Origin of the sequence: Rhizobium sp. BK661 (assembly GCF_024808825.1) — a bacterium.
Lineage (GTDB): Bacteria > Pseudomonadota > Alphaproteobacteria > Rhizobiales > Rhizobiaceae > Rhizobium.
In genome coordinates, this window is sequence record NZ_JANTYT010000030.1 from 1 (window position 1) to 56,722 (window position 56,722).

A 56,722-nucleotide genomic window follows, 5' to 3' on the forward strand; every position below is an offset into this window, starting at 1 on the left:
AGTGCAGCGAAGCGGAGAGAAAATCGGAGGGGCCGTGCGGCCTTGAGCTGGCTTTACCCACCCGGCACACTGGCCCGGTCTGAGCTGACAGTTTTGGCTCTCGTGTGGCACCAGTCTTTCCCTTGCGTCCGGGTGCCAAGGGTGCTGTCGTGACGAGGCGCTATCGGTTCGACTGTGTCGAGTGCAGTGAAGATCATAGGGCGTTTGCGGAACTTCTGGGCGATGCCTATAGCAAACGCGTCCGCCCCCTCTGCCTCTGCCGGGATCCCGGAGTGGAAATGTACATCGCAGATGTCGGCGGACAGCTCGTCGTCAAGCGCATGCCGCTGACCGGTGGCCGCCATGATCCGGCTTGCCCATCCTACGAGCTGCCCTACGATCTGTCAGGACTGGGTCCATTGCTGGGTAGCGCGATCAAGCTGGACGGGGCAGACGGACTGGCGTCTTTGAAGCTGGATTTCGCGCTGACAAAGCGGGCAGCGACAGCACGTGCAGCGACCGCCTCGCTGGGCGCCAAAAGCGTTAAGATCAAGGGGAAGAAACTGTCGCTGCGCGCGCTCCTGCATTTCCTGTGGCATGAAAGCGGGCTGACGGAATGGACGGCAAACTGGAGCGGCAGGCGTCACTGGTGGCAGGTCTATCATCATTTGGTCGACGCGGCCGGCCACATGACAGTCAGCGGCGAGGCTCTTTCTGAGTGCCTATTGATACCCGAGCCCTTCAAGACCGAGGACAAGCTTGCGATCGAAGAGCGACGCTCCTACAAGCTCCGGCGCCTTTTCCAGCCATCAGCGGGATCAGGGCGGCTGATGATCCTTGTCGGCGAGGTCAAGGATTTCGGGGGGGCGCGAAATGGTCGACAGATCGTGATCAGGCATATGCCCGGGTTTCGTCTTCATCTCGAGGAGGAAACCTGGAAGAACGTTCAGCGCCGCTTCGAGCCGGAGCTCAAACTTTGGCAATCTGGCGAGACTTCGCATTTGATGATGATCGCGACAATTGCGAGCGGAGACGCTGGCATCCTTACCGTCAACGAAATCGCACTGATGAGCGTGAGCGAACAATGGCTGCCGATCGAGAGTGCCTACGAGCGACAGCTCGTCGAACGTCTGGCCCGCCTGCGGACAAAATCTGTGAAAGGTTTGCGCTTTGATCTTAGCCGCGGTCAGCCTTTTGCCAATGCGACCTTGCCTGAGATGAAGCCGCAGCCGGTCGCGCTTTATATCGTGCCGCCGTCGGCCGACGAGGCATTCGAAGAGGGGCTTAAGGAGATGCTCGTCGCAAGACCTGACCTCTCGGCATGGATCTGGCGAGTTGCAGATGGCGAGATGCCTTCGCTGCCGCTGCAGATCCAGGGGTGAATGCCGTCTGATGTCCCGGACCTGGAATCCGTCGAAGCGGGGGTTCTGCAATGATCACCGCAGGGGCCGTGAAACGTTGCGAAGAGCGCTGGCCGGGTTCTCGTAAGTTCGAGGCGAAGGAGGCGGCGGGGCGCAGGGCGTTAGTCGGGAGCGACGCGACGATCGAGCCTCCGCCGGTAATAACCGGCTTCACAAAAGCAATCTGAACGGCGCGCTCAACAGGTGACATGGGAAATGCCCCGCCCTGTTCGGGCGGGGCCTCATTCAGTGGCAGTGGCTCATTTGCGGGCGCTGCGCGACCAGATGAGCTGAAGTCCCTCCTGGCCCTGGACTTCGGCCAGCGTCGCGTAGATCGGTGCTGCAAACGATGGGTCGTCGAGCTTGACCGAGATGTAGTCGCGTTCACTCTCGCGGGCCTGCTTTTGCCACCCGGCGCCGAACTCGACCGTTCCGGCCAGTACCCGGAAGTCCGGGGCGTCTTCCGACGAGCGTTCGACGCGAACGATCTTGGCTTTGACATTGAGGTTGAGGGTCTTGATCGTGCCGGTGAAGCCGTCGCTGGAAGCGGTGAAAGAGCCGATGGTTGCCATTGCTGTCTTCCTTCTGTTGATCGGGCCGCGCCCATCGCGGTCTCGATGGCTGTCGATGAGACCGAAGACGGGCGGCGCGCATCTTCAAAGACCGCAACGAAGTGGAGGACGGCCTGGTCGAGGCTTTCTTGTCATCGCGAGGAATGACGGCCCTGGCCGGCAGGGGAAGAAAACGAGCCGGCCGTTGCGCCATGCCGAACGAGCCGAGCAAGGCGAGGCGGTCTTGGGTCAGACAAGCCTCATCGAGATCGCGCTGGAGCGCCCTGTCAAAACGGGGGACACAGCCAGGCAATCACCGAGAAACGCTCGCACGATGCCTTCGCTGCCCGATCGATCCGGCCGTAATTCAGGGCTCTACTTCATCGCATCAAACTTCGGGAGACTCTAGGTTTGACGGGTACTGCCTCTTTGTCGCGCTGGCGCTGCGGCAAGGACAGGATCCGCGTCACTTCGCACTGCGTCGATCTGCTCGTGTCGGCTGCTGTTCGTGCCGATAACACGATGCCACGGCTGAAGCAGCGGGTCGTGGACAACGCTTCCCGTGTTGCACACCGCCTGCCGGAGTGTGCGATGTGGCCGGCAAAATCACGGGCGTGGTTCTCCGAGGTCCTTGATTTAGAGCGAAGGAGACCGCGACCGACACGTAAGTTCGTCAGTAATCCGCCGGCGGCTCCGGGCCGGCATCCTCGCGGAAAACGAGGCACCAATAGGCGGCAGGTTTTCTCAGCTGTTCAGCTCACGTCATCGTCGAGTGATTCGAGACCGACATCGGTGGGGTCCGGCACGGTGTTTGCCAGGATATGTTGGATGCTCGCGCGTTGCTCGGCCGTCAGAGCAGTGTCGCGAAGAGTTCTTGCCACTATTGCATCAAGGCGCAATGCGGTCATCGAAAGTCTTGCTTCGGAACCGGGGCTGCCTGCGGTCACGACGGAGCGGGACCGTGCCGATGCAACGGATGTCTCGTCGTTGACCGCTTCTGCAATGACGACGGGCGCCGGGACGGGTTCGTCCACGACAGGTCCTTGCTCTTGCTGGAGATCGGTCGCTAGTTCCTCGCGATCTGCCACCATATCCGGCACGGTGGAGTTCGGCGGCAAATCGATTTCGGGGATCTCGACGCTGGCGTAGGTTCCATGGGCTGCAGCGCTTTTGAACGGCTCGACCGCGTGGTAGCGCAGTTTGCCTGCCAGGATCGGCTTTTGACCCTCGACGAGGAGAATTGCCCGATCTTCCGGCATCTGCCGGATCTCCTGCGGCATCATCAGGTCGCGTTCGCGGATCTGTTCGACCCTGGTTCGACGCGGAAGGCCGAGGCGCTCGATCGTGCGCGTTTCCGATTGGTAACGGATTGTCCGTTTGCCGAGCGAGCGCGAGGCGTATTCCGCTGTTGCCTGATCATTGGCACCGAGGATCAGTTGCAGGCCGCAGTTGCCAAGCAGTGAATGGCGGGTAGTTTCTCCGTAGATCTCATCGATGCTTTTCAGATCCTGGACGATGAAAGCCATCTTGATGTTGTAGCCTGCGATATAGGGGAGCTTGTTAAGAACTTCGTCCATGCGCTTTAGCTGCCGGAATTCGTCGAGCAGGAAATAGACCGGCACGGCATTCGGATCATGGTCGCGTGTCAGGAGATCCATCAGCTGCTGCACGAAGAGGGTCAGCAACGGTCGAAGGATGGTCATGTCGGTGATGTTGGGTGCAAGATAGATCGTCACCGGTCGGCGCTGGAGGGATACGATGTTCATGTCGGTGACGGCGGTCGCTGCGACAACGCGTTCGTTACGGAACGGCGCCAGCGCTTTCTGGATATCGAGGAGGGCGGAGCGGGCTGCCCGCTCATTGAGCGCGATGTATGCGTTGAAGCTGGAGACCGTGAAGCGCGACAGATCTTTCTCTTTCTCCTTGAGCGATTTCATCAGGACCTGCAGGTCCTCACCGGTGTTGAAGAAGGCGTTGACCTCGCCGAGATTGCGCCGGTTGCGATAATGCCGGCTCTCCAGGACATAACTGATGACGCCGGCAATTACCTGCTGCGCCAGTCCCTGCCAGACGGCATTATCGGATCCGGCGGACTCGGGGATGAGAATTGCCGCCATATTCTGGATGTCGATGGTCCTTTCGCCGCGATCGGCCCGCACGAAATCCAGCGGGTTCCAGCGATGGGTCCTCGACGCACCTGGCGAAAACAAGAAGACCTGGTTGCCTCTTGCCTTCCGGTAGGCGGCGGTGCGTTCGAATATTTCGCCTTTCAGGTCTGAGACGATCATCGAGCCTTTAAACATCAGGGCATTCGGGATCACGTAACCGACACCCTTTCCGGAGCGGGTCGGCCCAATGATCAGGTGGTGACGGTCGTCCTTGCGTCGAAGGATACGCCCGCCCAGTCGGCCGAAGATATGGCCGTCGCGACGAAACCAGCCGGCGCGTCGGAGTGAGGCAACGTCCTGGAAGGCGGCATCACCAAGCGGGTTCGATGTTCGTCTTATCCCAAAGGCGGCCGCCGCCGCCCCTGCGGCGACTGCAGGAAGCAATGCGGAAAGGGCTGCGACCTGCAACGACCTGTTATCTGCATAGGCAATGAACTGACGCATGGGGGCAAGCGGGTCCGTTGTCGTCATCAGCCTCAGGATCCGGCCATCCCTCCAGACGATTTGCAGGATAAGACTGTAACTCAGCATCCAGATGGCGACTGCGATCAGCAGGCAGAAACAGAAATAGGTAACGAGGTAAGAGCGGCTCATGTCGACTGTGGCGCATAGTGGATTTCGGAAACGCCGCGACGACCTCCGTCACGCCGAAGCTGGATGACGATCGGGATGACCATGCGGATATAGGACATCAGATCCTGCCTGGAGTAACCGGACGTCATGCCTGCCTGCATCATCATCATGGCGAGTTGCTCATAGGCGCCCATCGGCGTATCGGCATGCACGGTCGACATGCTACCGGGATGACCGGTATTGATGGCACGAAGGAACGCGAATGCCTCCGCACCGCGGATTTCGCCGACAAACAGCCTGTCGGGCCGCATGCGCAGTGCTGCCTCAAGCAGCGACTGGATCGTCACCTGAGCCGTGCCCTGATCGCCGCGAGAGGCGAGAAGATGAACGCGATTGCGCTGCGACGGTAAAAGCTCCCGTGTATCCTCGAGTGTCAGGATGCGCTCGTGTTCATCCACCGACTTCAGACAGGCATTCAGGAAGGTGGTCTTTCCGGTCGAGGTGCCGCCGCTGATCAGAATGGAGACGCGGCGCAGAATAGCGGTTTCGATAAAGTCGTGGATGGAGCCGGCCTGAAGCAGTGCCGTCAGGTGATGTTCAGTCTCGCTCGGACCACCGACAGTTACGCAAACCCTGTCCAGCCCGCCACTGTTCCGGTAGTCGGCGAGGCTCAGGTCGTTGATGACCTGCTTTCTGATCGAGAGTGCTCCGCCGTCGGGTGCTGCTGGCGGCAGTATGATCTGAATGCGTTCGCCGGACGGCAATGCAGCGCTCAACAAAGGATTGGCGCGGCTGATGAACTGGCTGCTGGCAGCCGCAACCCGCTCTCCGATATGCTCGATCTGCGCGCACGTCAGTGCCGGGATCGCGTGGAATTCCATTGCCGAGGCACCGAGACGTTCGACGAAGACCTCGCCAGGACGATTGACGGAAATCTCCATGACGGATGGATCGCCAAGAAAGTCTGCCAGCGGCGAAAGCGCGCGGCGCAGGAAGTAGTGTGGGTCGTTACCGGAAACGGTCCTGATTAAGGCCTCGCTCATGCTTGATTTCCTTCAGCGCTTCCTGGACCGGATCCGGATACATGGCGGAAAAGTCGAGGTCCTGGCGGACGTAGACGAAGATACGCTCGCCCTGGTGGACGCTGATCGTTGGCGGGATCTTGAGGTTTTCGGAAAGCGCCTGGTTGGCCATGTCGGAAAATGTCTGGGCAATTGTCTGCCGCGCGAGGTCGGCCGCCTCGCCCGACCGGGAATCCCCATCGCTGCCTGTGGCAAACTGGTTGCTGCCATATCCGGTCAGATAGGATGACCCTGCACCGACGACAGAGAGCAGGATCGCGGAGCCGAAGCGTTCGCGCCACTTGTTGTCAACCCGGCCGGTGAGGCCGGAACGTCCGAGACTGTCGGCTCCTATGCTGTTCAGCCGAACCGAGACCCCGTCATCGCGCAGCAAACGCGTCCAGATTATGAAAATCCGCTTTTGTCCGCGCGTGATATCCGACTGGTATTCGCCGATCAGACGCGTGCCGGTCGGGATCAGCACCCGGCGACCGTCGAAGGAATAGACATCCTGAGATGTGATGGCGCGGATTTGTCCCGGGAGATCGCTGTTTACAGCGGTCTCGAGAATGCCAGGGATAAGGGTTCCTTCGGGGATCAGCGCATCGATGCGGGCAATCTGGCGAGCCTTGGCCGATCGGTCGGCAATGGCGGATGCCGCAGCCAGATACTTGCTGTTGCGGTCCTCGCCGGCAACGATTGCTCCGCCGGCCTCGTTACTGTTCACCGATGCCGCATCGCTTGCCGTTGCCACGATGTCGGCGACGATCTGCTTTGACCGGTATCGTTCCGGGAACACATCCGCTTCGGAAGGAGCCGCGTCGACAGCCGGCGCTGGCGCCGGAGGGGGAGGGACATTGAACTCGCTCGCCTCGGGTTCGGGTGCGGGGGGCGGCGGTGGTGGCTCGGGGATCTGGATGATGTTGTCGGCCGGGGGTGCTACTTCCTTTTTCTCCTCGCGCAGGAATGACGGTGGCCTGAACGTCGTGGTGGAAAACTCCTCGTCTTCCTGCAGGGCATTTTGAGCCGGCTTTTGCGGCGAAAGAACGAAGACATAGGCAAGCGCTGCTCCGCCAAGCACAAGGGCAGTGCCGCCAAGCATGCGCTTTCCTCGAACGTGCCTGTCACGCACTTCGGCTTCATCGGCGGCAAGCATTGCTTCCAGTTCCGGAGAGCGCTGCATCAGTTGCCGCTCCTTCGACGAATGCTTGCCTTGTCCTCCGGGGAGGGTCCAAGGATTGCCGGATCCGGCCCGCCGAAGTCCGGTTGTCCCAAATTGAAAATACAGGTCCAGTCATTTCCATCGCGCAGCGTGTACTGGACCGCCGTGCCGTCAACGACGAGGTAGTCTGCTTCGCGCCGCATGTTGCGAAGCGTCTCACTGAAATCATCGTTGACGGCAAAGATTGCCGGCACCTTGGAACCGAACTTGAAGAAGGTCTTTTTGCCATCATCGAAGACCATCAGCGGCTTCAGGCCGGGATTGCCGGAGAACGAATAGTTTATGTTGACGTTGGCCTTGTCGATGCCTGAGATGTTCGGATAGGAGGCGCGGGCTTCTGCCTCTTTCAAGAGAGACCTGTTCAGGTCCCGGTCCGGGTAGACAAAGCGGATGCCGAAGACCTGTCTTTTGTCCTCGGGCGCAAAGTCGTCGAGCTCCAGATAATAGATCCTTTTCGTGGTCACGACGTTGAGGTTGGTCGCTACATTCCTTGCCTTCGGCTTGACGAAGAGAATATTGCCCTTGTCCGTCGGCACCACGTCCCAGCTTTCGGTGTCGCCAACAGCGATGGTCTCGAACGTCTCGTCCTCGTCGAAGATGATCATGGTCGAAATCCCGTAAGTGGCGGAGACCCGCACGACGTTTTCGGGCTGGTAGACGACACGGGTCACACGCGGATCAAGCCGGCCGGCGGATGGTGTCTCCGCACTTGCCAAAGGCAGGGCTTGCGCAAGAACGGCGAGAGCCGCGGCAATCATTCTATAGCCTCTCACTGGTTATTCTCCGTCACGGTTTCCTGGTCGCGCCGGTAGTCATAGACCTGAAAGCCGAGCGGATTTTCAAAGCGCCACTCATTGGTCGCAGGCGTATCGGTGTAGCGATAGCGCACCACGGCAATCCAATGGCGGGTGATGGTATCCGTGTCGGAAATTTCACTTGTCGAGAAACGGACGATCCCGGTCGAGCTGTTCGGAAACGTCACCGATGCAATTTCGGTCGTCACCTTCCTGTTCTTGCCAAAGACCCTTGCGGGATTCTTCGCATTGGCGGCGCTATAAAGCTCCTGCAGCTCGCGCGCGGCATCGCCGGTAGAAAGCAATGCGGCAACCCCGAAATTTTCTTCGATGGCGTAGGGATCATAACCCTCGCGGGAGCGGATGTAGCGAACGATGTTGGCCTGGGTGATCGCCTGCTTGTCGGTGAGACTGGCCGGCCGTGTCAGGCCACTCTTGACTTCGACATAGCCGGTATTCCTGTCGACCTCGACGATATAAGGCTCGAAGCTTTTGAGCGGGACGATGAGGACGAGCGCCGAAAGGGCAAGCACCGTAATGCCTGCGAAGACCGAGGTCACCAGCCAGGCAAGCGTTCGCGATCGCTTCGCCTTCTTGACGATTTCCTGTTCCCAGATGTCTCCGCTCTGGTAATAGGTGCGAAGATCAAGTTCTCTTTTGTCAGCCATCGTTCAAGCTCTTTGTGATCGTTCAGCCGGGAAGGCCCTGTCTGGAAATTTTTGTTTGCATGGCGTCACGCGCGCCGGAAGCAGCGGGATTATTATCGTTCGTGGTGAAGCGGCTTGAGAGTGAACGGCCAGCGCGATAGGCGCGCCTGGCGCCGCCTGTCGTTGCACCTGCTGCGTTGATCGGAAGTCGTAACCCAAGCAGGGCCGACGTTCTTGTTGCAGCGCTCCCGACGCCATAGGCGATACCGCCTGCGATCCCTTGCCCGATCGACTGGATGTAAAGCATCACGAATCCGCCGGCGAGACTGAGCAGCAGGAAGCCGGCAATGTCGGGAAGTGTCAGCGTGCGGGAATTGCTTGCTGCATCGATCTTCGTCAGCTCCGGGTCCATCGCGGAAATCAGGAAGGCAGCAATGACGTAGATGAAGAGCGGGATCAGCGCATAGGTCAGCACCTGGTTGAACCAGCCCATGCCGTAGGCCCGCGTCCGGTCAAACAGCAGGCAGGCGATGAAGATCGGAGCGGTGCCGATCAGGACCCAGAGCATGACCTTGGCAAGGATGAGGATGGCAAGCGCTATGGCGATGAAGATGCCAGCACCCGCCATGATCAGGATACCGATCATGCTTGGCAGGATGGAGAAATAGCCGGACTGTTCCGCAAACACCGATGCTGCTTCATTGGCGGTGTTCCAGATCTGCGACAGACCGTTTGTCGGCTCGGTAATCCCCGTGCCTGAGGCAGCCAGAATGGCGCGACCGGCATCCTCAGGCGTGTCGCTGAGCCAGCGATAGAAGAGATTGTCGAAATTTGCCCAGGAGCTGACAAGGGTGAGGATCAGCATCATCCTGACGAGCCTGCCAATGACCTCGCCGACGGAAAGTCGTGACGTGCCCATGACGAGCTGCAGACCGTACCAGGCGACGTAGGCCATGAACATGACACGAAGGAGCGGCATCAGTTCATCACCGACGACAGTATAGGCCTGCGCCGAAAAGCTCGATCCTGTCTCTTCAATGCGCTGAAGAAGGGCGCCGAGGAAGTCCTGCATTACCGGCTGTCCTTCCGGGCGGGATCGACAATACCGATCGCGTCAAACGCGGCCATTGGATCGTTGAGGCGGTGCATGGCGCCGCAATCGCTTCTTGGATCGGGGGCATAGGCAAGCGGGCCTGGCCGTTTGCACGGAGCGGACTTTTCCCTTGCGCTGCCGCAGCCCGTCAGGAAAACAGCGCAGGCTGCGGCAATGACCAAAAGCTTTTGGATCATTCTACTTGCCTAAGCTCAGAAGTTTCTTGGTGTTCGAAATATCGGTAAGCCGGCGCTGGTTTTCGGCCTGCAACGATGACACGGCGCCATTCATCACTCCGATCATCTCGTTAAGGGTCAGGCCGGATTGCACCTGCAACTGGGTGTTCTGGTCGATCGATCCCTTGATGTCCTCGGCCGCACCAATTTGCGCTCCAGCCTGCTGAAAAGCATTGCGGCGGGTCTTAAGTGCCGTCTGGGAGCCGTTGATGAGGGCTGAGACGCCAAGCACCGTGTTGACGAGCTGCTCATAGGATTTATCGCCGGAGAAGCCGCTTTCATCCTTTCCCGACAGGCTTTTGACGAGTTGCAGCCCGTTGACGAAGGTTGCTGCTGCTCTTGCGACATCACCGTTCAACGATCCGAAATTCGGCGCCCCCTGCTTCAGGATACCGTCAAGGGATGGGATCGATGAAGCACTGAAGCCGTTACCGACCGCGAGATCCTTCAAGGGGGCTGCCGTGCTACCGCGATCTCCGGTGACCGCCTTCAATGTGTCCTGGACGGTCGTCAGAATGTTCTTGTTGGTATCTAGGATCTTGTCCGTGGTCTCGGCGGTCTGCTTCGCCACCTGGTAGTTGGTCCTGTCAATGACCGGCACGTCGGCAAGGGCTGCCGGCGCAGAGGCAAGCAGGAGGCAAACGGCTACAAGTTCATGTCTCATTGCATCTTCTCCCGTCATTGAGGGTGCAGCAGGAGCTGCACCTGTTTCTCGTCGGATCTCTTCTCGACGCAAGCCCTGGCCTCGTCGCTCCACGTCAGGTTTTGTCGCGGATCACACAGTTGGATGGTGTCGTGGGATTGCCGGACCTCGCTGATTGATGATGACTGCGAGGAGCCCGAGAGGCTGGCGGCGGAAACGGCATTGCGGGAATTGATCAGCTCGGCCATTGCGGCCGTCAACTTGATGACATTATTCATCATCTCGAGGTTGGCGCTGCGCGCAGCGGAATTCTGATCGAAGCTTTCCAGCACGGTTCCAGGTGCTGCGGCGCTGAGCTGCCTGTACCAGCTCGACACGTCGCCAAGACTTGCCGATGTTGAAGCAGTCGTTCCCATGGCGAGCAACGTGGAGGAGCGCATGTTGGTGAAGGCGGTTTCGCCTCCACCAAAGTTCAGGGGGATTGCCGATTTGTCCGAGCCGCCAAACGCGGGCAGCCAAGCCTTGGTAATGAGACCGACATAGCCTTGTGTTTCCTTGAAGGGAGGAATACCGCCGTATTTGCTGACATTGCCAGGCCCTGAATTATAGGCGGCAAGCGCCAGGTTGACGTTGCCTCCAAAACCTTGAAGTTGGTCCTTGTAGTAGCGTGCGCCACCACGCAGGTTCTCTTCGATATTGTTGATATCGACGCCAAGGGCTGCGGCGGTCTCCGGCATGAGTTGGGCAAGGCCGGTCGCTCCGGCTGCTGACCTGGCACATGGATTAAAGCGGCTTTCCTGGTAGACCAGCGCGAGAAACTGGTTTTCGTCCACGTGCTCCTCACGGGCGATACGACGAACGAGGCCCGCGATTTCAGGATTTGCCTCAGCTGCGCCAACCGGATCATTTCGGCGTCCGGGCCGATACATGGAGCAGGTGACCGAGGTATTCATGATGTAGCGATTGTGCTCGATCTCTTCGAGATTGCCGGTTACCCGCTCGCGATGCTGACGCAGGCCAAGTTCAGAACGATCGATCGTCGGCACATCGGCTTTGGCAACGTCGAGTGCGGCAACGAAGCTTGCTGCCGCAAAGGTGATCACTGCCAAAGGCGACCTCGGTGCATCGCAGCCTCTCATGGCTGATCCTCCCAGCCACAGAAGCGGGCAAGCCAGGCTGCCGGAGCGCTGCCACGCTCAGTGCGCAGGCGCTCGCATTCCTCGATGGTTTCCTTGCGGCCGGATAAGACCTTGACGAGGTCCTGCATGAGGGTGAGGTCGAGCCTGGCAATGACGCTGTCATTGCCGTGCTTGATCAGGAACGTGCGCTTTTCAGGCGCGGTGGTGCGGATGAAATTGAATTCCTTTGCCGTCAGACCGAAGCGGCCGACATAGCTTTCTTCGTCAGCACGCGGGTTGGGGAAATGGATGTTGGTGGCAGACTGTTCGATCAGTGTGTGGGCAGCTGGCGAGCGCACGATATCGGCGGCTGATTGCGTGCCGAAGCCGACGATCCCGTTCAGCTTACGGATGGTCTTCATCTTGTCGACGATGAAGTCACAAAAGGTCTGATCCCTCAACAGGCGCCAGCCTTCATCCATGAAGATCATGACCGGCGTGCCGTCGAAGAGTTCTTCGAGGCGGTGATGAATGTACATCAGCGCCGGTGTGCGCACCTCGTCATTGTCAAGGATGCTCGTCATGTCGAACCCAAATATCCGACGGTCGCTGAACGACAGGACGTCTTGGCTTGCGTTGAACAGCCAGGCCTTTTCGCCGTCGATCCAGGGACGAAGCCTGGCATGAAGGTCGTTCTGCTCGGCACGTGATCGGCCGGTCAGAAGTCCGGCAAGGTTCGGCAAGGTTCGCTCTGCCGCAGGCTCTTCCATGAGCCGCAGGATGGCGCGCTCCAGTGTATCTTCTTCCTGCTGGTCGAACACTGCATCACGGTGATTGCGAAGCATCGCCTTCAGCAGCCGAAGCAGGAATTCCCGGTTTTGTCCGGTGTTTTCAAGCTGCAGTGGATTGAAACCTGTCGGGGTTCCCGGCGACAGGATCTCATAGGCACCATTCATCGCCCGAATGAAGATCTCTGCGCCACGATCCTTGTCGAAAAAGATGGCTCGAGGCGTGGGCCTGATCCGGAAAGCCTGTGCCATCAAAAAGGTGAGAGCCACGGTCTTGCCCGAACCGGTGGGGCCTGTGACCAGGAAGTGACCGGTATCACGCTGGTGAAAGTTGAACCAGTAGGGTGTCTGGCTCGTGGTCTCCAGGATGGTGACTGGACGACCCCAATGCACACCCAGCCTCTTGCCAGCGGCAAAATTGTGCATCGAGGAAAGCCCGGAGAAATTGGCACTCGAGAGTAGTGCGCGGCGCGCAATATAGGCGTGATTGCCGGGCAATTGTGCCCAGAAGGAAGCCTCCAGGTTCAGGTCCTCGCGCAACCAGTTGATGTTCATGTCTGTCAGACAGGCGCCGAGATCTGCGACTGACTTGTTGACCCCTGTCATGTCGCGCGACAGGCATAGCAGGGAGAGATGATGGAAACCGAAGACAGCTTCCTGGTTGAGCAGACTGTTCAAGGCGAAATCGACATCGGTTTCGACATCGCTGCCGGCCTCGTCGGATGCGCCGATCTGCCGTTTCAGCCTTGTGATCCTCTCCTGGGCGATTGGCTTGTCGACGAGCGTAAAGGACTGGGTGAGTATGAACTCGTGGTTCACCTGCAACAGCCCGTCGAGCATCCCGGGACCAGTGAAGGGCGGATATTCCTTGATGGAGAGCATGGCGCCAAAGCGGTCATCCTCCCTGATCGGTCCCTGCGCCTGCATGGTGCGCGTGGAAAAATGCAGCCTGGATGTCCCAAGGTAGGTTGCAAGACCCATGCGGGGAAGCCGCATCATCCGCGCAACGCCGCAAGTCAGGAGCGTGTTGAATAAGGCGGCTGGTTCTGAATAGGGCTCGCCGTCAATGCTTGAGATACCAAGGACTGTTGGGCCATATTTGCCGAGATCGCGAACGATATTGCCGACAAGCTCTTCCAACTCTCCAACTGCCTCGCGCAGGTATTCCTGCGACTTGCGGCCGGATGCCCGCCGGAGCATACGACGGGCGCGATCAGCGAGCGCCAGCGCGCCGTGCGTGTCGGACCTCAAAACAGTGAGATAGAGCTCGTTGGTGAACATGCGTTTGCCGGCAAGTGACGCGGCATAGCGCCGGTCGAGCTCTGTGAGGAACGGATCGTCAAACGCGCCATCAAGCGCGGTATCAAGCCGGCGGCGGACGACCGTTGACCAAAGGGAGAACCGACTTGACCCAAGCGCGCGGATCAAGGTGTTCTGCACGAGCGAGCGCATGTTGATCTCAGCCTGGTCCTCCGTCTGGAAGAAGAGCCCGTCCAGCTTGATCGTGCTCGTCAAGGTACCGTCTTCAAGACTGACGACGGTATCCGCCACATGCCTGACGTAGGGGATATGGCGAGCCATGGATCGTTCGCGTTGGCGGACCGAACCGAAGCCGAGTTCCTGGCTGATGACGGCAAGCATAGGTTATGGTCCATAGGAGTTGGTGCCCCAGAACGTCCTGTTCGGTGTTCTCGGGGTGAGACGGGTTATGACCTGCAGCACATCGAGAGCGCGTTGATCCCGACTGCACAGCGTGAAAAGAACGACAAAGGCAATCGGCGCGGTCAGCAGCGCCCATAGTTCATTGCTTATCAGCCAGGCGATGATTGTCAGCCCAATGACGATGACCGCGGCCATGTAAGGAACGCCCCAAACGGTTGGTGAGCGTGTCAGACCGATCACCAAGGGGGTGAGGTGAGGCTTGTCGTCGTCGCTAGTCATGATCCTAGTTCCCGACGGTCGATATCAATTGGTCGACGATGGCAGGCGCCCCGAAGACGAGACCGATCCCAAGGACGACAGCACCGGCGGTGAACCAGCTCAGACGCCCCGCAAAGGCGAGGAAGCCGAGACCAATGACGGCGATGATGGCAACCAGCCGACCGAAGGGACCGGTGATGAAGTCGACGACCGCCTGTACCACTGTCTGCAAGGGAGCAAACGCCTGATTGGTCGCTTGCGCCAGTGCGGCGTCTGCAAAGGTCAACTGCACCAGGATAACTGCACACGTCATGGCTGTAGCTCGCGCAAAGACTTCTTGAAGATGAGACAGGACGGGCTTCATAACCTTCTCCTTCTGGTTCAGAACTGCATGACCCCGCCTTTGAATTGCGGTGGACGAGCGCCAATGATGGTGCGGCCGATGACGTCGGTTTCCCGTCCGGAACCGCCTTTTGTTGGCTCCGTGGTAAAGGTGAGACCGAGTTGGTGATTGATCACGGAGGCCACATAACGGACGGTCTCCGGATAGGCTGGGACCCTACCATTGTCGTGGATGGCCTTTGCACCAGCGTTGTATGCGGCAGCAGCAATGATCGGATTCCTGAACTCGTCGAGAAGGGCGCGCAGGTGGCGTATCCCGCCATCGATATTCTGGACGGGGTCGCAAACGTCGATGACGTTGAGGAGCCGTGCGGTGTCAGGCATCAGTTGCATTGGTCCCCGGGCACCCCCAGGACTGTTGCGAACCCTGTCAAAGCGGCTTTCAGTCCAGGCGATAGCGAGCGCCAAGTCAGGATTGACCTCGTACCTGCCGGCACGATCAACCACCAGGGCCTTGACGTCGTCAACAGACATCGACGATGGGCCACAGGGTGCGGGGGCAGAGGACGGAGCCCGAGTATGGACTGTTTTGGTTCTATCCGGACCTGCCGACTTGTCATGCTTCTCGATCGAGGGATCGACGTGAGCAGCAGCAGAAAGCGAACCAATATAGTTCAAAATGGAAGGGGCCCATAGGCGGTCGATTGCGGCGGTCGCCATGCCCGTGCGTGTTTGAGTGGCCCGCCCCTCGGTATCGGTAGAGGCAACGACTCCAGGTGCTGCTTGTCGGTTCACTTCACCCGAAGCGCCGGCTTTATCAGCAGTCTCGGTAGGTTGGGACCAGGCCGTGACGGATTGCAGGGATGCGAGTGTGATCACAATAGGGATCCAGCTTTTGCGTGGCATGAAACTACCCCTGCGTTCAATGTAAAATGAAAACATATCAAAAATTGCTACTTGTCAATCCCGAAAATGAACTGTTATAGTTTGCAAACTGCCCCCGGCCCGATGTGAAGGGGGATGGGATGGGAAGAGCGGTTTTGGTTCATCAATCGAAAAACTTCGCGCTGCTGGCGGCAATGCTTGTGGTCCCATCGCAGGTCCTGGCTGCGACCCCAGTCGACCGCGCCTACATCAAGTCACTTGAGGCCCCTGGAAAGACAGTTCTTGTGATCGAGTACTACGACGGAGCCAACACGGTGGCGTCTCGAAAGGGATATGCGTCTGCCGCCGGTTTTCGTGCCGTCTCTGCCCTCGACGTTCGCGTCGATAGCGAAACGACCCTGCATCTCTACGGCGTAGAGCCGTGCGAAGGCGAGATGGTAAACCGACGGGAAGGATTTTCCGGCAGTTGCTCGGACTTTGGGCAGCAGCATCTTCAGATTCTTCTCAAGTCGCCGAAGGTGATCCTCTGCCGGGCATTCGTTTCGGAGGAAAATGCGCCGCGGCAGGACGTTACCTGCTTCGGTTATTATTACTTCCCTGGCGTGCTCGACAGCGTCGACAATTTTGAGGAACAGCTGCTTTCTATCGGCGCGCTCAGACTGGCAAAGAACCAGGACGGCTCCCCAATGCGGCCGGATCTTGTAGATGCCGAGAAAATCGGACGCCACGGCTATGGAATGTGGGCCGATCCGAGGACGCGGCCATGACAATCGCGAATTGTTTCGGAGACTTCAACTGTCGCGCCTGCGGCGCGATGTGGAACGTAACGGTGCCGCCACTAGGGGCGGTCGGTATGATGGTGGTCGTTACCATCACCACCGCGACTACCTCTCACAGCGCAGACGCGATCAACGCACAGCCATTGTCGTCGCGACAGCATTCGGGCTCACTCGAACTTGCCGGCAGGGCATCCGTCATCGATGGGCGCACGCTGCTCTTTCCCGAACATGGACTAAGGGTAACGCTCGCGGGCATCGACGGGTGCGACCTTGCGCAATGGGCATTCAATGGCGACGTGCGTAACGCAGCTGGCGATCGCCTGAAACCGGTGCCCTGCGGTGCCTTCGCAAAAGCCTGGCTGAAGAGGTCGATTGGAGCCCACGGCGTCGAATGCCGGATCGAGGGGAGAGGATATCTTCGCACCGGACGTTGTCGCGCCGGTAATCGTGACCTTGCTTTCGAGCTTTTGAGGGTTGGCTGGGCAAGAGTTGCGCCTTGGAACACCGGCGTTGCCGGCGTACCGGCTGGCGCAAAGGCGCGCCATGGACGCCCGTTATGGCATGTGGGGGACGTATGTCCTCGACATGAACGAGTGGGGGCAGAAGGCCATCGATCGCACGGCCAGCCGACGGCCTATCGCCGATTATAATTTACTGCGCCAACGACGCGCTGAGATTTCAACGCCATTTGTTGATGCCAAGCGATTGCCGAAACGTACCGACCGTTGATCGTTTACCGGAGACCGTTGAGATGAAGTCTACCCTCCTTTCCGTTCTACTGCTGTCGAGCGCCGTGAACCATGCAGCAGCCGATGAATGGGGCTGCGAAGTCCTTCTTTGCGCTGCCTCGTCTGATCCATCCTGGCATGGCATTGCAGAATGCCGTCCCCCCATGAGCCGGTTGATTTCGGCCATGAAAAGGCCGGGCTTTTCCTGGCCGACATGTCCGGAGGGCGGTGCTGGAAAACCGGGTTTCGAGAAGTTTGAAGATTGTCCATCAGGCTGGTCACCAGCAGCTGGCGGATTCATGAGTGGACACCACCCGGGTGAGCTGTCGCAGTGCATTCGAAAAGGAAGCGACTGTTGGGAGGGCAGGATTGTCGGAGAAACGAGAGGCGGGCGTCTTTCGAGTGTGGAGCGAGGCGATGTCACCCGCGTTTATCACAGCCGCTGGCGATGTGATTATGTGGACTACATGGCGCGGCCGAGACGGGAAAAGCCATACTACTTCGACATTGTCGATGATGGCAATGCCTCGTCCAGAAGGGTGTACTTCGACTTGAACTGACCTCCACCCGCGCTCAAGAGCTGGCATCCATAATGGCAGGCAGGCGCTTCTCGGCCTTGAAAAAACCCAACTTGTTAGGTTAAATGACAATGGTCACAGTTCTCCGCGAAGCTGGCATGCGTTTTGTCATTTACACGGATGATCATGAACCGGCGCATGTGCATGTTTATGGAAACGCCGAGGCCAGAATCAATATTCTCCGCCTCACGGTATTATCGAACCGTAGAATGATGAAGCGGGACTTGAGTGTGGCCCTTGCGTTTGTTCAAGCAAACCAGCGCCTGTTCACCGAGAAATGGGAGAGTATTCATGGGTGAGATTATCTTCGACGATCATCACTATCGAGACGCTACCCTGAAAGGGGCCGCAGAACGAGCCCATGCGCCGATCCCAGCGACGGTTCGCTTTGATGAAGCGTCCGGGCGTATCGTCGTTGATTTTACGAACGGTGCGGCTTTCATGCTGCCTGCCCGTTCGATACAAGGTCTTGAAAAGGCGACGGTTGCCCAGTTGGCCGAAGTCGAGCTTCTAGGCGAAACAGGTTTGCACTGGGAAAGTCTGGACGTGGACTTTACAATTTCGGGATTGATGAACGGCATTTTCGGAACTGCAAAGTTCCTGGACGCGCAGCGCCGAGGCGGTCAATCCCGATCTGCTGCGAAGATCGAGGCGAGCCGTGCCAACGGTGCAAAAGGCGGACGGCCCCGGAAGATCCGCCAGGTTGGCGGAGAAGTCCTGACTGTTCCAAGGGCGATTGGGTCCTGAAGCGAATGCATCTCCCAACCCGGTGTATGGAGGTTTGGTCTGGCCACGCCACAAATTTGAAGTTGTCATCACAACGACTTAATCAAACCGAGACCATAGCCGGGCATTGAGCTCCGCCTGGAACAGACCTGCCATAATCGACAGGGAGTGCTGCGCGTTATCGTTCAATACAACTCCGTCGCATCCATTCCGCTGTGACGCATTGGAACCTCACGCACAGGACGGGGTTTTGTTCGCAAGCCCGGAGCATCAACATGGCAGCTTCCAATTCCACGTCTCAGTCGAGTGTTTCAAGCCGCCTCGATCGCAATATCGAGGCGCTACTGTCCAGAAGGCGCGAGGAGGAGAGAAAGGCTTCGGCTCAGGACAGGGTTGCAGCAGCTATGACGCATTTTGCGGGTTCGATGACCTTCGTCTACATTAATGCCATCGTGTTCGGAAGCTGGATCCTGATCAATATCGGCGTTCTACCCTTCGTTCCCGCTTTCGACCCGTCGCTCGTCATCCTTGCCATGGTTGCCTCGGTCGAAGCGATATTCATCTCCACCTTCGTAATGATCAGTCAGAATCGGATGGCTGACGCCGACGACAAACGAGCCGACCTCAACCTTCAGATATCGCTACTGGCCGAGCATGAGGCGACTGAGGTTCTGACAATTGTGTCAGCGATTGCGGAAAAGCTCGGAGTGCAGCTTGAGCAAAAGGACGAGATCGAGGAACTGCAAGAGGACGTCACTCCGGAAGACGTGCTCGACACGATGGAGAAGATCTCAAACAGCACCGATGGGCCGTCCTGACGTTGAGATGAAATTCGATTGGCGTAGGGACAGATTTGTAGCGAACTGTCCATCTGAAAGCGGCGGTCCTATTCAAACCTCTTGTAGCACGTGATTTGCCAGCATCTCGCTTGCGGTCTGCGGTTTGCCAAACAGGTATCCCTGGCCTGTCTCGCACCGCAGGTTTTGGAGCGCTTCCATCTCAGCCTCGCCTTCGATGCCTTCCGCAACGATCTCCAGGCCGAGACCATGGGCAATCGACACGATGCCCTTTACGATCTCCATGACGCCGGCGTCCCGCGTCAACCTGCGCACGAAGGACTGATCGATCTTGAGCTTGTCGAGCGGAAGGTCGGCGAGATAGCTCAGCGAGGAATATCCTGTTCCAAAATCGTCCAATGCCAGAGCGACGCCCGCAGCACGTAATGCGGCCATTTTTTCGGTGGAGCGCGCATTATTGTCGAGAAACGTCGATTCAGTCATTTCGATGCAGAGTCGGGATTTGGGCAGTCCGCTTGACGAAAGAGCCAGCCTCACTTCCGCTTCGACGTCTGAGCGTTCGAACTGGATCGGCGAGACGTTGACGGCGACTATGCCATAGGGCCACCTTGAAGCTTCGATACAAGCCTCCATGAGGACCCAGCGGCCAATTTCGCAGATCAGCCCTGATGTCTCGGCAATTGGCACGAACTCAGCTGGCGATATGAGGCCGAGCTCAGGGTGTCGCCACCGCAACAGGGCCTCCGCGCCAACAAATCTGCCGTTTGCAAGGTTGATCTGCGGTTGAAACAGCAGAAAGAACTGACGCCCTGCCATTGCTGTTCGCATGTCGGCTTCAAGGCGACGGGAACGTGCCTGAGCTTGGGCCGTGGCCGGGTCAAACATCGCCCAGCGCGTCGACCCTGCCTTGGCCTCATAAAGCGCGGATTCAGCGGCGCGCAAGGCCTCCTCCGGATCTGTCGGCCCCAGCGGTGCGGCTCCCAGTCGAACAGAGACATTCGTCCGCATATCGTTCGCGAAGAGGGGCTCGTCGAAAAGCGAAACGAGATGTTCAGCAACGACCGCTTTATCCTGGATTTCCTCGAGCCATGCGATCGCAAAAAGGTCACCGTCAATACGCGCAGGCACTGCCTCCACGTTTTCAGAAAGGCGGTTGGCGATTGCTCTGAGCATATTGTCACCGACAGCTCTTCCCAGTGTCGAGCAGATGCGAGAGAACCGATCGACGTCGAGGACCGCGACCATGCCATCGCACCCTTCGATACGCGCGAGAAACTCACGACGACTGAGGAGCCCGGTGAGCTGATCTTCTTCGGACAGCCGCTTCAGCCTGGCTTCGTAGCGCTTGCGGGTGGTGATGTCACGGATGATGATGCAGCCGCCAAATCTTTTTCCGGACTTCGAGATCGCGTCCTCGAGCGGCGAAAGAGTGATGATTGCTTCGTAGTCGAAATGGCTGTCTGCCTCATTTTCGGAAAACTGGACGGTCACTGAGCGAACCAAACCAGGACTTGCGGCAAACTGATGGACCAGTTCACCAAGGGCTCGGGAGACGCGCTCATTTGCGGCGGTGAGAAGATCGGCGCCAAGATCGGATTTCAGGATCGATCTTGCCGACTCGTTGACCTCCACAATCTTCAGGTCGTCGCCGAACGCCACGATCCCATCCGAACTATTGGAGATGATGCGGACCATCAGGCGCCGTGTATTGCTGGCGTTTGTCCTGGCGATAGCTGCGACTACCTGGCCGAGGTCGATGCGCTCGTTCAATGCAAGAACCCATGCGAGGGAGAGCAGCATCCACGGTACCGCGGTTCGGATCACGATCGCGAAGTCCCTCTGGAGAAGATATGCGGCGATCTCGCCGATCAATCCGAATGCTGCCAGCAAACCGCTCGTTCTTGTCACGCCGATGTAGCGAAAGGAAAGCAGGGCCGCGATGAGGCAGGTCGCCAGTAGAAGCTCGAGCGGTCGTTGATCGAATGTCTTGAGTGTGCGGCCCTGAAGCAGTGTTTCGGCCGCCAGGACGTGAATCAAAGGCCCAGCTAGCGCGCCGTAGACAGGGACGGGGAAAATGTCCTTGAGTTCGGTCGCCGAACCACCGACGACGACCGAGCGGCCGGCAAGCTCAGCGGCTCCGACCGTACGGTCAAGAACGTCCGACAGGGAGTAGGTTGGCACGCTTTGCGGGGTGATCGAGAAATCCACCAACTGGCTTTCGATCGCTGCCGAGGCGCCGCCAAGTGCGGCGGCCACGGATGGCGTGGGAATACCGTTATCAATGTCGCCAAGCGAGAACCGTCTGACCAATCCATCCAGGTCAAGTGAAACATTCGCGAAGGCCGGCCAGGATTTGTCGAGGAGTTGAGGGATAGGTCTTGATATCTCGGTTTCCGACGAATTTGCCGACGCTTGCTGGCGAAAAAGGGGAAGCAAGACGCCTCCGCCTGCGCGTTCCAGCGCAGCTGAAAGGAGCGCGTCTTCTTCGGCAGTGGAGGGCGTCGAAAAATCGATATCCAGCACGATGTCGCCAACCTTGGCAGACACGAGCCTGTCCAGCAACTCTCCATAAAGACCCCGCGGCCACGGCCATGTACCAACCTGATCGAGGCTACGTTTGTCGATCGCGACAAAAACGATCTTTCCGGAGGCAGCGCGGTCGGCCAAGGAAAACCGTTTTGCAATCAGCGCGTCGTCCAACTGTACGATTGGACGAAGGTCGGCGCAAAACGCCGCGACACCCAGCATCGCGGCTATGATGACGCAGCGAGATGCGGTCGCTTCAGCGAAACTGCTGGCAACCCGCAGTAAGTTCGCAGCTGCCTTCCTCACCGCCCCTTGCCATTCCCATTCCCGTTCCCTTTTCCGTTGCCGTTATTGCCGCCGCCCCCCTTGCCGTTTCCGTTGTTCCCGCTTCTGCCATGCCCATTGCCGTTGTTTCCGCTAGCGGAATTGCCATGGTTTCCGCTGTTAGAGTTGTTGCCCTTCGCGCCGTTGTTCCCGCCGTTTCCATGACCGGTGTCGCCGCTGTTTCCATTGCCATTGCCGCTGCCACGGGAACGATCCGATCTGTTGTTTCCATTGCTGGATCTATCACCGCCAATGCTGCTTCCGCCAAAGTGGCTCTTGCCGTTGGCAGCCTTAGATCCATCATCGGCCTTCGAAGGCCTATCATTGCTGATGGCCTGCTTCTCGCCCGCCAGTTTTTTGCTTCCCGCGGCCGGAAGCTTTGCTGCCGACGCCGGGACCGACGTGATCGAAGGTCTTGCTTCCTGCCCAGCGACACTCATACCAGTCTTGGCGCCGACGCTGGCGGACTGCTTCGGGCCGACATTTGCCTGCTGGCCGCTGGCAAAGGAGGTAACCTGAACGAGACCTCGGTCGACCTTGACGGATGCCGCCGTCTTGCTGACGGAGACGTGGAAGATCGTCCCTTTTACCACGGCTGCGAGGAAGGGTGTCTGGACTGTTGTGTGCGGTTGGCTCCGCTTCTCGATTTCCAGCTCGAGCGACCCAATCTGTTGCTTGATTTCCGTCTTGCGCGGCGACAAGAAGCCTGACGTCGTCGTGATGGACGCAGTTGTGTTCGGTTGAAATTCGATCCTCTCGACACCGCGAACCAACAGCGCCCGTCCCCGGGTACCTGTGGTAATCGATGCGTGGTTCGGCAAGACGTCTCCGGCATGCAAATCGATCCACTTGGCGTCCCCGAGTGAATATCGAACCTCTTTTGTGGCTTTGGCTACCCGCCAGTCATCATTTGCAGCAAACGAAGACACCGGTACGAGTAAAAATGCGAGAACGATAAAACGGAAACAAGCGAACATGATCTTCCCCTCTGATCTGACGAAGACATCATGGGGTTGTTAAGAATGGCTATAGATCGTCGGCGAAGTTTTCCAGCGTACGGTAACGGACGGAGGTTGCAGTTGGACAGCGTTTTCGAAAACCACTCGCGCAACGCGGCACTCTAGCGGCCTGATCTTTCCCATTAGCGTTTTCGCTTCCTTTGCAGCAGTTCTCGTTCCTGAACACCAAAAAGACGCGATCTGCCGTCGAACTGGTGGTGACGTTCACCGCTATGCACTTAGCGTACGCTGGCGTACGGGATCATTTATTGAACTCTAATTTACCGACGTTAGTATCCATTCTGTCTTCCGTGCTCGGGAGGCAATCGAAAGTCCCAAGCGTGGAGATCATGATAGGTTCAAGGTCATTGCGGGGAGCGCCGCTTCGTCGATTTCGTACTTGTCTACGATGGTGCGAAAAGTCAGCGCGGGGCAGCCTGCTGCCTCGACAACACCGCTGACTTGGTGGGCCCGGCGCGAGGGGCATGGCGCCGGGCCGCATCTATTCTTAGCATCAACCGACTTTGCTCGCCGTCTGGCGCGCGTTGATAAGGTCGGTTACTTCTGTCTTTTTCAGACAGACCAGGTTCTTTGCAACGGCTTGAGAACGTAGAACTGGGAAGCGAATGCCACGCGCTGACGATATCACTGGTCAAAGATACGGCCGCCTGATCGGACTTCGTCCAGATTGCGTAGCTGGTCGTCACAAACGCTGGATCTTTCGCTGCGATTGCGGAAACGAGCGTTCGATGTTCCTCTCTGCAGTAAAGAAGGGAGACAGCAAAAGTTGTGGATGCTTGCGCGCAGAACGTAACCGCGAGCGATCCTTGGTCCATGGGCACTCGGTCGGCTACAAACTCACGCCGACGAGACGTGCATATACGCAGGCTAAGAGCCGATGCAGAAATAAGTCGGATCCGTTGTACGAAAAGTTCGGGGGCGCAGGCATCAAGATGTGCGCGCGCTGGGCCGACAGCTTTTCAGCTTTCCTTGAAGACATGGGCGAGCGCCCTGACGGTACAGTGCTTGACCGTCTCGAAAAGACTGGCGACTTCGAGCCCGCCAACTGCATGTGGGCTTCCAAACGCAAGCCTGCGGCTTACGAGGACATTTTGGTGAGGTCGCGGGGTTCCGATATCTCTGTTTTGGAGCTGGCAAAGGTCCACCAGGTCAATGTTAAGCAGCTCTGGACCCGCATCAAGTTTCTAGAAGAAGACGCCGATGAAGCGATCAGACGAATAAAGCAAGTGCAGTGACCGACGTCGTACCGCCGCACAGAAACTGATAGGGCCAGCGCTTTAGCGCGCACGCTCTGAGCGCAACATCTCGTCAAAGGTTTTGGTGAAGCCATCAAGGGACTGCTTGATGGCGATCTCCTTGCCGTCAGGTGTCGCAACGCTGACCGTTGCTTCGGGTTTTTCCTTCATCGTTGCAACAAGCTTGTCCGGGACCATACCTTCTACAAGGCATCCCTGCGGAGTGCATCGGCTAAGCGGCAGCGTTGTCGTGTAGCCGTCGAGATCGAATTTTACGCCGGGCGAAAGCGCGATACCAAGGGGGACCGCGATCTGGGCAGCGATCTGCTTGCCATCCGCCGCGACGGCGAGACTCGTCACGAGAACTATAGATTTACCGTCAGGCGAAATTACGCTGCTGCTCGCCTGGCACTTCTTTTGCTGTGGCGTCAGTTGTGTGCATTGAAGCTCCCAGACCCCGGTCCTGGAAACGGACAGGTCTGACCGTGGGGGTTCAGCGGCCGCCTGCTTCGGTTGGGCGGCTGTCTGCGCGGGTGCCGCCTGTGCAGGCTTCGGCCGTCGGCTGTTAATGTCGCCGTTCGATTGTGATTCCGGCTTTTCCAGCACTGGGGTTCCTATCGTCGAGCGCGATGCTGGCGTGGAGAAAAGGGGACCGGGTGCCGAATCCTGCCCAGACGACGCACCTGTGCTCAAGACATACGAAATGAGCGCAAGACCTGCTGCCGCTTTCGCAACCGCGTTCATGGGAAAATCCTCCTGCTGTATTGACAGTGTGTGTTCCATGGATCTTTTCTTGAGTCAAATCGCCTCTTCAGTTTTAAGTTGCGATCCGAACTGCGTTTTACTGAGTGAGAAACCCGCATGACTTCCAAGGCCATCCTGTGCATATCGGCGACGGTATTTCTGCTCGCCGCAAACGCGGAAAATACCGTGATGGCGCAGGCCTATATCAATCAGGTTTCGCCTGGCGAACGTGGCGTATATGTGCCCCAAGCTCCAGCAGATGCGCGGCCTCGTCCCCCTGAGATTCCTCGGAAACCGAAGCCGCGAATCGCAAAGCGCGCTGCCGCCCCAGCACGTGCGAATCCGTACCCTTCCGTGGGGCGCGGCACGTCTGCGGTGGTCATGAGCACGGCGATCAGCCAATGGCCGACCGTTGGTGCCGGCGTCGTTAATCAGTAAGCAGGTTATTACCAACCATTTCTGGTGAGGTATTTTTGCACCTTGCTTATCTTTTCGACTAATAGATGAAAAAATCATCTTCCGTCTTTTGCTGTCTTTCCGTTAATAGCCGACGAAAGTCCGTTATCTCATAAGGATAGCGAAATACAATCACTGCAACGCGGTGCGTTAATTATACACGTTAACGTCACTTAAACATTCGGTTTGCTTGTTCGAAGAGTAACGGAATAAGCATATCCGAACAAACTGCAGTCGCGTTACGTGGGCGAGGGGAATATGAAAGTTCAAGCGGTTTCGCTGCTCTTGAGCAGCATTTTGTTGGCGGGATGTCAGACGGGCCAGCATCTGAATACCCCGGCAGCCGCGTTGACATCCGCCACCAAGACAACCGCCAAGGTCGTCACATTGCCGTTGCCAGAAACTCCCGTCGATGTCGCGGTCTATGATTTCCCAGATCTGACGGGTCAGGCAAAGCCCAACGACAGCTTTGCCGAGTATAGCCGAGCGGTTACTCAAGGCGGCGGATCGATCCTTATCGACGTGTTGAAAAAGACCGGAAACGGACAGTGGTTCCGCGTTGTCGAGCGATCGGGACTGAAGAACCTGGTCCAGGAACGGACGCTCATCGAAAACACGCAGAAGTCGTATCGCCAGCCGGTCGGATTGCCTCCTGTACGCTTCGCGGGCCTTATTCTTGAAGGCGGCATCGTTGGTTACGATTCGAACGAACTGACGGGCGGTGCGGGCGCGCGCTACCTCGGTATTGGCGGCGATGTTCAATACCGATCCGACGTGGTTACCGTCAGCTTGCGCGCAGTCAGCGTCCAGACGGGTGAGGTGCTCGCATCCACCACTACGACCAAGCAGATTTATTCGGTTCAGGTCAGGGGCAGCGCATATAAGTTCGCGACGGCTAACGAATTGCTTGAAGTCGAACTGGGTCAGGCTCGCAATGATCCGGGCGCTCTCGCTGTCCGCGAAGGCATCGAGCTCGCTGTCGTTTCGCTTGCCGTCGACGGTGTTCGTCAAGGCCTCTGGCACCTCAGGGACAGATCACAGGAAGCGCAATTCCTCGCCGAATTCGAGAAGAAGTATCTCGATCGGCCGCTTTCGAGTTCATGACATAAGTCATGATTGCGGGCGGCTTTGTTGCCCGCCAGTTTCAGACTTTTGTAACCGCGAATCACTTGCTTCGCGGGTATTGTCGTTTCCGGAAGTGGAAGTATAAATTTGGTTCAGATAGTAAGGTCTGAATACAATTTGCCGTAGCTTGCTGCCGAGACGGTTGTATTTGCCGACCAAATTTGGGTTGTTCTTCGTACATCTTAACCAAATGTAAGTAAGCACTGACAAGAGCCTTGCTCATACAATGTTGGCACGCTAATTAACGCTGCGTTAATCAATTGTATCTCGGGGAGCTGGGGAAGCTGCTTCGAGTCTTTGGGGAGTTACTCATGGCGTTTAGACTAAAGCGATCGGCACTCCTGGCTGGGGTCGCCGTTATTGGACTGGCTAGCGGCGCGGCGGCAGAAGACGTCACGGCAAACGAAGCATTTATCGGCCAGCTTGACAGCAACAACTATGCCTACCTTTCCCAGGCAGGCGAAAACGGCGCAACTGGTGGCACGAACCAGGGCTTCATCTATCAGTACGGAAACGGCAACGTATTCCTTCCTGTAGTGAACGGGTCGCCCAGTGACGCGCAGCGCGGCAACAACGACCTCGGCGTGATGCAGTTCGGCACGGGCAACTTCGTCGGCGGCGTCTTCTATCAGGAAGGCAAGAACACCGCAGGCATCGCACAGTTCGGCTCCGGCAACTCGGTTGACCAGTTCCGTCAGACGGGCGCAAACCGCGCTGCGATCTTCCAGGGCGGCAGCAAAAACCTTGCCCGCACCGACCAGTTCGACGGCACCAACGACTCCGGTATCGTTCAGTTCAGCCCGGAAGACGCCGCCGCTGGCAACTTTGCCTACAACAAGCAGGACGGTTCGAACGGCTCTTACGCTGGTACTCTGCAGTTTGGCACTGAGAATTCGGCCGTGAACTCGCAGAAGAACGAGAAGACCTCGCGCGTCGGCGTCATCCAGTTCGGGTCGCAGAACGGCGCTCTCAACCAGCAGAGCGGCGGTGAAGACAACGAAGCCAACATCTTCCAAAACGGCGGGCGTAACGTCGCGACCAACACGCAAATTGGCGGTTACGACAAGCAGGCCGGTATCATCCAGGACGGAACCGCGAACGTAGCTGCGAACACTCAGACTATTCATTCTGGTGGCTATCCGGGCAGCGATCTGAACGCAGGCATCGCCCAGTTCGGCGACTCCAACGTTGCGGCCAACACGCAGTTCGGCGCTGAAAACAACGCTGGCATCATCCAGGACGGCGACGGCAATATCGCTGGCAACACTCAGGTCGGCGGCGATCTCAACGCTGGCATCCTCCAGAAGGGTGACTACAACACAGCTTACAACAGCCAGAACTCGGGCGGCAGCGATGCTGGTATTGCGCAGTTCGGGAAGGGCAATCAGGCATCGAACACCCAGGATCAAGGTGTATCGAACGCTGGAATTCTCCAGCTCGGTGCCAACAACGTTGCTAGTAACATTCAGATCCGCGGCAGCGCTCCGGGCCACAAGAATGAAGCAGGCATCTTGCAGGATGGCGAAGCCAACCATGCCAGTAACTCCCAGACGGATGGCTACGAAAACCAGGATGGCATTGCCCAGTTCGGAGATCTGAACACCGCTGGCAATACGCAGACCGGCGGCTACGCGAACGACGCCGCCACACTGCAAGTTGGCAACAACAACGTCGCATACAACACGCAGACCGATACCGTCGGCGTGACCTCGGGTCCGTCCAGCGACGCTGCAATCGGCCAGTTTGGCAATGGCAACACCGCCTTCAACGACCAGCGCTTCGGCGGCGACAACTCCGCGGGCGTCCTTCAGGTCGGCGGCCAGAACAATGCTGGAAACCTGCAGATCGACGGCGAGCATAACACTGCTCGTATTCTCCAGGGCGGCACTGGCAACCGGGGCAGCAACGCCCAGACCGCCGGCAGCGATGCGACGGCAAACATCGCACAGTTCGGCGACTGGAACGTTGCCTCCAACTCGCAGACCAACGTCGATCCGACTTCGGCATCGATCCTGCAGGCTGGCTCCGGCAACATCGCGGCCAACGACCAGGCAAAAGTAACTGACTCCGATGCCTTCATCGGTCAGTTCGGCAAAAGCAACGTCGCAACGAATGCGCAAAAAGCTCAGAGCGACAATGTGAAGGCGGCGGTTCTGCAGGTTGGCGAAAACAACCACGCCAGCAACACGCAGGGTTCTATAGTCCCATATTCTATCGACATCGAGAAACAGAGGGTCGTCACTGACCGGCTGCTTGGGGTGCCGGTTGCTTGGGATAACTTCGCTGCGGCTACGATATCAGGTTCCGGCGAAGCCGCCGCCGTAGATTCGAATGCCGCTGTCGCGCAGATCGGTAATGGCAATCAGGCGTCCAACCTGCAAACCGGAAAATTTACGCCGGCAATCTCGACCTACACTACAACCCATCAGAAGACCGCGGTCACCTACATTGGCCCGACCGGTGGATTGAAGGAAATTATTGGTAGGGCGATCCCGAGCAATTATGCTGAAAGGCCTGTTGCAGGACAGAGTGGCCCGGTTACCCTTCCAGTCCCGGCCGAATACGCTTCGGCAGGCTCGAACATTCCAACGGTTGCTTCCAACGCAATTGTCGGCCAGTTCGGTGACAATAACGTTGCTGCCAACACCCAGATCGCGACCAACGGCACGGACGCCGCCTCCATCCAGGTTGGCAACGGCAACGCAGCACTGAACAACCAGACCCTGACGAACGGTGCGAAGGCTGCAAACCTTCAGATCGGCAATGGCAACTTTGCTGACAACGAGCAGGTTGCTGCCAAGGACTCAAATGCTGCAACTGTTCAGGTTGGCAATGGCAACGCGGCTGTGAACTCGCAGACTGCGACGGTTGCGTCTAGCGCGACTGTGGTTTCGGTTGGCGATTGGAACAAGGCTTCCAACGTCCAGACGGGTACCACCGACGTTAACGCAGGTGTTGTTCAGGTTGGCGACGCCAACACGGCCGCTAACGTTCAGACGGACAGCGAAAGCTCGACCACTCTTGCTGTTCAGCTGAGCGATGGCAACACCGCGGCGAACACCCAGGATGGCGTTTCGAATGCCTTTGCGTCCACCCTTCAGTTCGGCGGTTCGGCCAACAGGGCTGCCAACCTCCAGCAGAACGGCAGCTCGAACGTCGCAGCTCTCATCGTTCAGGACGGCAACGGCAACAACGCCGCCAACGTTCAGGGTGCTGAGGTTGCCACCCTGACAACCCCCTTCGGTTCGACCAAAGCGGATGCCCCGGCAGTTGCTTCGGCAGCTGCGATTGTTCAGACAGGCGACAACAACACCGCGGCCAACGTCCAGGGTGGAGGAGTATCGCTCGGCTCTATCGGTCCGGTTAGCGCTGCTCTTGCACTGCCGACCGCTGCATCGGTCGCCGGCATCGTTCAGGACGGTAACGGCAACAACGCCGGAACGGTCCAGATCGCCTCGATCGGCGCAATCTCGGGAACGGTTCAGATTGGTGACCTGAATACGGCATCGACTTCCCAAACCGTTGTTGCGGGTGATGCTGCGGTCACCCTTCAGAAGGGGAACCGCAATAGCTCCGCTACATCGCAGACTGGAGACCTTCTGAGCCTTGCACCGTCGACGCTGTCGCTGGCAAGCACGGTCCAGATCGGTGACGACAACACGTCTGTCACGGCTCAGGGCGCTGGTTCTGGTAACGTCGCTGGCACCATCCAGGCAGGCACCCGCAACAATGCTGGCACCATCCAGTCGGGTAACAGCCAGTCGTCGTTGATCTTCCAGGGCGGCAGCGACTCGCTCGCAAGCGTTCTCCAGCAGGGTGGCACCCAGACTTCGCTCGTCGCGCAGGCTGGTGACTACTCGAACGCTTGGATCAGCCAGTCCGGCAGCGGCAACAACTCGGCCGTCTTCCAGCTTGGCGTCGGTTCCGGCAACGCGGCGAACAATGCCTTCGTCTCGCAGTCTGGCAGCAACAATGCCTCGGCTGTTGTCCAGGTCGGTCGCGGCAACACCGCCATCGTCAAGCAGAACTAAAAGAACAGTGGCGCGCCCTCGGGCGCGCCACCTTCGTCGGGGGTCACATGCTCACGTCCGGGAAAAACATCGTCTCCGTCTTTGGCATGACACTCCTCAGTTCGACTTTCGCTTGGGCAGCATCGATGAGCTACGAAACTGTGAATGGGAAAATCTCTGACACCCGCATTTCCGAGTGCGGAGTTCGCGTCCTCTCGGGCGAGTCGGCCCTGATCGTTCCGTTTCTCAAGGCGACATCCGACTTCGATGGATCGTATGAGATCGCGGTGACGAAACGATCGTCTTCCGGATCGTCTCAGACCCGTCAGGCGAATCGCATTCAAGGTGGCACGATTGGGTCGGCACAGGTTGCCGTAGACGTGCCTTCGCAAGTTCAGTTGGAAATGACGGTACGCGATCGTAGCGGGCAAAGTGCCTGTGTTCTCGAACACACCTTCGATTTCAGCGCCAAGCCTCTTAAAATATAGGATTCAGGTGAACAGCATGCTCTCCACTGCAAAACCTCTTGCTCTGTTGGCCGCCGGCGCGATCACCGTCGCAGCTTGGGCCGGATCTGCAGCCGCAGCGGAACCGCTGTTGCTGGATTCGTCAGCCGCAGCGCCTATCGTCGGGTCGCTGATGGAGCCAATTCAGCCGTACGTCGCCGGAAACGGCGGATCGACGTCATCCATCCTGCAACTGGGCGACGGCAATGCCGCCGACATCTCCGTTTCGGGCTCAGCCAACTTCTCCTCTATCCAGCAGTCCGGTCAAAACAACCGCGCCATACAGAGCATCGAAGGCAATAACTCGGCGCTTCTGCTCGTTCAGGGTGGCAAGAACAACTCCGTCGTCCAAGCTGCCAAAGGCGACAACGACTTCCAGCTTGTTGGCGTCTCCGGTTCGAACAACCAGGTTGCCTACGTTCAAGTAGGAGACAACCTTGCCGGAGCTCTCGACGTTCGCAACGCCCAGAACACCACGGTGGTCGCTCTGCAGACGCCCCAAAGCGGTCGCTACCTGATGCCCACAGGTTTGAACGGAATAAAGAACGCAACCGTTGTGGTTGTCCCGGGAAGAATGTATGTCTTCCCCAAGAATTGATTAGTATTCATCACCGAGAAGCGGAGAAATTTTATGCGTGTTTCCAAGGTGCTGCTGGTCGGAGCATTCGTGTGTTCGTCCGTTTCCTTCGCGGCCGCCTCACAGCTTAACTACCAGCCGATCAACCCTTCCTTCGGGGGCAACCCGCAGAACGGAAGCTGGCTGCTGTCGCAGGCAAGTGCACAAGGTAAGGCTGCCGAAGGCTCTTCCAGCCCGAGCTTCTCGATCGATTTTCCGGACTTCGGAAGCACGACCGAGACGCCTAGCACAACGCTGCCTGACACCAACAACAATAGCGGTACGGGCAACTAATCAGCGTTGGCGGATAACTGCCACGTTGTTGCGGCCCTGTTGCACGACGACCGCGCGATGTCCGCCACCGAACTGCTCGATGGACGCGGTGTTCATCGAGCCAGACTGCATGATCAGTCCGACGTTGCCGGAGCCTGTCTGATCGATCGTCGCCGAATTCAACACACCGACTTGAATCGCGCTGGCGAGGTTGCCCGACGACGGAGCAGAGGGCAGGGCGGTTAGCAGCTTTGCTGCTCCGTAAGCGGGCTCAAGGAGGGACGCGGTGGACGAGTAGGAGCCCGACGTACCGGAAGCCTGCTGAATGTAAGCAGGCGACATTAATTCCGATGCCGACGCGCCTCCAGCCATCAATACGAACATCCCAGCTACGACACAGTTACGCATAACGCCTCTCCTTTGTTGTTGATGTGACAATAGGCGACGGCGGTTGAAATGTGCCAAAGATACTTGGTAACCGCTTGAAGTTTATTACATTTCAAAGTTGAAGGAACTAATTCGCGGACTGTTAACTTTCAATCGGGCAATCTTGGCCGCGATTCACGCCGCCCTCGACGTGGCCCAGGGCGTCCCAGATTCTTCGGAACGCCGGCAGGGGGAGAAAATCGCACGCCCGCGTTTTTTTCTCATGATGGTTTCTGTCAATCGTTTTCCGATAGAGCGTTTTGAGTCGATAGGCATCGCAGGAAAGGTATCGTCTCGGGATCAGCGAGCGTGTAAAAGCTGTTACGGCCGGCCGACGACAGGAAACAATACCGTCTGCTCTCAAAAGCGAAACCCCGACCCCGTCGAGATGATGATATCTTCCAGGTCATCGCAGGGAACTCCACCTGTTGACGACGCCTGAGTTTGCGGTGGTGCGAACAGTCAGCGCTGGGCAGCCTGCTGCACGGACCAACACCGCTGAATGGGTGGGGCCCGGCGCAAGGGGCATTGCCCCGGGTCGCATCAATTCCTGAGAGCAAGCTCTCTGTCCTCCGTCCGGCGGGCATTGAAAGCCACCTCGTGATGCTTTTGTCGGTTGAGAACACAGGAATGGAAGGGAATGCCACGCGCTGACGATATTACCGGTCAAAGATACGGCCGCCTGACAGGGCTCCGTCCCGATAGCGTGCCTGGCCGTCACAAGCGCTGGATCTTTCGGTGCGATTGCGGCAACGAGCGTTCTATGTTTCTTTTTGCCGTAAAAAAGGGAGACAGCAAAAGTTGCGGATGCCTGCGCGCAGAACGCAACCGGGAGCGATCCCTGGTTCATGGACACGCGGTTGGCCATAAAGTCACTCCGACGAGACGTGCGTACACGCAGGTGAAAAGCCGATGTGAAAACAGAGCCGATCCGCTTTACGGGAAGTTCGGTGGGGCAGGTGTCAAACTGTGCCCGCGCTGGGCTTCATTTTCAGCTTTCCTTGAAGACATGGGTGAGCGTCCTCCCGGTACGGTGCTCGGCCGTCTCAAAAATACGGGAGACTTTGAGCCAGCCAACTGCATATGGGCGTCCAAACGCAAGCCGGCGGCTTATGAGAACATTCTGGTGAGATCGCGGGGCGCCGATGTCTCTGTCCTGGAGCTTGCAAGGCTCCACCAGGTCAATCCAAAACAGCTCTGGACCCGCATCAAGTTTCTCGAAGAGGACGCCGACGAAGCGATCGAGCGACTAAAACACGAGCAGTAACCAGACTGACGTTCGAGGAGCCAAATCCGCCGGGCAGCCGGCTGATTGGCGGCGGGCCTCAATCGACTTCAGCCGTGCAACCTTTTCTCTCCATGCTCCGCTTCAGCTTCTCTCGGTGCTAATTGTCGCTCGGCAGCTTGCCGCCAATGACGTTGCGCTCCTGCAAGGCAAGCGTTGCCAATCCCATATTGTTCCATTTCCCACCCCACCGCCGTGGGCGAACGCTGAACTGGGGTCGATCGCGATGAAAACGGCAAGGATCAAGCCAGCGGTCGTCGACACAAGGCCCCCGTCGAATGTTGGCCTATCATACCTTCCAGGACCAAGCTTCGAAAGCTGTCGGCCGAGGGTACCATTGTCGATTAACGGGATCGACCCTCGCATTTGGAGGTCGCTTTTGCCGGATGGCGGGGGCGAGCCGCGGGCCAGTGAACACCAGGCTTGCAGGCCTTTTGCGACAATTTCTGCGCCTTGAAAGGAACCTCTATCTTTTTTTTGGTGATAATGGAGCGGTAATGGTCCAGGATGTAGGAGGCCGAAAGCGCATCAGTCAGCACGTTGCGACTTATCCAATTGGTGCCGTTCATGTTCATTTCGTCTGTCCCAAAAACCTTCAGTGGCTATGAAAATTTTCAGGTGGAAGCGCCCGACAATTTCCCGGGCGCTCCCGATCATATGGTGGTTTCGGCCTTCATGGCCGCTACCAGATCCTCATGCGTGCGCATGCCTTTGTTGAAAAGATCGGCAACGGTTGCCATGATCCTGGCCACCGCAGCCCCATCCTTTTCCACCCCGCGTTCGCGTGCGACCGTCTTTACGGCATCTACACAAAGGCGGAGTTCTTCTCTAGTCAGAAGACGCGTCGTCATTCCTTCCTCCAGGACGCTCGCCTAACGACGGCATGAGCAGCTCTCCTAGAAGCCCATTCCGGCGCCTGCGGGCAGCGCTGGAGCGGCTTCATCCTTTGGCTTCTCGGCAATCATTGCCTCTGTCGTAATCAACAGGCCCGCAACCGAAGCGGCATCCTCAAGCGCGGTGCGGACAACCTTGACCGGATCAATCACGCCTTGGCCATAGAGGTCGCCGAACTCGCCCGTCTGTGCGTTCCAGCCGAAGGAGAAGCCCGTCTGTTCGCGGAGTTTTCCGACGATGACCGAACCCTCGGCGCCAGCGTTTTCTGCGATCTGCCGGACGGGAGCCTCGATGGCACGCCGGATAATATCGACCCCCACGCGCTGGTCGCGGTTGGCTGTCTCAAGGCCCTCGAGAGCCTTGACGGCGCGCAGCAGTGCAACGCCGCCGCCGGGAAGAATTCCTTCTTCAACTGCGGCACGGGTCGCGTGAAGAGCATCGTCTACGCGGTCCTTCTTCTCCTTGACCTCTACCTCTGTCGAACCGCCAACACGAATGACGGCAACGCCACCGGCAAGCTTTGCAAGGCGTTCCTGCAGCTTTTCCCGGTCGTAGTCGGAGGTCGTTTCCTCGATCTGAGCCCTGATCTGTGCGACGCGCCCATCGATCTCGGCTTTTGATCCGACGCCGTCGATGATCGTCGTGTTCTCCTTCTCGATGGTGACCTTTTTCGCACGACCAAGCATGTTCAGGGTGACGTTCTCCAGCTTGATACCAAGATCCTCCGAAACCGCCGTTCCGCCGGTGAGGATCGCGATATCCTCGAGCATGGCCTTGCGGCGATCGCCGAAGCCCGGAGCCTTGACGGCAGCGATCTTCAGGCCGCCGCGCAGCTTGTTGACGACGAGTGTCGCAAGAGCTTCACCTTCAACGTCTTCAGCGATCACGAGGAGCGGCTTGCCCGACTGTACGACGGCTTCGAGGACCGGGAGCAGGGACTGCAGGTTCGACAGCTTCTTCTCGTGAATGAGGATGTAAGGCTCCTCGAACTCAACACGCATCTTCTCAGGGTTGGTGACGAAATAGGGGCTGAGATAACCGCGGTCGAACTGCATTCCCTCAACGACCTCGAGTTCGGTATCGGCAGTCTTGGCTTCCTCAACGGTAATGACACCTTCGTTACCGACCTTCTGCATTGCCTCTGCGAGGAAGCGACCGACTTCGGAATCGCCGTTGGCGGAAATGGTTCCGACCTGAGCGATTTCCGAGTTGTTGGATATCTTTCGCGCGTTGGTCTTCAACTCATTGACCACCGCATCGACAGCCAGATCAATGCCGCGTTTTAGATCCATCGGGTTCATGCCGGAGGCGACAGCCTTGGCGCCCTCGCGAACGATGGCCTGTGCGAGAACGGTTGCGGTCGTCGTTCCGTCTCCCGCCAGATCGTTCGTCTTTGATGCTACCTCACGCAGCATTTGCGCGCCCATGTTCTCGAACTTGTCTTCCAGTTCGATTTCCTTGGCAACTGTTACCCCATCCTTGGTGATGCGGGGCGCGCCGAACGACTTGGAGATGACGACGTTGCGTCCCTTGGGACCAAGGGTCACCTTGACAGCGTCTGCAAGTGTATCGACGCCGCGCAGCATGCGGGTGCGCGCATCAGTGCTGAACTTGATTTCCTTTGCAGCCATCTTTCTAACTCCCAGATAGCAATTGACCCAACTGCGCCTTAAGCGGCCTGCTTCTGCTCGCTGTGAATTTCGATAATTCCCAAAACGTCGCTTTCTTTCATGATCAGAAGGTCTTCTCCGTTGATCTTGATCTCGGTGCCGGACCACTTGCCAAACAGGATGCGATCCCCCGCTTTTACGTCGAGTGCCTGAATTTGACCTGCCTCGTTGCGAGCGCCGGTGCCAACGGCGACCACTTCTCCCTCCTGGGGCTTTTCCTTGGCTGTGTCGGGGATGATAATGCCGCCCCTGGTCCTTTCTTCAGACTCGACGCGGCGGACCAGGACACGGTCATGCAGTGGACGGAATGACATGTTTTCCTCCTTGGACAAACGATCATGTTTTGAAACCCTTGCCGGACCGGATGGCCAGTCCGGGCGGGTGCGAAGCCTCGAAGAGCACCTCGCGGCAAAGATTTATTTTGCTATTTTTCGGCTTTCAAGATGGTCTCGAAAAAATTTTGGCACTCATGTCCAACGAGTGCCAGCCGCCCTCTTGATCTGTAAATTCTCGGTTCCTAGGTTGTGGCCGCGGTTTTCACGGGAGGCCGCGCGGCTTCACGTCAATGGAGTGAGACAAGCATGAATACAGAAGGCGACATGAGGGCGCTCAGTGTCGAGGAGCGCGAGGAAATCTTCATCGATATCGCGCGGCAGCTGGATCGTACCGCCCTGGAATCTATGGTGGAAGGCAACCGGAAGTTCGCGATGGTCTCGAAGAACATGGCCGATGCGATCTTCATCAGCGCCGATGAACTGGCCCGCGACGAAAGTCATACTCCTTTTCATGTCATGAAACAGGCGAGGGAACTCGTCCGCCAGTTCGAGGCCGTCCACCCTCACCGCATGCGCAGTCACGCCATCCACTAGGGTTCACGTAGAACCGCCGCCATCGGCAGCTTCGCTGCGTTGGAGAGCCTGAAGCGCTTCCTTAGCCTCGCGATCGATTTGCCTTGCGCCTCAGGAAAGGGCGGCCTTCAAGATCTTGCGCCGCCCCTAAATACGAGTGCTCCTAGTGAAGGAAGGTCCTCTTGGACGTTTTTTCGACGATTGCTTCTACCGCGCCGATGAGGCGGCTCGCCCGTCTTAGGACAACGACTCCACGCTGGTCGACGCCGATCCGGTCCGCCAAGGCCTCGATTGCTCGAGCGACATTATTTAGCTTGGCGCCAAGGTCGGCCATATCAAACCGGTACGCTTGTCGGGCAAGACGGTACAGGCAATCCGCATAGCGGGACGCGACAATCATTCGGCCGCCGATCTCATCGACACGGGGACCGTTTCCAGCCGCCATCGAGGGCCTTGAGAGCCTTGAGGATGTCGTCATAGCGCACAGGTTTCCTGACCCCCGGTGGGCGCCGCAGTTGCGGCGAGGAGTCGACAGCAAAGAGATCGGAAGCCCAGGAAGCAAGGATGGCCCGCTTTTCGCTGTCGCATAGCGCGGTTGCGAGGATGTCGCGCGGGTGATCATAGGACTGTTTCCTGTCAAGGATCCGATTTGTGCCCGGCTTCTCCGAGGCACGAGGGTTGAGTTGATCGTTCCTTTCAGTCGTCATCTTCGTTTCTCCTAAAAACCTTCATCAAGGGAGTGAAAATCTCCAGGCAGAACTGAGATTGTTTCAACGATTTCATCGTTCAAGAGGTCGGTTTCGCCGTTGTAAAAAAAATTTTGTGAGCCATCTTGAATCTGCAAATCCCCCAAACCAGATCAATTTCGCCGGCCGCCTGAAAGGGGCCGGCAGCGTCGGAGGCGCCCGACTTGCGCGTCTCCATTCCAACTCGCTTTACGGAGGTTTTGGTTATGAGAAACGAACTCGACTTTACACCGCTTTTCCGATCCAGCATCGGCTTTGACAGGGTGTTCAATCTTCTTGCCAACTCGCAGCGCGTTCAGGGGATAGAAACCTGGCCGCCATATGACATCCTGAAGACGGACGAGGATGGCTACCGGATCCAGATGGCGGTCGCGGGCTTTTCCGATGGTGATCTTGACATCACGCAGGAACGCAACGTTCTCGTGGTGAAGGGTCAGAAGGCGGAAGACAGTGGCGGCGAATACCTCCACCGAGGGATCGCTGGCCGCGCCTTCGAACGACGCTTCGAGCTTGCCGATCACGTTCGCGTTGAAAATGCAACGCTGACAAATGGTCTCCTCAGCATAGACCTGAAGCGAGAAATTCCCGAGGCCATGAAGCCGCGCAAGATTGCGATTGGCGCAGAAACTGCGCCTCACTCGCTGCAGATCGACGCCGAAAAGCAAGTCGCGTAACTGGGGGGGGCGGGAGCGTCGCGATTGCGGCGCTCCCTTTGCAGCGATGAAGACGATTGACGTTCGAAAGCCAAATACGTTTGACGCCCGGGATCTTGCCGCCTGTCAGCCGGTGTTCAACCAGGTGCTTACAGAAGGTGGTCTAGAAAAGGGGTCGGAAGAAGCGGATCGCATAGCAGCGATCCTTGTGACACTTTACCGCGAGGGAGTGCGCGATCCGGCGCATCTGGCAATGATGGTGCGAACTGCACGGGGATTGCTTGAGACGCGGCATTGACTTTGAAGGGCACAACGGCGCTACAAGCGAATTTGACCATCTGAGGCATAACATCTGGGGTGCGATGGCCAGTCGTGGCGTCGCCAAGGTCGAAGAGCGGCGCGAACCGATCACTGACGAACCCCCAGGCGGGATCGTCGACAAGCCCTCGAATCCGAGGAAGATTGGAGAGCGCTGCTGAAACGCGACGGTCACGCCCGAGGTGAACTCAAGCGATCTTCCGTTTCAGCCATGTCGGCGGGGTTCCATGAAAGCCTCCGTCGAGAGCGTGCGAGCAACCGCATGTCCGATCGGTTGAAAGCCCTGAAATTGCTTCTATCAGTGTCTTTTCAATAAGGTCGTGGAGACCTTCTTTGTAGTAGATTTCGTTCATGCTGCCGGGTCCAAAGTGAACCACCGCTGGTGCCATCCCCGAACCAAAATTGATAACTGGTGCTATCGACGCGAAGCACAGTTCCGCTTCGCGCGCGAAGATAACCTCTGGCACAAGCGGCGTGCCGACTATGTCACCCCCGTCGCGTTGATAGGAGCGAATTTCTGCGGGCGTTTCGAAACGGGGACCTTCGGTGCAAACAAAGGTGCCACGCTCGATGACGCGATTACTGTACTTGTTTGCGGCGGCGATCAGTTCCGTGCGAAGACGCGGGCAAAATGGATCAGTGAAGTCGACGCGCACCCAGCAATCGCTCTCGTCGAACAAGGACTGGGCGCGCGACTTCGTCTTGTCGAGGAAGTCATCGGAAATGACGATATCACCGGGCCGAATGGCCGGATTGACGGAGCCGATGGCGTTCTGGGAAATGATGGCCTCGACGCCCAGTTCGCGAAACGCCCATATGTTCGCATGATAGTTTATCTTGTGACTGGGTACCGTCAGCTTTTCGCCATACCGCAGAATGACCGCCGTCTCGCGCCCGCCAATGGTTCCGAGCAGGACTTCGGCTTCACCCCACGGGGTCGAAACGGATTCCGACCGACGATTTTGAAGAAGGTTTTCGGAGGCAGCGCTCGTAAGCAGTCCGACTGGTGCTCTGTTCATACTCGATTCCCTCAATTGCATTGATAGTGACGATGGATCGTTGACCGCACCGCGGCTTCGTCGATCCTTGTTAATTTGCCTTCGTCGAACACGGTTTCCCCCGCGATCATCACTTTGCGGACGTGCTGCGGACCGGCGTGGTAGACGATGTCAGAAAGAGCTCTCTCGTAGGTCATTCCCAACGGGTGCTCCAAGGCGAGGACGACCAGATCGGCTTGCTTTCCGGGCTCCAGACTGCCGATCTCGCGATCCCATCCGAGGACCCGCGCTCCCTCGATGGTGGCCATCGAGAAGGCGTCCGCAGCGCCGAGGATCGAAGCATCAAGAGTTGTCGCGCGCTGGAGAAGGACCGACAGCTTCATCTCCTGAAAGATGTCCAGGCTGTTGTTCGAAAGGGTGCTATCGGTACCCAGTCCGACGGGCACGCCGCGCCGCCGCAGCGCCGGGATGGGTGCGACACCGCTCGCAAGCTTTGCATTGCTCGCGGGGTTATGAGCCACGCCAGCTCCGGTCGCAGCAAGGATGTCCATGTCGGCGTCATCGAGCCATACACAATGGGCAAGAATAGAGGTCCCATCGAGCACGCCGAGATCGTTGAGCCAGGCGACGGGTGAGCGACCATAGCGCTCCGCAATCAGATCGTTTTCAGCGAGGTTCTCCGCCACATGTATCGTGAAGGGAAGTCCGAGCGCCTCGGCCCCGCGCTTGACGGCCCTCAATAGCTCTGGCGTGCAGCTGTACGGAGAATGGGCCCCGAGATAAAAGCGGCACAGTCCGTTGCCCGCATTGTCCGAAATCGCTTGCCGTGTCTCCTCAAGCGCAAGCGGCCAATTGGGGCGGCCGTTGGGTCGAAGTTCGGGCGAGTTTGCAAGAGCGCCGCTTAACGACCTCATGCCAATTTCGCTCGCCACCGATGCGAAGACACCTGCACCGTACCGTGTACAGTCGCATGCGGTCGTAATGCCCGCGCGTATCATATCCATCGCAGCGAGGGTGGAGCCCCGCCGGTTGTCGTCGATTGTCAGGGATGCGGTATGCGGAGCAAGTGCCTTTGCCCATTGGAAAAGGTCGCCATCGTCACAGCAGCCACGGTGAGTGGAAAGCCCACCATGGGCATGGGTGTTGACGAGGCCGGGGATGACCACTTTCCCATTTTGATCATCTCTTGTTGCCCCAATCGCTACGTCCGGCAAGTCGCTCGATGGGCCGATCCATTTGATGGTGCTGCCCTCGACGAGGATCGCGCCGTCTGCGTAAAATCCACCAGGCAGGCCAGTGCAGATAAACGCATTGAATAGCAGCTTCATCTATCCGATCTCCATTTCATATAGTCTGTCGTCGATCGTGATCCGGATCTCCTCATGCAGACGGCCAGGCAGTACGACGGCTCCGTCGTGGATGCGGAAGGGAGCATCGTGACCAGGGACAATGATATCGGCCATACCGACGATGCGCTGAACACTCGCGGATGCGGCCTTTGCGTCAAACGAGCCAGCCGATACGCTGGTGGCAACTTCACCACGATGCTTCAAGGCATCCTGCGCCAGGACAACGCATTCGCCGTCGATCTGGAGGACAAGCGCGATGTGACCGCCAGTATGTCCCGGCGTTCTGATCATTCGAACTCCCGGCAGGATATCCAGCTCTCCGGAAACCACAGAGAGTTGCGGTCTGCGCAATAGTCCTTCCACCAGATACTTGGGAACAGCCCTGTCGTGCGCCCAATGCCTATCGAAGTAACTGAGTTCTGCCTCATGGATAACGATTTCGGCGTCCGGGAAGCACTCAGCGTTGGCGATGTGATCAAAGTGCAGGTGAGACAGAATGACTGTGCGAATGTCGCCAGCGTCGACCCCACGTTTGGCCAGTCCTTCAAGAATGCCAGGCCGATCACCCGCGCCGCCGGTGTCGAACAACGCATATCCTGCCCTGGTCTTCAGCAAGACCGTCGTGCTCCAGCCGAGGAAGCCTCGGCTGCATTTACCTGGAAAGCCTGAAAGAAGAATGTCGTATTGTGTTGTCATCAGGTTTCCACCTGCCGCAGGCGAGGATCGAGGAGGTCGCGAAGCCGATCGCCAATGAGATTGATACCGACGACCGTAAGGAAAATTGCAAAGCCCGGAATGGTCGCGACCCACCACGCATTGCCGATATAGTTCCGGCCCTCAGATATCATCGTGCCCCATGTTGGGGTTTCCGGTGGGACCCCAAGTCCCAGGAAGCTCAAGGACGATTCAAACAGGATCATCTTGGCGACAAGCAAGCTCGATATGACAATGATGGAGGACATCACATTCGGCAGAAGGTGCCTGATCAGGATCATTGGAGTTGATATCCCCATCGTTTGTGCTGCCTGAATGAACTCCCTTTCCCGCAAGACCAGGCATTCAGCCCTGACAACTCGGGCGTATTGCACCCAATTGGTGATGCCGAGAATGGCCACGATATTCCAGAGGCTGGGACCAACGACCGCTGCGACAGCAAGGGCCAATACGAGAAAGGGAATGGCAAGTTGTATATCGGTAGCGGCCATGATCACGCGCCCGGAACGGCGATCATCATATCCAGCCATCAGCCCTAATGTGACACCGATCGCACCAGAGATGACGACTGACGTCACTCCGACAATTAGCGAAACGCGAGCTCCTGCAATAACACGGCTGAGAACATCGCGGCCAAGGGCGTCGGTACCGAATAAGTGCATTCCATCGCCGTTTGACCAGAGCGGAGGTTTCAAACGCTGGAGAATTTCCTGCGCGTCAGGGTCGAAGGGCATGAGCCAGTGGCCAAAAACGGCGAGGAAGACGATGAGCAGCACGATGGCAAGCCCGAGGGCGGCAAGCGCGCTTCTTACGTAGCGTCTCAGAAATGCGGTCATTTGCCTTTCCTCAGACGTGGATCAAGGAAGCCATAAGAGAGGTCGACCAGAAGGTTTATCGAGACGATCGCGGTGGCCATGACGAGGACAAAGGCCTGTACGACCGTGAAGTCACGGTTTGAGATTGCCTGAATGGCAAGACGACCAATGCCGGGATAGGCAAATACCTCTTCGGTAATGACGGCCCCGCCCAGTAGCGCTCCCACCTGAAGACCAATCACGGTGAGGGTTGGGATCGCGGCATTGCGAAGGGCATGCTTCAGGACGATGCGCCGTTCGCTGACGCCTTTGCCCCGTGCTGTGCGAATATAGTCAGACTGCAAGACTTCGATCATGGACGAGCGGAGCAGGCGGGTGATGATTGCTGTCGAGTATGTCGCCAGCACAACTGCGGGCATGATCAGATGCCTAACACCACCACGACCCGACGGTGGCAGGATGTGAAATGTCTCCGAGAAAAGCAGGATCAGCATGATCGCCAGCCAAAAAGCAGGAAAGCTCTGGCCAATCAGAGATACCAACAGGCTAGCGCGGTCCGCGATCGAACCCCGCCATGCAGCTGCCACGATAGCCAATGGAATGGAGACCACAAGAGACAGCCCCAGCGCCATGCCACTGAGTTCCAGCGTCGCAGGGACGCGGTCGAGCACCAGTTGCATGGCCGGCTGCTCGTAACGGAGTGACATGCCAAAATCACCACGGAGCGCGCGGCCCAGAAAGTCCAGGTATTGTGCCCCCAATGAACGGTCGAACCCCATCAAGTGACGGAAGCGCGCAATTTCCTCCGCCGAAGCTTCCGGGGGGAGAAAGAGTGCCGAGGGATCGCCGCCAATCCTGATCAGGAAAAAGACGGCGATCGAAACCCCGAAGATTACGGCGATCGCGTATAATATTCGCGACAACAAGAAAGCGCTCACAACAGGTGGTTCCCTTGTGCTTGACGGGTCGCCATGGCTGGTTCATTTCCAGCCATGGCGGTTATCATTATTGGAAGCTGGCCTTGCGCAGGTCGATGATGCTGTCGGTGCGCGGCTTCCAGTTCAGGTTTGCACTGAGCCCATAAATCAGCGGCGGCTGGATCATGGGCAGGTGCGGAGCTTCATCCTTGATGATCACGGCGGCCTTCTCGTAGATCGACTTGCGCTCTTCGGGATTGATTGTCGAGGCGCCCTGATCCAGCAAAGCGTCCAGCTCGGGATTGCTGAAGTAGCTTTGATACTGGCCGGTCTTGAGGAGCGGATCCCAAACGAGGTTGGGGTCGCGTCCGCTCCAACCCGGGAACGTAATGCCCTCTCGGCCCTTTTTCTCGGAGATCTGACCCCAGACACCCGGCTCGAGATATTTGATCTCGGCCTTGATCCCGACCTTGGCGAGGAATCCAGCTGTTGCTTCCACGATCTCGGCGTCTTTGAGGAAGCGTCCCTTTCGCGTCATTAGCGGGATCGTGAAACCATCCGGGTAGCCGGCTTCGGCAAGCAGTTTCTTGGCCTTGTCCGGGTCGTAGGGATAGGGCTTCCAGTCTGGATTGTAGGCAAAGCCATTGGCGGGCAGTGTCAGCGCAATGCGATTGCCCATGCTATTCAGGAGCGCCTGCTGGATCGCATCGACGTCAACCGCATAGTTAATTGCCTGCCGAACCCTCTTGTCCTTGAGAGGGGTATCGCGCGTTGTGTCGAAAGCGAGAAAATATAGAAAGTCGCTTGGGACGGTCTCAATCTTGGTATCGCCGCTGGAGAGTGACGGGACATCCTCGGGAGGGATATCGGCAGCAAGACCGACCCCACCACTTGTGAGTTCAGCTATACGGGTGCGGGTTTCCTTTATGGGGCGGAAAACCACTTTGGCGATCTTTGGCTTGCCACCCCAGTAGTCGGGGTTCGCCTCGAGTTCGACCTCTTCGTCCTTCAGCCATTTGACAAATTTATAGGGGCCGGTTCCGACGGGGGTCGTCGCGAGGGCGTTGCCGCCATTCTCCTGGGTATGCTTCGGAGGCACAATAAGCGCCGCAAAAGAAGCCTCATAGAGCGATAGGAGCATCGTCGGGAACGGCTTTGCAGTCTTGAAGTCTACCGTGTAGTCGTCGACGACCACAACGGATTTGATCGCCGAAATACGCGAATAGTACGGGGCCTTGAACTTCGGATCGAGCGCACGGTCGAATGTGAACTTTACTGCCTCGGCATTGAAGGGTTCGCCATTTTGAAACTTAACGCCCTCGCGAAGTTTGAAGCGCCAAGTCAATGGATCGGGGTTGGTCCACGATTTCGCCAGAGCGGGAGCCATCTGGCCGTCGTCGCCCTGCGTAACGAGCCCATCATAAATCTGGAAGAGAATGTTTGCGGTCGGAAAGGCAGAATGCTTGGCAGGGTCCATCGAATAGGCGTCGGCCGGTTGCGCAACGACAAGCGTATCAGCTTCTTGAGCAGCCACTGGAAAAGGAGCGATCGCCAGCGATGTCGTCGCAAGTGCTGCTGTCAGAAAGGTTCGTCTCAGTATCTTGTTCATGGTTCACCTCATTTTGGTCTTGGTTATTATCTCGGAATTGGCTGCGATCTTCGGTGTCGCTTTGGCCTTGGCTAGGAACCGGACGGAAGGAGTGCAATCGCCATGAAGCCCTCAAGGCGATCGATGTGAAGTACCAGTTGGTCTCCATTCCGCCTCGAAGGGACTTCGCGACCGTCGCCGATCTGGACGGCGCGGCGCGCACCAGTCGTAACTGCCACGTCGAAGCCAGCCAGCGGCGTAAGTTCCGTCAGAACTTTCTGCCGGGCAGCCGCACCGTTTAAAAGATGAAGAATGTCCGTTTCACCGCGACGATAAAGGATTGTCTCAACAGCCGATGATCCCGATGTCTTCACCGGGGGCTCCCCTATGGCCGGTTCTGCCAGAGCCGCAAACAGAGTTCGATATTCCGGCATGGAGAATTGGTGATACAACGACCCGATGCGCCAAGGCAGCCAGGTTGCTCTACCCTTCCCAAATCGTCTCGCAATCACGCCTGGTGCTTTCCCGGGACCTTCGACAACCGTGAATTCAGGTGCGTTATTCGCATAGGGCCCAATCAGCCGAAGGCAATCGCTGTCATGCACCAAATCGACCGGCCAGAAGTCGCCCGCAGCTGCAATATGTGGAATCCCGCCGAACGCCTGAGAAATCTGCGGCGCGTCGAGATTGAAATAGGCGCCTGTTACATCAAGCGCATCACCCGGCAGGCTTGGGAGGCAGTTCAGTGCCGCGGTCACTTTCGCTCTGCCGTTGTCGTCAGTTCGGCCTGTATCGGCCGTAACGAAGATCTGCCCGCCAGCTGCAACGAAAGCATCGATCAGTTCTGCATCATCTTGCGATAGCGCCTCGACCGCGGGCAGGACGATTGCGTCGTAAACGGCAAGCTTCTTTCGGTCCAAGTTGCCAGCGACGAGGACATCGCAGGGGTATCGAAGATCGGCAAGAATTTCGAACAGCCCGCGAAACTCGGAGACATGGCCACGTCCATCAACCGCACCGGCCGCGCGCCCGTCGTCGCGTCCCCATAAACGGCTGTCTTCCGATTTGACGATCGCGACCTTTGCTGCAGACTGGAGGTCGCGATACCATTCCTCCGCCCGAAGCTGATAGTCACCGAAATCCCTCAGAGCGGGGACGAACCGCGTATCTGACTGACTGAGTAGTCCATTCACTGCCGGCGCAGTGTTTGCCCCGTGGGCAGCCGCCTGGATGAGGTTATGGACCAGACGAGCCGATGGCATTGAGGTTTGGCGGCTCGCAAAGACCTCGGAGCTCGTCTGTATGAGAATTGGCGCGGTCTCAGCCTTCAGGGCTTTGGCGGTCAAGGCTTCCTCCGCAGCCCAAAAATTCCACATCGGCTGCGGATCAACAGGATTTGGAATGACCGGGTTTGACACCTGCGAACTAATAACGTCAGAGATTTCAGCCATCCGTCGGATGTCCCAACCGTCATGCACATGGTGATAGGGCACGAGCGCAGCACTTTGGTGCCGCGCACGGATAAACCTCCTAACCCCTGCCATGTGGTCAGCGAGAAAGTTTTGCCGCCAACGCTCGTATCCGACTATACGAACACCTGAGCTTGGAACGGAACCACCTGTCGAGTCCCACACGATTTTGACGCAACGCGAACAAAAACAGCGTGGGACATGGAGGTAGTTGAAGAAGAAGCCGTCGAGTAGGGGATAACGGGTGATGATCTCATCGAGAATGGCGAATACCTCATCCTGCCAGAAAGGACCCGTCGCACAGATCTGGGGCATATCCCATACCTTCGAAACACTGCCGTCTTCTCGCCTGACGAACCAGTCTGGATGGTTGCTGTCCATCCCCGCGCGTCCCTTTGAGATATCCATCCGAACCAGGACTCGGATGTCATTCTGCTTGGCGGCATCGATCACGGTGCCCAAGAAATCAAACTCCAGATAGGGATTGATCGTCTGGGAAGTCCGCGCCGTCGGATACCAGGCCGAGAAGCCACCGCCCATGGCAATGTAGCCGCCAGCGCCGACCTCTGTCACCTCCGAGATCAGGGACTTGACATCAAGGTTTTTGGCATCCGACTCCCGCAAAAGGTGCTGGAAGAAGCGGATAGGGTTATTGGTCCATTCTAGTGACATGCGCATCCTCCGATCAGCCGAGCGCGCATGCGCATGATCGGCCTCTCAAGTTTGTTGGCAGATTCGTAGACGCTGGCATTGTCGCGCTTGCGACGGGCAGCCAGGTCTTCGGCTTCCTGCCAGACCGCCCTCTCATCGATGACTGTCGCCCGACCATCTCTTGCGAGGACGCGGCCGTGACACAGGGTCAGGCCATGAGACATTCCCGTCTCTGACAGCACTAGCTGACGGACAGGCTCCCTAAGTGGGACGAAAGATGGTGAGGCAAGACGGTAAAGCGTGAGGTCGGCTGAAAGGCCTTTCGCTATTCTGCCGATGTTGTCGCCGAGACCAATTGCGTCTGCACCGCCTGCCGTGCCCATTGCCAGGGCGCGGTCCGGCCCAATCCAATGGGACGGATCGGTCGACGCGAGATTGTGCAAGATTGCAGTCCATTTCATGGTTTCGAGCATGCTGCTTCCGTCATTGCAGCAGGTGCTGTCAGTTCCCAGGGCGACCCGGACTCCCCGATCGAGCATGGCGGGAAGCTTACAATAGCCACTGCCAAGCCGCGCGTTCGACACGGGATTGTGGACGATGCAGGCGTCGTGGCGCGCAATGGTCTCGATTTCGCTTTCGTTGACCCAGATGCAGTGGACGAGGTGTGTGCGCGAGCTCAAAAGCCCCAAGTCTGCAAGATGCGAAATCGTGCCATTCCGGTAGAGCTTGTCCCCCATGTGTCGCTGGACGTCTGTCTCCAGCACGTGCATGTGAAGGAGAGCATTCTTGCGCAGACTGAAGTCCGCCGCTTGCACCAACAACTTGTCGGAGCATCTCTGAGGCGCTGAAGGGCCGATAGCCACCCGAATCCGGCCATTTCCTCTTCCATGCCATCGCTCGTAGAAATCCTCGACGATCGCAATCTGTTCGGTGGCTGGCAAGGGCAGGCGTGTCCCGAAGTCCGACTGGTCCACGCCATCAAAATCCCTTGCCTCAAAGGGCATCGTGTCTACAACGGCGCGGTCTGAGACAATCGGAGCGATCGTCGCCCGCATGCCGCTGTCCAACCAAGCCGACGCGACCGCATCAAGCGCGTCCGCATTGATATCGGGAGAAATTCGAACGTGGTCGAGTACGGTAGTGGTGCCGTTTCGCATCATCTCGATCGCGCCCAGCAAGACAGAGAGGTAGACTTCTCTCAAACTGCGGTTTTCACGACCCGCTGACGACGACAATGACCAAAGTTCGAGTGGCAGGTTGTCTCCAGTCCCGCGAACCAGGTTATCTGGTGAATGAGAATGCGCATTGACGAAGCCGGGAACAACGAGCATCCCTGATGCATCAATCATCTCCATTTTGTCGGAGTTCGATACCCGGTCTTCATCAACCTCGAGCGCGGAGATTGTTCCATCGCGAATTTCGATTGAATGCCGTTTTGCGACCCAGGCACCTGAGTCCTGTGTAAGGCATAATGCATTTCTGAAATACATCGAGGACAAAGCGGGTTCCTATCGGCATGTTCCCTTGGCCGCTTGCGGGCTCTTATGTCCTAAGTCTTTCAGAGTATCGAATTAGGAGAATACGGCATTTTGGAAAAAATCATTTTCCCACAATCAAGGTGCCGCAGCGCATTTTTAGGCTTCCCACGGCACATCAATTGCTATGCTGTCCGCGTATTGGTCGGGAAACCAGTCGACTTGCTGCTGAATGACGGGTTTTTATGCGGTGCGCAACATAAATAGGCAGGGAACGTGACGGCATCGTGAACAAGTTCCAGGATATTTTGGCATTCGCCCGCGTGGCCGAACTCGGCAGCTTCACGGCGGCGGCTCGTGCGCTCTCCCTGACCACATCTGCGGTGACGAAGAGCGTAACACGCCTCGAGGAAGGGCTTGGACTACAGCTACTTCATCGGACAACACGGCGAATGCATCTCACCGAGACCGGCGCGGAATTCTATGAACGTTGTCGTGATATCCTCCAAGATCTCGAAACGGCCGAGAATGCGGCGCGCGAGAAGAACCTTCAGCCGCGCGGTAGCGTCCGTGTCGCCTTACCGCCATCCTTTGGGCGGAGGACCGTAATCCCTGCGCTTGAATCCTTCTACGAGCGTTATCCGGAAGTAACGCTAGATTTGTGTCTCAAACACCAGACTGCCAATCCAATTGACGGCGGATACGATCTGGTTGTTCATTCCGGTCGCCTTGCCGACTCCCGATTGATTAACCGGATCCTCGTGCGTGGCTCCCAAAAGACCGTTGCATCGCCACGCTACCTTGCGCGACACGGTATGCCACAATCCCCAACCGATCTCCAGCAGCACAACTGCATAGTCGGAGGCTTTGGTGCCAACTGGCATTTTCGCGGACTCGATGGCCAAGACCAGGTCATCCGAGTGGCCGGAAAACTGGTCACTGATAGCGGGGACATTCTGCGTGAAGCGGCAGTCGCCGGTCTCGGAATTTCTCAGGCGACCTGGTGGATCTTTCGCGATGACATCAATAACGGCGCGTTGATCCCGATGCTCGAAGATTTCGAGATCGAGGCTGATCCGATATCCATTGTCTTCCCGGCCCATCGCCGGACGCCGGCGAAAGTCAGGGCAGTCGTTGACTTCCTCTTGCAAATAACCCGTAGCAGCCAGAGTTGATCGAAGGAAAAGACATCATGATCGCACTCGCAACGTCGCGCCAGATCGCCGCTGAGCAATCGGTTCTTTCCGTCTCCAATCTTACAACCTCATTCCTGGTTGAGGGACGTTGGAAACCCGTCGTCCAGGATGTCTCTTTCCAGATTGCTCCGAAGGAAACGCTCGCAATCGTCGGTGAGTCCGGATCCGGCAAGAGCGTCACATCGCTGTCAATCATGCGACTTTTGCCCAAGCAATCCTGCCGTATCGAGGGGAACATCGTCCTCGGTGGCACCGATATTCTATCGCTCACTGACCGCCAGATGCGGCAGGTCCGCGGTCGGGACGCTGCAATGGTGTTCCAGGAGCCGATGACAAGCCTCAATCCGATTTTCACCATCGGAGACCAGATTTCGGAGGCCTTGCTGTGTCACAACAAATCCATGTCGTATGCAGAAGCCAAGACCGAGGCCCTGCGACTGATGGATAAGGTCCGCATTCCAGCCGCGGCAAGTCGTTACAGCGAATTTCCACACCAGTTCTCCGGAGGCATGCGGCAACGTGTCGTTATCGCCATGGCCCTTGCGAGCCGCCCGAGACTGCTCATCGCTGACGAGCCGACAACAGCACTTGACGTTACCATACAGGGACAGGTGCTCGACCTCATAAAATCGTTGCAGGACGAAGACGGGATGTCGGTGCTGTTTATCACGCACGATATGGGCGTCGTTGCTGAGATGGCTGATCAAACGATCGTCATGTACAGGGGCCAGTGCGTGGAGTCCGGCCAGACCGAGCAGGTTTTCAACATTCCAAATCACGCCTATACGCGCTCTCTTCTCGCCTCGGTTCCTCGATTAGGAGCAATGCGTGGACATACAGAACCTCTAAAGTTCCCGATTATTGATATGGAAAGCGGAATTCAAACGCCCCAGTCCACCGTGGTTACTACCGTTTCTCATGAACATCGCGCGCTCCTGGAAGTATCCAGCTTGTCAACGCGTTTCGATATTCACTCCGGTTCCTTCGGGCGACTTTCAGGGCGCGTGCATGCAGTGGAAGATGTCTCCTTTTCGATACGACCGGGCGAAACCCTGTCGCTTGTCGGGGAGTCCGGCTGCGGTAAATCAACGACCGGTCGCTCCATCATCGGGTTGGTGAAGCCGACATCGGGGGCAATCCTGTTTGAGGGACAGGACGTTTCTACACTTGGCAAGCAAGAGATGCGGAGCATTCGCCGAAGCATCCAAATGATTTTTCAGGATCCATATGCAAGCCTCAATCCCCGAATGCGGATCGGTGATGCAATTGCTGAACCCTACCTTGCTCATGGCCTTGGTAACCGGCTGCAATCGAAGGCGAGGGTGGCCGAACTGCTATCGCAGGTTGGGCTCTCACCCGATATGGCAGAGCGGTTTCCGCATGAGTTCTCTGGAGGCCAACGACAGCGCATTTCGATCGCCAGGGCGCTTGCTCTGGAACCCAAGCTCATTATTGCTGACGAGTCCGTCTCTGCACTCGACGTGTCGGTGAAGGCACAGGTCGTGAATCTCTTGCTGGAACTGCAGGCGAAGCTTGGCCTCTCATTCCTGTTCATCTCACACGACATGGCTATCGTGGAGAGAGTTAGCCACCGGGTGGCGGTGATGTATCTCGGCGAAATCGTCGAGATTGGACCGAGATCCGCCATCTTCGAAAACGCTCAGCATCCATATACCCGAAGACTCATCCATGCAGTGCCTGTGCCCGACCCCTCCAGGCGTGCCATTCGCCGTGAAACACCTGCAGAAGAACTTAAATCGCCGCTCAGGACACTTCAGTATATCCCGGCCAAACCCTCATATCGCGTCGTGAGCGCAGGGCATCTAGTCAGGTCAGATATGGTGAGCTTCGCGGAGAATGAGTAGGCTTTGACATCGCAGGAATAGCGACGAGGACGGCGTTCGGCTCGTGCTGGGAATGCCTGCCGAGGTGTTCATTGCAACCTCGAGCAGGACGTTCGCCCGTATCTGTGGCAGCCGATCCGCGACCGCGTCTCAAAGGCGATCCGCGAGAAATAAACCGGGCCCGCCTTGCCCCATTCGGGTCATGCGGGAACCGGTCCACCTTGATGTTCTTGGCTATCTGATGGGCGAACTCGATACTCCTTATTGGCAATTCGGGACGGGCGTTTGTCGAAGGGAAACCCCACTGCGTTGCGGGACACAAGAGAATTGAGGGCTGAGCAACTACTCAATCATCGCCCAGGCCGAGACAACGTTCATGCGCTGACAGCTGGTTTGACGTCCAGCCCGCGCTGCCGCGTCATGGACGTTTTTCCTTTCGAGCAATCTAAAGTCGTGGACTTCAGTTTAATTATTAGCTAGTTCTAATATTAATAACAGATTTGAAATTGTGGAAGGATCTGGAGGGCTTGGCAATGCCGGGGGAACAGGTTGAATTCTCAAAGAGCAGCGAAGGCGCGCGGATCCGCGAGATCTGGAAAGAGGCAGCGCAGAAAATTCCGGCGTCGCCCTCCGCGGCTAAGGCACCTTTCCTTGGAATCAATCTTCGTATCAACCTTATAAAGGCTCTGCAAGCCACCTGGGAAACGGGAAGTGTTGCGGTGAAGGTACTTGCGGCCGCTCACACCACTTTTGACCCGGTCACATGGCTGGGCATAGGTGTAGAAGCCGTTGCTGCTGTGAAAACGGTCGTCGCTGCGCTGGTACAACAACTGTCGGCAATCAACTACATAACCTATGTGATGCTAGCACAATCGCCCAATGGGGTTACTGAGGCGACGCTGAAGCAAAACGTTGAAAAGTTCGTGCGTGATCCCAAGCTATTCCAGTTCGCCTGGCATCTCGGCATGACCGAAGCCAAAGCGGCACAGGCACTGCAGGTGATCGAGCAGCCGAACTGGATCACAACTACCATGGAAAAACTCTCGTCCGACAACATGGCGGAGCGACGCGGGGAGCTCTGGTTTTTCCAAGAGCGCAATTTCACGCTTCGTGGCGAAGAGTAATTGGCTGGCTAGGGAACGCCCAAATGTTCAGTCCGAGCCTGGTATCGATCATGTTCCACAGCTTCGATAGGGAGATGCCTTGGTCTTCCAATCCGACAAGCTATGTGACCGCCAAAGACATAGCTGACAAACTAAATGCAATCGCGGGCAAGGTGAAATGTTCGCGCACAACTATTCCAGTGGTTGCACGGACGCGCCAACCGATCTCGCTAATGAAAGAGTATTTCTCCAACGAGGAAATCGGGTCACAGAGCTTTAGGTTTGACCAACTAGATCCATTTTCTGTCTTTTGGGGACGCTTCCGTTTGGACAGGCTCGTCGGCTATTTCACTCAATTTCACCACTTGGATCCCACCGAGGAACTACTGGATATCGGCACGCCCCTCTTCGAACTCGGCTCCGGTTCGCCACATGATCAGACCTGCAGAAGCTTGTTTCAACATGCCGCAACACTGTCAGCGGCGACGGTGGCCGCAGCGATCGTTGATCTGGGGGAGGAAGACATAGGCTGCCAGCCCGACGATTATGGCAACAAGCTACGACATGCCGTCACCAATGACATAAAGCTGTCCGGTCACGCTGAGAAGGTCCTATCCGTTCTTCTGGAGCGCCTGGACAAAAACTCCAAGCTGGACAAAACGACGGTGAGTTGCGCGTTGGTGCGACCGCCAACCGCATTCATAGGCACCGGCTTGTCCGCATTCGATCAAGCATGCTCGCCCGAGATCTTGACCGCCATCGAAGCGTTGAAAACGCAACTCGACGCGGACGGCCTTCCAGTTGCCGTAAATCTGTCACTCGGAACACACGTCGGACCACACAATGGCGAATCTCCTTTGGAAGAATACATTGCAGCAAAGTTGACAAAAAATGATCGGTATCTAGTGGTTGCGGCCGGCAACGAAGGTGGCGCGGGTCACTCCGCGAAATGCACGCTGGAGGGAGACGAGCCGGATTATCTTAGTATTAGGACCGGCTCACTTTGTGAGGAGATGCTGGTCGAATTCTGGTGGGAGGACTCCGCTGGGATCAGTATGTCTATCGACGTCGACATATGGGAAACCGACGTTACCAATAATGTCGGCACTCGTACAAATCACGCTACCTTGCGGATCGATTCATCAGCTCTTGGTACTTTGTCGGTGACCCCCACAGGGCTTCCTACAACAATGATAATGCAGTCGCTATTTGGAGCACGTTGTCACAATAGTTTAAACTGCATCTCGTTTGCAATCACATCGACAAACAAGGCTGCTTTGCCAGTCCTAGACATCAAGCTGCGGCTTCAGGCGCAGAACGCACCAGCAACGACCCGGACAGCCGTGAACGGCTGGATTGTGGTAGCTGAGGCGGACCCGTTGACGGCCGCGACCAACTTCATTGAAGGCGGTGCCCAAGGAAACGTAATCGTTCCTGCGAGCGATCCCGCTGTTCTCAGTGTCGCCGGCCTCGACAGAAACGGAAACGTTTGGAAGGGGTCTTCCCGAGGCCCGGCTGCCGAATACGACACGGCAAATGGGGGGCTGGAGGTCCCTTTGATGGCCCATCTAGCGTATTTAGGATCGGAGTTTGGCACAAGTTTCGCAAGTCCACGCGCCTGCGCAGATGTAATAGATGTTCTGATAGATCCAAACAGAAAATGCAAAGACGCTAAGAGCCTATTGGTGGAGACCTACTGCCCCAGTGGTAAACTTCCGATTTGGAATGCGCGGTTTGGTTTTCACAAGGCCCAATGAGCTTAATCGCTCTGGCTATCGGTTCCGCTGATGCTGGCGAATGAATGCCAATACGAGTGACGTTGGGACTGGAATTTGGCGGGCCGATATTCGGGCACGGCGCAAGCGAGGGTCGTCTCGAGTGAGAGGTTCTCAGTTCCCATCGTCGTCGGTGCTAGGAGCGGCTCTTAGCACGAAGACAACCGGAATAGAATTGCGGCGACCGAGTTTCTGCGTACCGAAGGTGCTTCGGTCTGAATTTCGGCAGGCACCTTGCCGAAGCTGCCGAAGGCCATAACACGGCGCCGAGTTGCAGCCGGAACCGCCGTGGTGACATCGACTGGCAGGACGTGTCCGGAGGAGTAGGCCATCTTGGCAAGGAAGGAACCAGCCGCGTCGAGCGAAGCCGCATTGAGGCCCGGCACATAGACCGAGGTGTTTTCCGTATCCGTGCGGTCGCTGAACGATGCGCCTGAGACAAGCGCTGCGAGGTCGGGATAGCGACCAACGCGGGCAAAGGACGGGGTTTCGAGGAAGCTCGATCCGTGGATCGACAGGCGGGCGCGGTCCTCGTTTGTCCCGGTGATGGGATCGCAGACAGTGTCTGCCGCCGTCGGCAGCCGCGCTTCGAACTCGATGGTGTTTTCACCAGGACGCAACTTGCCGAGCGGGATCGGCAGCCGCTGATCGTCGATCAAGCCAGTGGGGCTTGCGCCAAGCGTGATGTCCGCAACCGTTTCCCCGTTGGCCCGAAGGATCAACTCGGCGTCGCGGGACAGGTTGGCGGCATATTGGGCGTTGAGGTGGAGGACCATCGAGCCATAGTCGCCGGGGTGGAAGTCTGATGGCATCGAGAAGTTGACACGCTCCTTGTAGAGGCGACCCGAGAACGGCTGAGCAATGAAACCGAGGTTCTGGAGCGGCACGATGGAGTTCGGCGTCAGCGCTCGACCCTTGGCGTTAGCAAGCGCCCGTAAGCCCTGCGGCGTGCCGTCGTTTCGCTGCTGTTCACCTGACCGCTGGAACTCGGCGACGGCAGCGTCGACGTCGGCCGCGGTCTGGCCGGTGATCACCAGAGTCTTTCGGTTGTTGGCACCGTCGGCGAGAACACTGATGCCGTCCTTCAGGCTTGCGGCCCTGTTCGCGCCGAGCGCGGGAGCGATCACTGTTCTCGTTCCGACGACGACGTCGATGCCAGGACCCTGGCCAGCCTCCGCGCCGATGGTGACGGCCGGGCGGTCGAAGCTGCCAGCAATTGCCAATGACTGAATGACGGCCAGGATGGGGTTGTATTCACCCGGAGCTGCGCCTGATGTAATCAATCCACGGATTGGCGTGCGCCCATCATTGCTACCGCCAAGTGCGATGAGGTCGGGGATTGAATTGCCGGCTGTCTTGGGGGCTCCACCGAAGACGAAGCCGCTGCGCTCGGAATCGACCTGGGTCCAGAGTTCATAGGTTGCATCGACGGAGCAATCGACGCGATGCTTCGTTTCACCGAAAGATCGACGCCGATCAGGATCGGGGTGCTGCGTAAGCGAGCTTCAGGTTCTTGATCTCGAGCAATATGCACAAATTTGCGTTCGCTTCGCTTCTGAGCAGATACCCCTCCATTGAGGATCAGCTAGGCCAGTTCCGGCGACCAGTCAGCGAAAGGTTCAGCGGCGCCTGCGTGGGCTGTGGCCCCATGCCGCCATCTAACATGCCACCCACTTTTTGGTTTCTCATTTCAATCTGCCGCCATGCAAATTTCAAATAGTCACATGTTGACTTTCAATTGGTCATCGCCGTAATTTCAAACAGTCATCAAAGGAATGAAGTTGTGGCGCTGTATCCAAGGCTCGCTGAGCAACGCGTTGCCGACGCCATGTCAGACACGCGAGTCGTGCTGATCGTCGGTCCCAGACAATCAGGAAAAACGACGTTGGCCAAGAAGATGGCCAATGAAGGGATGGAGTATTACACGCTGGATAATGCAACGACTCTGGACGCCGCGCGAGAGGATCCAGTTGGCTTTGTAAGAGGTATGGATCGCGCCATCATCGATGAAATTCAGCGCGCGCCCGAGCTGTTGTTGGCCATCAAGGAAAGCGTGGATACCGACCAGCGACCAGGGCGCTTCCTTCTGACGGGTTCAGCCAATCTCATGACGTTGCCACGCGTGG

The 56,722-nt window shown here is 57.6% G+C and carries 53 protein-coding genes and 1 pseudogene (1 of these 54 cut by a window edge); 22 read left to right on the plus strand and 32 right to left on the minus strand.

Going from position 1 to position 56,722, the window contains the following annotated elements:
• Positions 1-149: 149 nt before the first annotated feature.
• Complete coding sequence (locus tag FHX16_RS29405; protein WP_259131821.1) at positions 150-1,361, plus strand: DUF1173 domain-containing protein; 1,212 nt, start codon at positions 150-152, stop codon at positions 1,359-1,361.
• 278 nt (positions 1,362-1,639) lie between these two features.
• Here FHX16_RS29405 and FHX16_RS29410 read toward each other — a convergent pair whose 3' ends face one another.
• From FHX16_RS29410 to FHX16_RS29475, 14 genes are all read right to left on the minus strand, one after another.
• The gene (locus tag FHX16_RS29410; protein ID WP_183758810.1) at positions 1,640-1,951 is read right to left on the minus strand and encodes a DUF736 domain-containing protein; all 312 of its coding nucleotides are present in this window, start codon (positions 1,949-1,951) and stop codon (positions 1,640-1,642) included.
• Between the two features lie 731 nt (positions 1,952-2,682).
• Positions 2,683-4,692: a type IV secretory system conjugative DNA transfer family protein gene (locus tag FHX16_RS29415; protein ID WP_259131825.1), complete on the minus strand. Its 2,010-nt coding sequence runs from the start codon at positions 4,690-4,692 to the stop codon at positions 2,683-2,685.
• Positions 4,689-5,714, minus strand: coding sequence for a P-type DNA transfer ATPase VirB11 (gene virB11 / locus FHX16_RS29420; protein WP_183758806.1), 1,026 nt, complete (start codon positions 5,712-5,714; stop codon positions 4,689-4,691). The genes FHX16_RS29415 and virB11 overlap by 4 nt, the downstream gene beginning before the upstream one ends.
• Positions 5,680-6,915 carry a type IV secretion system protein VirB10 gene (virB10, locus tag FHX16_RS29425; protein ID WP_183758804.1) on the minus strand — a complete coding sequence of 412 codons (1,236 nt, stop codon included), beginning with the start codon at positions 6,913-6,915 and terminating at the stop codon, positions 5,680-5,682. Before virB10 ends, virB11 begins: the two co-directional genes overlap by 35 nt.
• Complete coding sequence (locus FHX16_RS29430) at positions 6,915-7,727, minus strand: TrbG/VirB9 family P-type conjugative transfer protein (protein WP_405049338.1); 813 nt, start codon at positions 7,725-7,727, stop codon at positions 6,915-6,917. Before FHX16_RS29430 ends, virB10 begins: the two co-directional genes overlap by 1 nt.
• A complete protein-coding gene (locus FHX16_RS29435) occupies positions 7,724-8,416 on the minus strand; it encodes a virB8 family protein (protein WP_183758802.1) in 693 nt (230 codons plus the stop codon). The genes FHX16_RS29430 and FHX16_RS29435 overlap by 4 nt, the downstream gene beginning before the upstream one ends.
• Positions 8,417-8,438: 22 nt before the next feature.
• Complete coding sequence (locus FHX16_RS29440; RefSeq protein ID WP_183758800.1) at positions 8,439-9,467, minus strand: type IV secretion system protein; 1,029 nt, start codon at positions 9,465-9,467, stop codon at positions 8,439-8,441.
• Positions 9,467-9,685: a hypothetical protein gene (locus tag FHX16_RS29445; protein WP_183758798.1), complete on the minus strand. Its 219-nt coding sequence runs from the start codon at positions 9,683-9,685 to the stop codon at positions 9,467-9,469. The genes FHX16_RS29440 and FHX16_RS29445 overlap by 1 nt, the downstream gene beginning before the upstream one ends.
• A gap of 1 nt (position 9,686) precedes the next feature.
• A complete protein-coding gene (locus FHX16_RS29450) occupies positions 9,687-10,388 on the minus strand; it encodes a type IV secretion system protein (protein ID WP_183758796.1) in 702 nt (233 codons plus the stop codon).
• Positions 10,389-10,402: 14 nt separating this feature from the next.
• Positions 10,403-11,506, minus strand: coding sequence for a lytic transglycosylase domain-containing protein (locus tag FHX16_RS29455; RefSeq protein WP_183758794.1), 1,104 nt, complete (start codon positions 11,504-11,506; stop codon positions 10,403-10,405).
• Positions 11,503-13,914 (minus strand): VirB4 family type IV secretion/conjugal transfer ATPase, encoded by a 2,412-nt coding sequence (locus FHX16_RS29460; protein WP_183758792.1) that lies wholly within the window; start codon positions 13,912-13,914, stop codon positions 11,503-11,505. The genes FHX16_RS29455 and FHX16_RS29460 overlap by 4 nt, the downstream gene beginning before the upstream one ends.
• A gap of 3 nt (positions 13,915-13,917) precedes the next feature.
• Complete coding sequence (locus tag FHX16_RS29465; protein WP_183758790.1) at positions 13,918-14,214, minus strand: type IV secretion system protein VirB3; 297 nt, start codon at positions 14,212-14,214, stop codon at positions 13,918-13,920.
• Positions 14,215-14,218: 4 nt separating this feature from the next.
• Positions 14,219-14,557 carry a TrbC/VirB2 family protein gene (locus FHX16_RS29470; protein WP_183758789.1) on the minus strand — a complete coding sequence of 113 codons (339 nt, stop codon included), beginning with the start codon at positions 14,555-14,557 and terminating at the stop codon, positions 14,219-14,221.
• Positions 14,558-14,574: 17 nt separating this feature from the next.
• Positions 14,575-15,069: a lytic transglycosylase domain-containing protein gene (locus FHX16_RS29475; RefSeq protein ID WP_183758824.1), complete on the minus strand. Its 495-nt coding sequence runs from the start codon at positions 15,067-15,069 to the stop codon at positions 14,575-14,577.
• Between the two features lie 545 nt (positions 15,070-15,614).
• Between FHX16_RS29475 and FHX16_RS29480 the strand changes: the two genes are divergently transcribed.
• The 5 genes from FHX16_RS29480 (at position 15,615) to FHX16_RS29500 (ending at position 19,049) form a co-directional block, all read left to right on the plus strand.
• Positions 15,615-16,187, plus strand: coding sequence for a hypothetical protein (locus FHX16_RS29480; RefSeq protein ID WP_259131880.1), 573 nt, complete (start codon positions 15,615-15,617; stop codon positions 16,185-16,187).
• Positions 16,184-16,849: a thermonuclease family protein gene (locus FHX16_RS29485; protein WP_259131836.1), complete on the plus strand. Its 666-nt coding sequence runs from the start codon at positions 16,184-16,186 to the stop codon at positions 16,847-16,849. Before FHX16_RS29480 ends, FHX16_RS29485 begins: the two co-directional genes overlap by 4 nt.
• A gap of 727 nt (positions 16,850-17,576) precedes the next feature.
• The gene (locus FHX16_RS29490; protein WP_259131839.1) at positions 17,577-17,804 is read left to right on the plus strand and encodes a DUF4160 domain-containing protein; all 228 of its coding nucleotides are present in this window, start codon (positions 17,577-17,579) and stop codon (positions 17,802-17,804) included.
• Positions 17,797-18,252, plus strand: coding sequence for a DUF2442 domain-containing protein (locus FHX16_RS29495; protein ID WP_259131841.1), 456 nt, complete (start codon positions 17,797-17,799; stop codon positions 18,250-18,252). The genes FHX16_RS29490 and FHX16_RS29495 overlap by 8 nt, the downstream gene beginning before the upstream one ends.
• A 254-nt stretch (positions 18,253-18,506) precedes the next feature.
• Complete coding sequence (locus FHX16_RS29500) at positions 18,507-19,049, plus strand: DUF1003 domain-containing protein (RefSeq protein WP_183758781.1); 543 nt, start codon at positions 18,507-18,509, stop codon at positions 19,047-19,049.
• A 72-nt stretch (positions 19,050-19,121) separates the two neighbouring features.
• On the opposite strand, the gene FHX16_RS29505 is transcribed toward FHX16_RS29500, so the two are convergent.
• Together FHX16_RS29505 and FHX16_RS29510 are read right to left on the minus strand one after the other, a co-directional pair.
• On the minus strand, positions 19,122-21,860 hold the full coding sequence (locus FHX16_RS29505) for an EAL domain-containing protein (RefSeq protein ID WP_259131844.1): 2,739 nt from the start codon (positions 21,858-21,860) through the stop codon (positions 19,122-19,124).
• On the minus strand, positions 21,857-22,855 hold the full coding sequence (locus tag FHX16_RS29510; RefSeq protein ID WP_183758779.1) for a FecR domain-containing protein: 999 nt from the start codon (positions 22,853-22,855) through the stop codon (positions 21,857-21,859). The genes FHX16_RS29505 and FHX16_RS29510 overlap by 4 nt, the downstream gene beginning before the upstream one ends.
• Positions 22,856-23,625: 770 nt before the next feature.
• Between FHX16_RS29510 and FHX16_RS29515 the strand changes: the two genes are divergently transcribed.
• Positions 23,626-24,132, plus strand: coding sequence for a hypothetical protein (locus tag FHX16_RS29515; RefSeq protein ID WP_246720214.1), 507 nt, complete (start codon positions 23,626-23,628; stop codon positions 24,130-24,132).
• Between the two features lie 42 nt (positions 24,133-24,174).
• Here the strand turns inward: FHX16_RS29515 and FHX16_RS29520 are convergent, their stop codons facing one another.
• Entirely contained in the window at positions 24,175-24,915 is a 741-nt protein-coding gene (locus FHX16_RS29520; RefSeq protein WP_310503162.1) for an invasion associated locus B family protein, read from the minus strand.
• Positions 24,916-24,993: 78 nt separating this feature from the next.
• Between FHX16_RS29520 and FHX16_RS29525 the strand changes: the two genes are divergently transcribed.
• The 6 genes from FHX16_RS29525 (at position 24,994) to FHX16_RS29550 (ending at position 31,883) form a co-directional block, all read left to right on the plus strand.
• The gene (locus tag FHX16_RS29525) at positions 24,994-25,314 is read left to right on the plus strand and encodes a hypothetical protein (RefSeq protein ID WP_183758776.1); all 321 of its coding nucleotides are present in this window, start codon (positions 24,994-24,996) and stop codon (positions 25,312-25,314) included.
• A 276-nt stretch (positions 25,315-25,590) separates the two neighbouring features.
• Positions 25,591-26,436, plus strand: coding sequence for a CsgG/HfaB family protein (locus FHX16_RS29530; RefSeq protein WP_183758774.1), 846 nt, complete (start codon positions 25,591-25,593; stop codon positions 26,434-26,436).
• 332 nt (positions 26,437-26,768) lie between these two features.
• Positions 26,769-30,488 (plus strand): hypothetical protein, encoded by a 3,720-nt coding sequence (locus tag FHX16_RS29535; protein ID WP_259131848.1) that lies wholly within the window; start codon positions 26,769-26,771, stop codon positions 30,486-30,488.
• A gap of 125 nt (positions 30,489-30,613) precedes the next feature.
• On the plus strand, positions 30,614-30,955 hold the full coding sequence (gene csgH / locus FHX16_RS29540) for a curli-like amyloid fiber formation chaperone CsgH (RefSeq protein ID WP_183758770.1): 342 nt from the start codon (positions 30,614-30,616) through the stop codon (positions 30,953-30,955).
• Positions 30,956-30,971: 16 nt separating this feature from the next.
• A complete protein-coding gene (locus FHX16_RS29545; protein WP_259131850.1) occupies positions 30,972-31,571 on the plus strand; it encodes a hypothetical protein in 600 nt (199 codons plus the stop codon).
• Between the two features lie 33 nt (positions 31,572-31,604).
• Positions 31,605-31,883 (plus strand): curli assembly protein CsgF, encoded by a 279-nt coding sequence (locus FHX16_RS29550; protein ID WP_183758766.1) that lies wholly within the window; start codon positions 31,605-31,607, stop codon positions 31,881-31,883.
• Here the strand turns inward: FHX16_RS29550 and FHX16_RS29555 are convergent, their stop codons facing one another.
• A complete protein-coding gene (locus FHX16_RS29555) occupies positions 31,884-32,270 on the minus strand; it encodes a hypothetical protein (RefSeq protein WP_183758764.1) in 387 nt (128 codons plus the stop codon).
• A gap of 781 nt (positions 32,271-33,051) precedes the next feature.
• On the opposite strand from FHX16_RS29555, the gene FHX16_RS29560 reads away from it, so the two are divergent.
• Positions 33,052-33,555 carry a hypothetical protein gene (locus FHX16_RS29560; protein WP_259131855.1) on the plus strand — a complete coding sequence of 168 codons (504 nt, stop codon included), beginning with the start codon at positions 33,052-33,054 and terminating at the stop codon, positions 33,553-33,555.
• A gap of 362 nt (positions 33,556-33,917) precedes the next feature.
• Here FHX16_RS29560 and FHX16_RS29565 read toward each other — a convergent pair whose 3' ends face one another.
• The 4 genes from FHX16_RS29565 to groES form a co-directional block, all read right to left on the minus strand.
• A complete protein-coding gene (locus tag FHX16_RS29565; protein WP_183758762.1) occupies positions 33,918-34,142 on the minus strand; it encodes a hypothetical protein in 225 nt (74 codons plus the stop codon).
• Between the two features lie 84 nt (positions 34,143-34,226).
• A complete protein-coding gene (locus FHX16_RS29570; RefSeq protein WP_183758760.1) occupies positions 34,227-34,424 on the minus strand; it encodes a hypothetical protein in 198 nt (65 codons plus the stop codon).
• 45 nt (positions 34,425-34,469) lie between these two features.
• Complete coding sequence (groL, locus tag FHX16_RS29575; protein ID WP_259131857.1) at positions 34,470-36,098, minus strand: chaperonin GroEL; 1,629 nt, start codon at positions 36,096-36,098, stop codon at positions 34,470-34,472.
• A gap of 38 nt (positions 36,099-36,136) precedes the next feature.
• Positions 36,137-36,451: a co-chaperone GroES gene (groES, locus tag FHX16_RS29580; protein ID WP_183758756.1), complete on the minus strand. Its 315-nt coding sequence runs from the start codon at positions 36,449-36,451 to the stop codon at positions 36,137-36,139.
• A 267-nt stretch (positions 36,452-36,718) separates the two neighbouring features.
• Here groES and FHX16_RS29585 point away from each other — a divergent pair, with 267 nt between their 5' ends.
• On the plus strand, positions 36,719-37,006 hold the full coding sequence (locus FHX16_RS29585) for a hypothetical protein (protein ID WP_183758754.1): 288 nt from the start codon (positions 36,719-36,721) through the stop codon (positions 37,004-37,006).
• 392 nt (positions 37,007-37,398) lie between these two features.
• On the opposite strand, the gene FHX16_RS29590 is transcribed toward FHX16_RS29585, so the two are convergent.
• On the minus strand, positions 37,399-37,692 hold the full coding sequence (locus tag FHX16_RS29590) for a hypothetical protein (RefSeq protein WP_259131861.1): 294 nt from the start codon (positions 37,690-37,692) through the stop codon (positions 37,399-37,401).
• A gap of 245 nt (positions 37,693-37,937) precedes the next feature.
• Between FHX16_RS29590 and FHX16_RS29595 the strand changes: the two genes are divergently transcribed.
• Positions 37,938-38,405, plus strand: coding sequence for an Hsp20 family protein (locus tag FHX16_RS29595; protein ID WP_183758746.1), 468 nt, complete (start codon positions 37,938-37,940; stop codon positions 38,403-38,405).
• Between the two features lie 46 nt (positions 38,406-38,451).
• A complete protein-coding gene (locus FHX16_RS29600) occupies positions 38,452-38,682 on the plus strand; it encodes a hypothetical protein (RefSeq protein ID WP_183865028.1) in 231 nt (76 codons plus the stop codon).
• Positions 38,683-38,890: 208 nt separating this feature from the next.
• Here the strand turns inward: FHX16_RS29600 and FHX16_RS29605 are convergent, their stop codons facing one another.
• The 8 genes from FHX16_RS29605 to FHX16_RS29640 form a co-directional block, all read right to left on the minus strand.
• On the minus strand, positions 38,891-39,721 hold the full coding sequence (locus tag FHX16_RS29605) for an MTAP family purine nucleoside phosphorylase (protein WP_183865029.1): 831 nt from the start codon (positions 39,719-39,721) through the stop codon (positions 38,891-38,893).
• Between the two features lie 11 nt (positions 39,722-39,732).
• Positions 39,733-41,028 (minus strand): amidohydrolase, encoded by a 1,296-nt coding sequence (locus tag FHX16_RS29610; RefSeq protein WP_259131864.1) that lies wholly within the window; start codon positions 41,026-41,028, stop codon positions 39,733-39,735.
• Positions 41,029-41,745 carry an MBL fold metallo-hydrolase gene (locus FHX16_RS29615; RefSeq protein WP_183865031.1) on the minus strand — a complete coding sequence of 239 codons (717 nt, stop codon included), beginning with the start codon at positions 41,743-41,745 and terminating at the stop codon, positions 41,029-41,031.
• Positions 41,745-42,599 (minus strand): ABC transporter permease, encoded by an 855-nt coding sequence (locus FHX16_RS29620; protein WP_259131866.1) that lies wholly within the window; start codon positions 42,597-42,599, stop codon positions 41,745-41,747. Before FHX16_RS29620 ends, FHX16_RS29615 begins: the two co-directional genes overlap by 1 nt.
• Complete coding sequence (locus tag FHX16_RS29625) at positions 42,596-43,516, minus strand: ABC transporter permease (RefSeq protein WP_183865033.1); 921 nt, start codon at positions 43,514-43,516, stop codon at positions 42,596-42,598. The genes FHX16_RS29620 and FHX16_RS29625 overlap by 4 nt, the downstream gene beginning before the upstream one ends.
• Before the next feature lie 67 nt (positions 43,517-43,583).
• On the minus strand, positions 43,584-45,104 hold the full coding sequence (locus tag FHX16_RS29630; protein ID WP_259131868.1) for an ABC transporter substrate-binding protein: 1,521 nt from the start codon (positions 45,102-45,104) through the stop codon (positions 43,584-43,586).
• A 71-nt stretch (positions 45,105-45,175) separates the two neighbouring features.
• Positions 45,176-47,224, minus strand: coding sequence for an alpha-amylase family protein (locus FHX16_RS29635; RefSeq protein WP_259131870.1), 2,049 nt, complete (start codon positions 47,222-47,224; stop codon positions 45,176-45,178).
• Positions 47,215-48,552: an amidohydrolase family protein gene (locus FHX16_RS29640; protein ID WP_259131872.1), complete on the minus strand. Its 1,338-nt coding sequence runs from the start codon at positions 48,550-48,552 to the stop codon at positions 47,215-47,217. The genes FHX16_RS29635 and FHX16_RS29640 overlap by 10 nt, the downstream gene beginning before the upstream one ends.
• Before the next feature lie 413 nt (positions 48,553-48,965).
• On the opposite strand from FHX16_RS29640, the gene FHX16_RS29645 reads away from it, so the two are divergent.
• From FHX16_RS29645 to FHX16_RS29660, 4 genes are all read left to right on the plus strand, one after another.
• Complete coding sequence (locus FHX16_RS29645; protein ID WP_259131874.1) at positions 48,966-49,853, plus strand: LysR family transcriptional regulator; 888 nt, start codon at positions 48,966-48,968, stop codon at positions 49,851-49,853.
• Between the two features lie 20 nt (positions 49,854-49,873).
• Positions 49,874-51,739 carry an ABC transporter ATP-binding protein gene (locus tag FHX16_RS29650; RefSeq protein WP_405049339.1) on the plus strand — a complete coding sequence of 622 codons (1,866 nt, stop codon included), beginning with the start codon at positions 49,874-49,876 and terminating at the stop codon, positions 51,737-51,739.
• 512 nt (positions 51,740-52,251) lie between these two features.
• Positions 52,252-52,842 carry a hypothetical protein gene (locus tag FHX16_RS29655; RefSeq protein ID WP_183865039.1) on the plus strand — a complete coding sequence of 197 codons (591 nt, stop codon included), beginning with the start codon at positions 52,252-52,254 and terminating at the stop codon, positions 52,840-52,842.
• 23 nt (positions 52,843-52,865) lie between these two features.
• Positions 52,866-54,578: a hypothetical protein gene (locus FHX16_RS29660; RefSeq protein ID WP_259131878.1), complete on the plus strand. Its 1,713-nt coding sequence runs from the start codon at positions 52,866-52,868 to the stop codon at positions 54,576-54,578.
• Positions 54,579-54,745: 167 nt separating this feature from the next.
• Here FHX16_RS29660 and FHX16_RS29665 read toward each other — a convergent pair.
• Positions 54,746-56,032: pseudogene (locus tag FHX16_RS29665) on the minus strand (cellulose biosynthesis cyclic di-GMP-binding regulatory protein BcsB); the annotation flags it as partial.
• A 347-nt stretch (positions 56,033-56,379) separates the two neighbouring features.
• Between FHX16_RS29665 and FHX16_RS29670 the strand changes: the two are divergent.
• A protein-coding gene (locus FHX16_RS29670) for an ATP-binding protein (protein ID WP_183865041.1) crosses the window boundary here: on the plus strand, positions 56,380-56,722 show its start. The gene runs 881 nt beyond the window's last position; 343 of the gene's 1,224 nt are visible here — the first part of the coding sequence; it begins with the start codon at positions 56,380-56,382; the stop codon falls past the right edge of the window.

Excerpts from the sequence above, each read along its gene's own strand:
- FHX16_RS29410 (WP_183758810.1), bottom strand. The coding sequence starts at position 1,951 with ATGGCAACCATCGGCTCTTTCACCGCTTCCAGCGACGGCTTCACCGGC.
- FHX16_RS29415 (WP_259131825.1), bottom strand. The coding sequence starts at position 4,692 with ATGAGCCGCTCTTACCTCGTTACCTATTTCTGTTTCTGCCTGCTGATC.
- virB11 (WP_183758806.1), bottom strand. The coding sequence starts at position 5,714 with ATGAGCGAGGCCTTAATCAGGACCGTTTCCGGTAACGACCCACACTAC.
- virB10 (WP_183758804.1), bottom strand. The coding sequence starts at position 6,915 with ATGCAGCGCTCTCCGGAACTGGAAGCAATGCTTGCCGCCGATGAAGCC.
- FHX16_RS29435 (WP_183758802.1), bottom strand. The coding sequence starts at position 8,416 with ATGGCTGACAAAAGAGAACTTGATCTTCGCACCTATTACCAGAGCGGA.
- FHX16_RS29440 (WP_183758800.1), bottom strand. The coding sequence starts at position 9,467 with ATGCAGGACTTCCTCGGCGCCCTTCTTCAGCGCATTGAAGAGACAGGA.
- FHX16_RS29445 (WP_183758798.1), bottom strand. The coding sequence starts at position 9,685 with ATGATCCAAAAGCTTTTGGTCATTGCCGCAGCCTGCGCTGTTTTCCTG.
- FHX16_RS29450 (WP_183758796.1), bottom strand. The coding sequence starts at position 10,388 with ATGAGACATGAACTTGTAGCCGTTTGCCTCCTGCTTGCCTCTGCGCCG.
- FHX16_RS29455 (WP_183758794.1), bottom strand. The coding sequence starts at position 11,506 with ATGAGAGGCTGCGATGCACCGAGGTCGCCTTTGGCAGTGATCACCTTT.
- FHX16_RS29460 (WP_183758792.1), bottom strand. The coding sequence starts at position 13,914 with ATGCTTGCCGTCATCAGCCAGGAACTCGGCTTCGGTTCGGTCCGCCAA.
- FHX16_RS29465 (WP_183758790.1), bottom strand. The coding sequence starts at position 14,214 with ATGACTAGCGACGACGACAAGCCTCACCTCACCCCCTTGGTGATCGGT.
- FHX16_RS29470 (WP_183758789.1), bottom strand. The coding sequence starts at position 14,557 with ATGAAGCCCGTCCTGTCTCATCTTCAAGAAGTCTTTGCGCGAGCTACA.
- FHX16_RS29475 (WP_183758824.1), bottom strand. The coding sequence starts at position 15,069 with ATGTCTGTTGACGACGTCAAGGCCCTGGTGGTTGATCGTGCCGGCAGG.
- FHX16_RS29480 (WP_259131880.1), top strand. The coding sequence starts at position 15,615 with ATGCTTGTGGTCCCATCGCAGGTCCTGGCTGCGACCCCAGTCGACCGC.
- FHX16_RS29485 (WP_259131836.1), top strand. The coding sequence starts at position 16,184 with ATGACAATCGCGAATTGTTTCGGAGACTTCAACTGTCGCGCCTGCGGC.
- FHX16_RS29490 (WP_259131839.1), top strand. The coding sequence starts at position 17,577 with ATGGTCACAGTTCTCCGCGAAGCTGGCATGCGTTTTGTCATTTACACG.
- FHX16_RS29495 (WP_259131841.1), top strand. The coding sequence starts at position 17,797 with ATGGGTGAGATTATCTTCGACGATCATCACTATCGAGACGCTACCCTG.
- FHX16_RS29500 (WP_183758781.1), top strand. The coding sequence starts at position 18,507 with ATGGCAGCTTCCAATTCCACGTCTCAGTCGAGTGTTTCAAGCCGCCTC.
- FHX16_RS29510 (WP_183758779.1), bottom strand. The coding sequence starts at position 22,855 with ATGTTCGCTTGTTTCCGTTTTATCGTTCTCGCATTTTTACTCGTACCG.
- FHX16_RS29515 (WP_246720214.1), top strand. The coding sequence starts at position 23,626 with ATGTTCCTCTCTGCAGTAAAGAAGGGAGACAGCAAAAGTTGTGGATGC.
- FHX16_RS29520 (WP_310503162.1), bottom strand. The coding sequence starts at position 24,915 with ATGGAACACACACTGTCAATACAGCAGGAGGATTTTCCCATGAACGCG.
- FHX16_RS29525 (WP_183758776.1), top strand. The coding sequence starts at position 24,994 with ATGACTTCCAAGGCCATCCTGTGCATATCGGCGACGGTATTTCTGCTC.
- FHX16_RS29530 (WP_183758774.1), top strand. The coding sequence starts at position 25,591 with ATGAAAGTTCAAGCGGTTTCGCTGCTCTTGAGCAGCATTTTGTTGGCG.
- FHX16_RS29535 (WP_259131848.1), top strand. The coding sequence starts at position 26,769 with ATGGCGTTTAGACTAAAGCGATCGGCACTCCTGGCTGGGGTCGCCGTT.
- csgH (WP_183758770.1), top strand. The coding sequence starts at position 30,614 with ATGAGCTACGAAACTGTGAATGGGAAAATCTCTGACACCCGCATTTCC.
- FHX16_RS29545 (WP_259131850.1), top strand. The coding sequence starts at position 30,972 with ATGCTCTCCACTGCAAAACCTCTTGCTCTGTTGGCCGCCGGCGCGATC.
- FHX16_RS29550 (WP_183758766.1), top strand. The coding sequence starts at position 31,605 with ATGCGTGTTTCCAAGGTGCTGCTGGTCGGAGCATTCGTGTGTTCGTCC.
- FHX16_RS29555 (WP_183758764.1), bottom strand. The coding sequence starts at position 32,270 with ATGCGTAACTGTGTCGTAGCTGGGATGTTCGTATTGATGGCTGGAGGC.
- FHX16_RS29560 (WP_259131855.1), top strand. The coding sequence starts at position 33,052 with ATGTTTCTTTTTGCCGTAAAAAAGGGAGACAGCAAAAGTTGCGGATGC.
- FHX16_RS29565 (WP_183758762.1), bottom strand. The coding sequence starts at position 34,142 with ATGAACGGCACCAATTGGATAAGTCGCAACGTGCTGACTGATGCGCTT.
- FHX16_RS29570 (WP_183758760.1), bottom strand. The coding sequence starts at position 34,424 with ATGACGACGCGTCTTCTGACTAGAGAAGAACTCCGCCTTTGTGTAGAT.
- groL (WP_259131857.1), bottom strand. The coding sequence starts at position 36,098 with ATGGCTGCAAAGGAAATCAAGTTCAGCACTGATGCGCGCACCCGCATG.
- groES (WP_183758756.1), bottom strand. The coding sequence starts at position 36,451 with ATGTCATTCCGTCCACTGCATGACCGTGTCCTGGTCCGCCGCGTCGAG.
- FHX16_RS29585 (WP_183758754.1), top strand. The coding sequence starts at position 36,719 with ATGAATACAGAAGGCGACATGAGGGCGCTCAGTGTCGAGGAGCGCGAG.
- FHX16_RS29590 (WP_259131861.1), bottom strand. The coding sequence starts at position 37,692 with ATGACGACTGAAAGGAACGATCAACTCAACCCTCGTGCCTCGGAGAAG.
- FHX16_RS29595 (WP_183758746.1), top strand. The coding sequence starts at position 37,938 with ATGAGAAACGAACTCGACTTTACACCGCTTTTCCGATCCAGCATCGGC.
- FHX16_RS29600 (WP_183865028.1), top strand. The coding sequence starts at position 38,452 with ATGAAGACGATTGACGTTCGAAAGCCAAATACGTTTGACGCCCGGGAT.
- FHX16_RS29605 (WP_183865029.1), bottom strand. The coding sequence starts at position 39,721 with ATGAACAGAGCACCAGTCGGACTGCTTACGAGCGCTGCCTCCGAAAAC.
- FHX16_RS29610 (WP_259131864.1), bottom strand. The coding sequence starts at position 41,028 with ATGAAGCTGCTATTCAATGCGTTTATCTGCACTGGCCTGCCTGGTGGA.
- FHX16_RS29615 (WP_183865031.1), bottom strand. The coding sequence starts at position 41,745 with ATGACAACACAATACGACATTCTTCTTTCAGGCTTTCCAGGTAAATGC.
- FHX16_RS29620 (WP_259131866.1), bottom strand. The coding sequence starts at position 42,599 with ATGACCGCATTTCTGAGACGCTACGTAAGAAGCGCGCTTGCCGCCCTC.
- FHX16_RS29630 (WP_259131868.1), bottom strand. The coding sequence starts at position 45,104 with ATGAACAAGATACTGAGACGAACCTTTCTGACAGCAGCACTTGCGACG.
- FHX16_RS29635 (WP_259131870.1), bottom strand. The coding sequence starts at position 47,224 with ATGTCACTAGAATGGACCAATAACCCTATCCGCTTCTTCCAGCACCTT.
- FHX16_RS29640 (WP_259131872.1), bottom strand. The coding sequence starts at position 48,552 with ATGATTGATGCATCAGGGATGCTCGTTGTTCCCGGCTTCGTCAATGCG.
- FHX16_RS29655 (WP_183865039.1), top strand. The coding sequence starts at position 52,252 with ATGCCGGGGGAACAGGTTGAATTCTCAAAGAGCAGCGAAGGCGCGCGG.
- FHX16_RS29660 (WP_259131878.1), top strand. The coding sequence starts at position 52,866 with ATGTTCAGTCCGAGCCTGGTATCGATCATGTTCCACAGCTTCGATAGG.